This window comes from Bacillus sp. BC08, from assembly GCF_054326875.1.
This window is the reverse complement of the sequence record NZ_JBTGPA010000007.1, coordinates 1-56,933: the sequence shown is the minus strand read 5'-3', so window position 1 is coordinate 56,933 and position 56,933 is coordinate 1. Positions and strand designations below refer to the sequence as shown.

General features: G+C 35.7%; 58 protein-coding genes, 8 tRNA genes, 2 pseudogenes and 1 riboswitch (1 of these 69 running past the window's edge). Of the genes and pseudogenes, 49 read left to right on the top strand and 19 right to left on the bottom strand.

Features of this window, described 5'->3' with window-relative positions; genetic code table 11:
- Positions 1-136: the 5' end (the start) of a YusW family protein gene (locus ACXVYO_RS00730; RefSeq protein ID WP_458465780.1), read on the bottom strand. 332 nt of this gene lie to the left of the window's left edge; 136 of the gene's 468 nt are visible here — the first part of the coding sequence; it begins with the start codon at positions 134-136; the stop codon falls past the left edge of the window.
- A 171-nt stretch (positions 137-307) separates the two neighbouring features.
- On the opposite strand from ACXVYO_RS00730, the gene ACXVYO_RS00725 reads away from it, so the two are divergent.
- Genes ACXVYO_RS00725 through ACXVYO_RS00715 form a run of 3 tightly spaced genes read left to right on the top strand, consistent with a single transcriptional unit; the run spans position 308 to position 1,762 of the window.
- Entirely contained in the window at positions 308-1,207 is a 900-nt protein-coding gene (locus tag ACXVYO_RS00725; protein ID WP_458465779.1) for a helix-turn-helix transcriptional regulator, read from the top strand.
- 19 nt (positions 1,208-1,226) lie between these two features.
- Entirely contained in the window at positions 1,227-1,418 is a 192-nt protein-coding gene (locus ACXVYO_RS00720; protein WP_458465778.1) for a hypothetical protein, read from the top strand.
- A 35-nt stretch (positions 1,419-1,453) separates the two neighbouring features.
- Positions 1,454-1,762, top strand: coding sequence for a hypothetical protein (locus ACXVYO_RS00715; RefSeq protein ID WP_458465777.1), 309 nt, complete (start codon positions 1,454-1,456; stop codon positions 1,760-1,762).
- 42 nt (positions 1,763-1,804) lie between these two features.
- Here the strand turns inward: ACXVYO_RS00715 and ACXVYO_RS00710 are convergent, their stop codons facing one another.
- The 7 genes from ACXVYO_RS00710 to modA all read right to left on the bottom strand — a co-directional run bounded on the left by ACXVYO_RS00710 (position 1,805) and on the right by modA (position 10,374).
- Positions 1,805-3,445 (bottom strand): ABC transporter substrate-binding protein, encoded by a 1,641-nt coding sequence (locus ACXVYO_RS00710; RefSeq protein ID WP_458465776.1) that lies wholly within the window; start codon positions 3,443-3,445, stop codon positions 1,805-1,807.
- Between the two features lie 407 nt (positions 3,446-3,852).
- Positions 3,853-5,493 carry a peptide ABC transporter substrate-binding protein gene (locus ACXVYO_RS00705; RefSeq protein WP_458465775.1) on the bottom strand — a complete coding sequence of 547 codons (1,641 nt, stop codon included), beginning with the start codon at positions 5,491-5,493 and terminating at the stop codon, positions 3,853-3,855.
- Between the two features lie 133 nt (positions 5,494-5,626).
- A riboswitch (SAM riboswitch) is annotated at positions 5,627-5,731 on the bottom strand.
- A 153-nt stretch (positions 5,732-5,884) separates the two neighbouring features.
- Positions 5,885-6,718, bottom strand: coding sequence for an aldo/keto reductase (locus tag ACXVYO_RS00700; RefSeq protein ID WP_458465774.1), 834 nt, complete (start codon positions 6,716-6,718; stop codon positions 5,885-5,887).
- 1 nt (position 6,719) lies between these two features.
- Positions 6,720-7,523, bottom strand: coding sequence for a pyrroline-5-carboxylate reductase (proC, locus tag ACXVYO_RS00695; RefSeq protein WP_458465773.1), 804 nt, complete (start codon positions 7,521-7,523; stop codon positions 6,720-6,722).
- Positions 7,524-7,735: 212 nt separating this feature from the next.
- Positions 7,736-8,587, bottom strand: coding sequence for a GRP family sugar transporter (locus tag ACXVYO_RS00690; protein WP_000353549.1), 852 nt, complete (start codon positions 8,585-8,587; stop codon positions 7,736-7,738).
- 300 nt (positions 8,588-8,887) lie between these two features.
- Positions 8,888-9,562, bottom strand: coding sequence for a molybdate ABC transporter permease subunit (gene modB / locus ACXVYO_RS00685; RefSeq protein ID WP_458465772.1), 675 nt, complete (start codon positions 9,560-9,562; stop codon positions 8,888-8,890).
- Positions 9,563-9,567: 5 nt separating this feature from the next.
- Positions 9,568-10,374 carry a molybdate ABC transporter substrate-binding protein gene (modA, locus tag ACXVYO_RS00680; protein WP_458465771.1) on the bottom strand — a complete coding sequence of 269 codons (807 nt, stop codon included), beginning with the start codon at positions 10,372-10,374 and terminating at the stop codon, positions 9,568-9,570.
- Between the two features lie 133 nt (positions 10,375-10,507).
- Between modA and ACXVYO_RS00675 the strand changes: the two genes are divergently transcribed.
- Positions 10,508-11,455: a substrate-binding domain-containing protein gene (locus ACXVYO_RS00675; RefSeq protein WP_458465803.1), complete on the top strand. Its 948-nt coding sequence runs from the start codon at positions 10,508-10,510 to the stop codon at positions 11,453-11,455.
- A 65-nt stretch (positions 11,456-11,520) separates the two neighbouring features.
- Here ACXVYO_RS00675 and ACXVYO_RS00670 read toward each other — a convergent pair.
- Positions 11,521-11,601 (bottom strand): annotated as a pseudogene (locus ACXVYO_RS00670) (DUF3948 family protein); the annotation flags it as partial.
- A 425-nt stretch (positions 11,602-12,026) separates the two neighbouring features.
- On the bottom strand, positions 12,027-12,893 hold the full coding sequence (locus tag ACXVYO_RS00665) for a LysR family transcriptional regulator (protein WP_458465770.1): 867 nt from the start codon (positions 12,891-12,893) through the stop codon (positions 12,027-12,029).
- Positions 12,894-13,020: 127 nt separating this feature from the next.
- On the opposite strand from ACXVYO_RS00665, the gene ACXVYO_RS00660 reads away from it, so the two are divergent.
- Positions 13,021-13,989, top strand: coding sequence for a DMT family transporter (locus ACXVYO_RS00660; RefSeq protein ID WP_458465769.1), 969 nt, complete (start codon positions 13,021-13,023; stop codon positions 13,987-13,989).
- Between the two features lie 21 nt (positions 13,990-14,010).
- Positions 14,011-14,151 (top strand): YrzO family protein, encoded by a 141-nt coding sequence (locus tag ACXVYO_RS00655; RefSeq protein WP_000894069.1) that lies wholly within the window; start codon positions 14,011-14,013, stop codon positions 14,149-14,151.
- 60 nt (positions 14,152-14,211) lie between these two features.
- Here the strand turns inward: ACXVYO_RS00655 and ACXVYO_RS00650 are convergent, their stop codons facing one another.
- On the bottom strand, positions 14,212-14,307 hold the full coding sequence (locus tag ACXVYO_RS00650; RefSeq protein WP_001060008.1) for a DUF3948 family protein: 96 nt from the start codon (positions 14,305-14,307) through the stop codon (positions 14,212-14,214).
- A 336-nt stretch (positions 14,308-14,643) separates the two neighbouring features.
- Here ACXVYO_RS00650 and ACXVYO_RS00645 point away from each other — a divergent pair, with 336 nt between their 5' ends.
- Positions 14,644-15,249, top strand: coding sequence for a lysophospholipid acyltransferase family protein (locus ACXVYO_RS00645; protein ID WP_000277789.1), 606 nt, complete (start codon positions 14,644-14,646; stop codon positions 15,247-15,249).
- Positions 15,250-15,322: 73 nt separating this feature from the next.
- Here the strand turns inward: ACXVYO_RS00645 and ACXVYO_RS00640 are convergent, their stop codons facing one another.
- Complete coding sequence (locus tag ACXVYO_RS00640) at positions 15,323-15,418, bottom strand: DUF3948 family protein (RefSeq protein WP_001060010.1); 96 nt, start codon at positions 15,416-15,418, stop codon at positions 15,323-15,325.
- Positions 15,419-15,723: 305 nt separating this feature from the next.
- On the opposite strand from ACXVYO_RS00640, the gene ACXVYO_RS00635 reads away from it, so the two are divergent.
- The 6 genes from ACXVYO_RS00635 (at position 15,724) to ACXVYO_RS00610 (ending at position 21,738) form a co-directional block, all read left to right on the top strand.
- A complete protein-coding gene (locus ACXVYO_RS00635) occupies positions 15,724-16,701 on the top strand; it encodes a LacI family DNA-binding transcriptional regulator (RefSeq protein WP_458465768.1) in 978 nt (325 codons plus the stop codon).
- Between the two features lie 147 nt (positions 16,702-16,848).
- On the top strand, positions 16,849-17,178 hold the full coding sequence (locus tag ACXVYO_RS00630; protein ID WP_458465767.1) for a PH domain-containing protein: 330 nt from the start codon (positions 16,849-16,851) through the stop codon (positions 17,176-17,178).
- Between the two features lie 117 nt (positions 17,179-17,295).
- Positions 17,296-18,132, top strand: coding sequence for a YitT family protein (locus ACXVYO_RS00625; protein WP_458465766.1), 837 nt, complete (start codon positions 17,296-17,298; stop codon positions 18,130-18,132).
- A 138-nt stretch (positions 18,133-18,270) separates the two neighbouring features.
- Positions 18,271-18,627, top strand: a complete 357-nt coding sequence (locus ACXVYO_RS00620; RefSeq protein WP_073518249.1) for a YxeA family protein — start codon at positions 18,271-18,273, stop codon at positions 18,625-18,627.
- A 745-nt stretch (positions 18,628-19,372) separates the two neighbouring features.
- The gene (locus ACXVYO_RS00615) at positions 19,373-20,137 is read left to right on the top strand and encodes a TatD family hydrolase (protein ID WP_458465765.1); all 765 of its coding nucleotides are present in this window, start codon (positions 19,373-19,375) and stop codon (positions 20,135-20,137) included.
- Between the two features lie 95 nt (positions 20,138-20,232).
- The gene (locus tag ACXVYO_RS00610; RefSeq protein WP_458465764.1) at positions 20,233-21,738 is read left to right on the top strand and encodes a DL-endopeptidase inhibitor IseA family protein; all 1,506 of its coding nucleotides are present in this window, start codon (positions 20,233-20,235) and stop codon (positions 21,736-21,738) included.
- Positions 21,739-21,772: 34 nt separating this feature from the next.
- On the opposite strand, the gene ACXVYO_RS00605 is transcribed toward ACXVYO_RS00610, so the two are convergent.
- The gene (locus ACXVYO_RS00605; RefSeq protein ID WP_458465763.1) at positions 21,773-23,422 is read right to left on the bottom strand and encodes a DUF2334 domain-containing protein; all 1,650 of its coding nucleotides are present in this window, start codon (positions 23,420-23,422) and stop codon (positions 21,773-21,775) included.
- Between the two features lie 251 nt (positions 23,423-23,673).
- Between ACXVYO_RS00605 and ACXVYO_RS00600 the strand changes: the two genes are divergently transcribed.
- The gene (locus ACXVYO_RS00600; RefSeq protein ID WP_458465762.1) at positions 23,674-24,207 is read left to right on the top strand and encodes a transglycosylase SLT domain-containing protein; all 534 of its coding nucleotides are present in this window, start codon (positions 23,674-23,676) and stop codon (positions 24,205-24,207) included.
- Between the two features lie 11 nt (positions 24,208-24,218).
- On the opposite strand, the gene ACXVYO_RS00595 is transcribed toward ACXVYO_RS00600, so the two are convergent.
- A complete protein-coding gene (locus tag ACXVYO_RS00595) occupies positions 24,219-25,013 on the bottom strand; it encodes a DUF4931 domain-containing protein (protein ID WP_458465761.1) in 795 nt (264 codons plus the stop codon).
- Positions 25,014-25,148: 135 nt separating this feature from the next.
- Entirely contained in the window at positions 25,149-25,271 is a 123-nt protein-coding gene (locus ACXVYO_RS00590; protein ID WP_458465760.1) for a spore coat protein B, read from the bottom strand.
- A 426-nt stretch (positions 25,272-25,697) separates the two neighbouring features.
- Between ACXVYO_RS00590 and ACXVYO_RS00585 the strand changes: the two genes are divergently transcribed.
- Positions 25,698-25,832, top strand: a complete 135-nt coding sequence (locus ACXVYO_RS00585) for an RAxF-45 family protein (RefSeq protein WP_046956655.1) — start codon at positions 25,698-25,700, stop codon at positions 25,830-25,832.
- Between the two features lie 124 nt (positions 25,833-25,956).
- Positions 25,957-27,837, top strand: coding sequence for a ribosomal protection-like ABC-F family protein (gene abc-f, locus ACXVYO_RS00580; RefSeq protein ID WP_458465759.1), 1,881 nt, complete (start codon positions 25,957-25,959; stop codon positions 27,835-27,837).
- A 250-nt stretch (positions 27,838-28,087) separates the two neighbouring features.
- Here abc-f and ACXVYO_RS00575 read toward each other — a convergent pair whose 3' ends face one another.
- Positions 28,088-28,285 carry a hypothetical protein gene (locus tag ACXVYO_RS00575; protein WP_458465758.1) on the bottom strand — a complete coding sequence of 66 codons (198 nt, stop codon included), beginning with the start codon at positions 28,283-28,285 and terminating at the stop codon, positions 28,088-28,090.
- 100 nt (positions 28,286-28,385) lie between these two features.
- Between ACXVYO_RS00575 and ACXVYO_RS00570 the strand changes: the two are divergent.
- The 6 genes and pseudogenes from ACXVYO_RS00570 to ACXVYO_RS00545 all read left to right on the top strand — a co-directional run.
- A pseudogene (locus ACXVYO_RS00570) lies at positions 28,386-28,664 on the top strand (ABC transporter substrate-binding protein); the annotation flags it as partial.
- 247 nt (positions 28,665-28,911) lie between these two features.
- Complete coding sequence (locus ACXVYO_RS00565) at positions 28,912-30,639, top strand: ABC transporter substrate-binding protein (RefSeq protein WP_458465757.1); 1,728 nt, start codon at positions 28,912-28,914, stop codon at positions 30,637-30,639.
- A 108-nt stretch (positions 30,640-30,747) separates the two neighbouring features.
- A complete protein-coding gene (locus ACXVYO_RS00560) occupies positions 30,748-31,704 on the top strand; it encodes an ABC transporter permease (RefSeq protein WP_000860691.1) in 957 nt (318 codons plus the stop codon).
- A 12-nt stretch (positions 31,705-31,716) separates the two neighbouring features.
- A complete protein-coding gene (gene opp4C, locus ACXVYO_RS00555) occupies positions 31,717-32,640 on the top strand; it encodes an oligopeptide ABC transporter permease (RefSeq protein ID WP_458465756.1) in 924 nt (307 codons plus the stop codon).
- 10 nt (positions 32,641-32,650) lie between these two features.
- Positions 32,651-33,631, top strand: coding sequence for an ABC transporter ATP-binding protein (locus tag ACXVYO_RS00550; protein ID WP_458465755.1), 981 nt, complete (start codon positions 32,651-32,653; stop codon positions 33,629-33,631).
- Entirely contained in the window at positions 33,628-34,593 is a 966-nt protein-coding gene (locus ACXVYO_RS00545; protein WP_458465754.1) for an ABC transporter ATP-binding protein, read from the top strand. The genes ACXVYO_RS00550 and ACXVYO_RS00545 overlap by 4 nt, the downstream gene beginning before the upstream one ends.
- A gap of 35 nt (positions 34,594-34,628) precedes the next feature.
- Here ACXVYO_RS00545 and ACXVYO_RS00540 read toward each other — a convergent pair whose 3' ends face one another.
- Complete coding sequence (locus tag ACXVYO_RS00540) at positions 34,629-35,501, bottom strand: Cof-type HAD-IIB family hydrolase (protein WP_429607292.1); 873 nt, start codon at positions 35,499-35,501, stop codon at positions 34,629-34,631.
- 451 nt (positions 35,502-35,952) lie between these two features.
- Here ACXVYO_RS00540 and ACXVYO_RS00535 point away from each other — a divergent pair, with 451 nt between their 5' ends.
- The 12 genes from ACXVYO_RS00535 (at position 35,953) to uvsE (ending at position 48,679) form a co-directional block, all read left to right on the top strand.
- The gene (locus ACXVYO_RS00535; RefSeq protein WP_000664237.1) at positions 35,953-36,060 is read left to right on the top strand and encodes a DUF3948 family protein; all 108 of its coding nucleotides are present in this window, start codon (positions 35,953-35,955) and stop codon (positions 36,058-36,060) included.
- Positions 36,061-36,101: 41 nt separating this feature from the next.
- A complete protein-coding gene (locus ACXVYO_RS00530; protein ID WP_000664237.1) occupies positions 36,102-36,209 on the top strand; it encodes a DUF3948 family protein in 108 nt (35 codons plus the stop codon).
- A 42-nt stretch (positions 36,210-36,251) separates the two neighbouring features.
- On the top strand, positions 36,252-36,362 hold the full coding sequence (locus ACXVYO_RS00525; RefSeq protein WP_458465753.1) for a DUF3948 family protein: 111 nt from the start codon (positions 36,252-36,254) through the stop codon (positions 36,360-36,362).
- A gap of 309 nt (positions 36,363-36,671) precedes the next feature.
- The gene (gene hppD, locus ACXVYO_RS00520) at positions 36,672-37,790 is read left to right on the top strand and encodes a 4-hydroxyphenylpyruvate dioxygenase (RefSeq protein WP_458465752.1); all 1,119 of its coding nucleotides are present in this window, start codon (positions 36,672-36,674) and stop codon (positions 37,788-37,790) included.
- Positions 37,791-37,856: 66 nt separating this feature from the next.
- A complete protein-coding gene (locus ACXVYO_RS00515) occupies positions 37,857-38,813 on the top strand; it encodes a fumarylacetoacetate hydrolase family protein (protein ID WP_458465751.1) in 957 nt (318 codons plus the stop codon).
- Entirely contained in the window at positions 38,779-39,951 is a 1,173-nt protein-coding gene (locus ACXVYO_RS00510; RefSeq protein ID WP_458465750.1) for a homogentisate 1,2-dioxygenase, read from the top strand. Before ACXVYO_RS00515 ends, ACXVYO_RS00510 begins: the two co-directional genes overlap by 35 nt.
- Positions 39,952-40,183: 232 nt before the next feature.
- Complete coding sequence (locus ACXVYO_RS00505) at positions 40,184-41,599, top strand: amino acid permease (protein WP_458465749.1); 1,416 nt, start codon at positions 40,184-40,186, stop codon at positions 41,597-41,599.
- Between the two features lie 108 nt (positions 41,600-41,707).
- Positions 41,708-42,979 (top strand): MDR family MFS transporter, encoded by a 1,272-nt coding sequence (locus tag ACXVYO_RS00500; RefSeq protein WP_458465748.1) that lies wholly within the window; start codon positions 41,708-41,710, stop codon positions 42,977-42,979.
- A 233-nt stretch (positions 42,980-43,212) separates the two neighbouring features.
- Entirely contained in the window at positions 43,213-44,298 is a 1,086-nt protein-coding gene (locus ACXVYO_RS00495) for a D-alanine--D-alanine ligase (RefSeq protein ID WP_458465747.1), read from the top strand.
- Between the two features lie 60 nt (positions 44,299-44,358).
- A complete protein-coding gene (gene murF / locus ACXVYO_RS00490; protein ID WP_458465746.1) occupies positions 44,359-45,735 on the top strand; it encodes a UDP-N-acetylmuramoyl-tripeptide--D-alanyl-D-alanine ligase in 1,377 nt (458 codons plus the stop codon).
- A 305-nt stretch (positions 45,736-46,040) separates the two neighbouring features.
- Positions 46,041-47,624, top strand: coding sequence for a DEAD/DEAH box helicase (locus ACXVYO_RS00485; protein WP_000206603.1), 1,584 nt, complete (start codon positions 46,041-46,043; stop codon positions 47,622-47,624).
- 92 nt (positions 47,625-47,716) lie between these two features.
- Complete coding sequence (uvsE, locus tag ACXVYO_RS00480; RefSeq protein WP_458465745.1) at positions 47,717-48,679, top strand: UV DNA damage repair endonuclease UvsE; 963 nt, start codon at positions 47,717-47,719, stop codon at positions 48,677-48,679.
- On the opposite strand, the gene ACXVYO_RS00475 is transcribed toward uvsE, so the two are convergent.
- Positions 48,672-49,244 (bottom strand): rhomboid family intramembrane serine protease, encoded by a 573-nt coding sequence (locus ACXVYO_RS00475; RefSeq protein WP_458465744.1) that lies wholly within the window; start codon positions 49,242-49,244, stop codon positions 48,672-48,674. The genes uvsE and ACXVYO_RS00475 overlap by 8 nt on opposite strands.
- A gap of 92 nt (positions 49,245-49,336) precedes the next feature.
- Here ACXVYO_RS00475 and acpS point away from each other — a divergent pair, with 92 nt between their 5' ends.
- From acpS to ACXVYO_RS00445, 6 genes are all read left to right on the top strand, one after another.
- Entirely contained in the window at positions 49,337-49,696 is a 360-nt protein-coding gene (gene acpS / locus ACXVYO_RS00470; RefSeq protein WP_458465743.1) for a holo-ACP synthase, read from the top strand.
- Between the two features lie 156 nt (positions 49,697-49,852).
- Complete coding sequence (locus ACXVYO_RS00465) at positions 49,853-50,803, top strand: LolA family protein (protein ID WP_458465802.1); 951 nt, start codon at positions 49,853-49,855, stop codon at positions 50,801-50,803.
- 118 nt (positions 50,804-50,921) lie between these two features.
- Positions 50,922-52,091: an alanine racemase gene (gene alr, locus ACXVYO_RS00460; RefSeq protein WP_061680004.1), complete on the top strand. Its 1,170-nt coding sequence runs from the start codon at positions 50,922-50,924 to the stop codon at positions 52,089-52,091.
- Positions 52,092-52,401: 310 nt separating this feature from the next.
- Positions 52,402-52,689, top strand: coding sequence for an antitoxin EndoAI (locus ACXVYO_RS00455; RefSeq protein WP_000004570.1), 288 nt, complete (start codon positions 52,402-52,404; stop codon positions 52,687-52,689).
- Positions 52,690-52,693: 4 nt separating this feature from the next.
- Entirely contained in the window at positions 52,694-53,044 is a 351-nt protein-coding gene (ndoA, locus tag ACXVYO_RS00450; RefSeq protein WP_000635963.1) for a type II toxin-antitoxin system endoribonuclease NdoA, read from the top strand.
- Positions 53,045-53,112: 68 nt separating this feature from the next.
- Positions 53,113-55,281: a Tex family protein gene (locus tag ACXVYO_RS00445; RefSeq protein WP_458465742.1), complete on the top strand. Its 2,169-nt coding sequence runs from the start codon at positions 53,113-53,115 to the stop codon at positions 55,279-55,281.
- Positions 55,282-55,338: 57 nt separating this feature from the next.
- On the opposite strand, the gene cmpA is transcribed toward ACXVYO_RS00445, so the two are convergent.
- Positions 55,339-55,455, bottom strand: coding sequence for a cortex morphogenetic protein CmpA (cmpA, locus tag ACXVYO_RS00440; RefSeq protein WP_001143642.1), 117 nt, complete (start codon positions 55,453-55,455; stop codon positions 55,339-55,341).
- A gap of 189 nt (positions 55,456-55,644) precedes the next feature.
- Here cmpA and ACXVYO_RS00435 point away from each other — a divergent pair, with 189 nt between their 5' ends.
- From ACXVYO_RS00435 to ACXVYO_RS00395, 9 genes are all read left to right on the top strand, one after another.
- Complete coding sequence (locus tag ACXVYO_RS00435) at positions 55,645-56,109, top strand: SprT family protein (protein ID WP_458465741.1); 465 nt, start codon at positions 55,645-55,647, stop codon at positions 56,107-56,109.
- Between the two features lie 114 nt (positions 56,110-56,223).
- Positions 56,224-56,298: transfer RNA gene (locus ACXVYO_RS00430), tRNA-Asn, on the top strand.
- Between the two features lie 3 nt (positions 56,299-56,301).
- Positions 56,302-56,392: transfer RNA gene (locus tag ACXVYO_RS00425), tRNA-Ser, on the top strand.
- Positions 56,393-56,400: 8 nt separating this feature from the next.
- A tRNA-Glu gene (locus tag ACXVYO_RS00420) sits at positions 56,401-56,475 on the top strand.
- 4 nt (positions 56,476-56,479) lie between these two features.
- A tRNA-Val gene (locus ACXVYO_RS00415) sits at positions 56,480-56,555 on the top strand.
- A 4-nt stretch (positions 56,556-56,559) separates the two neighbouring features.
- A tRNA-Thr gene (locus ACXVYO_RS00410) sits at positions 56,560-56,635 on the top strand.
- Between the two features lie 10 nt (positions 56,636-56,645).
- Positions 56,646-56,721 (top strand) — tRNA-His (locus ACXVYO_RS00405).
- Positions 56,722-56,744: 23 nt separating this feature from the next.
- A tRNA-Leu gene (locus ACXVYO_RS00400) sits at positions 56,745-56,825 on the top strand.
- Between the two features lie 29 nt (positions 56,826-56,854).
- A tRNA-Gly gene (locus ACXVYO_RS00395) sits at positions 56,855-56,929 on the top strand.
- The last annotated feature ends 4 nt before the right edge of the window (positions 56,930-56,933 follow it).

The window sequence follows — 56,933 nt, the reverse complement described above, 5'->3', positions numbered from 1 at the left end:
AATCAGCAGGAGCTTCATTCTTTGCCTCTTCTGTAGTCTTTTTATTAGAAGTTGTGTCTTCTTTTGCAGGAGCTTTACATCCTGTTAATACAGGTACTAGCATAAGAGCTAATAAAACTGATAGTAAAATTCTCATTATAAATTCCTCCTTATGTAAATTGGTTCTATACAAGTTTTTCCCAAAATCATGTAATTATGTATGAGTTGAAAATAAATTATTACCCTATAGCCACAAGGGATAATCCGCAATTTAAATCAAAAATGATTTGTATGTATATGGTAAATTGAAGTTGTGGGGGGTACTAACGTGCATGAAGAATATAAAGAGATGATAAAACAGGCAATTGAATATATAGAGGATCATTTACATGAGGAGCTTACAACAGAAAGAGTGGCGTCTCACAGTGCAGTATCGATGTATCATTTCCATCGTATTTTTCAAAAGTATATCGGGATGAGTGTAACAGATTATATTCGAAAGAGAAGGTTAACTCATGCTGCGCAAGCCTTAGTGTCAACGGAGAGGGCTGTTATTGATATTGCAGTACAATACGGCTTTTCCTCACAAGAGGCATTTACGAGAGCTTTTAAAAGAATGTTTCAATTGCCACCAAAGAAATATCGAAAGTACTTCCAGTCATTTTATATAGAAAGAGAGGGTATTTCAATGCAAAAAGGTATACCGAAAGGATGGATCTTAAGTGGAAGTCATCCTGCTGAATATGAGATGGGTTTAGATTATGAAGTTGTCCATCAAGGAAAAGTATCTGCATACATAAAAGCAAAAGAGAATGTTACGCACGGAGGATTTTCAACATTAATGCAAATGTTCCGAGCGGATAAATATGTAGGTAAAAGATTACGTTTAACAGCGTTTATTAAGAGTGAGAATGTAAGAGATTGGGCAGGATTGTGGATGCGAGTAGATGGGAAAGATACAGAACCGCTCGCTATGGATAATATGCAAAATCGTCCAATTAAAAATACGAATAACTGGCAATCGTACTCGGTTGTATTAGATATAAAAGAAGGAGCGCTTGGTATTGCATTCGGTGTTTTATTATCAGGAGAAGGTTGTATGTGGCTAGATAGTATTCGATTTGATGAAGTAGATGAAAAAATTCCTTCAACAGATTTGGCAGAAAACTTTTATGAAACACTCTTAGAGGAGCCGGTGAATCTGCAATTTGAAGAAGTAGAAAAATAAAAGAACAAGGAGAAAAGATATGCTCAAATATGTAAAACTAATAAGTATTAGTTTAGTAATATCGTCTTGTATCATGGGAATTAACTATTTAGTTAGCTATCTTTGGTCAGGGCATGTACCTTCTTTGACGTGGAGAACATATTTGATGTTTATGTTTATATTTATGATGAGTTTTAGTTCGATGCAAAAAGAAGGGGAAGAGGATTATTAAAAATAGTCTTCTTCCCCTTTCTTTCATTAACACAAATGTTCATAACTGTTTTCGGAAATGCAGGTAGGATCTTTAATATAATTTCAATATCGCTCCAACTTGTAAGTTCGGGTGTAATTGTATCACATGAGATGCTTTCTAAAACATATCAAACAATCGGCGAATTATTTCCCGCAACCTATGCAGCAAATGGCTATTATACAATAATATTTGGAGGGGTTAATTTAGAGGAAAATATTATTTCATTATTAGTTATTATATTAGTTACACAATTGGTAGCAATCATTACTGTATCTATAAAAGGAATAGTAAAGAGAAGAAGTCATCTAGTTAAAGAAGTATAAAATAAAAAAGGTATCCTGTGATTGGATACCTTTTTTATTTTATTATTTTGCAACTTCTGTCCACTTGTAGTTAAATTCACCGCCAAAGTCAGTTGTTACAAGTCCTTTAATGAAAGAGCGTTGTAAGTAAGAGCGACCTTGTTGGTATAAAGGAGCGACAGCGCCGTCTTGTAATAGGATTTTTTCAGCTTGCTTCATTGCTTCAAAGCGAGCTTTTTCATCGCCAGCTAAATCTGTTTTCACTTTATGGATTAGCTCATCATACTCTTTGTTAGAGTATTTATCGAAGTTATAAGCACTATCTGTTGTAAATAAATCTAAGAATGTAATTGGATCCGCGAAGTCAGGGCCCCAGCCATCAATACCGATTTCATAGTCACCACTTAATAGTAGTTTTAACTGTTGTTTACGTGGTTGTGGTTTTAATGTCACTGTTAATCCATCTAGATTCTTTTCTAGTTCACCTTTTAAATATTCACCAGTCTTTTTAGCTAAAGCATTGTCACTTGTTAATAGTTCGATTGTTACTTTGTCAGTACCAAGTTCTTGTTTCGCTTTTTTCCAGTTTTCTTTCGCTGTTTTCACATCATCTTTGACTAGGTTTCCGTTTTCTTTACGGAAGTCGTTACCTTCTGGACTTTTTGCGAATTTCGCAGGAATCATTCCTTCAGCTGGAACAGCACCGTTATTTAAAATTGTTTCTACGTATGCTTTTTTATTCATAGCTCCGTTAATAGCAAGGCGTGCATGTTGATTTTTTAATGTTTCATTTTTTTGATTGAGTCGTAAGAATTGAATGCCAACTTCAGCACGGTCTTGGAAGTTTGGATCGCCCTTATATTTATCAACAAACTCCGCAGTTAAAGCAACGCGATCAATTTGTCCTGAATCATATAAGTTAACTTCTGTAGACTTATCTTTAACGACATTGAAGTTGATTTCTTCTAATTTTACAGTTTTAGCATCCCAATAGTTAGGGTTTTTCTTCAATTGGAAGCTTTGCTCGTGTTTCCAGTTATCTAATGTGAAAGCACCGTTGTAAATTAAATGATTTGTTTCTAAACCATATTTATCTCCTTGAGATTTTAAGTACTCTTCGTTAATTGGTAAGAATGTTGAGAATGTCGTTAAGCTTAAGAAGTAGGGAACAGGACGGTCTAGTTGTACTTCTAACGTTTTATCATCAAGAGCTTTGACCCCTAGTTGATCAATTGGCAATTGTTTCTGGCTTATTTGTTTCGCATTCTGTATATCGAAGAATAAGAACGCATATTCAGCTGCTGTATCAGGATTTACGGCACGTTGCCAAGCGAAGACGAAGTCCTTTGCTGTAACGGGAGTACCGTTTGACCATTTTGAATCACGCAGGTGGAATGTATATTTTGTTTTATCGGGACTAACGTCAACCGACTCAGCAACACCAGGAATTGGTTTGTTATCTTCTCCCATTGCATATAAACCTTCAAAAACATTTCGCATTACGCTCATGGATTCCCCATCCGTTGCTTTTGCAACATCCATTGTTGGAATTTCTGAAGCGAATGATAAGTTAATTGCCTGTTTATCAGGTGCTTTATCATTTGCTTTCGCTCCGCTTGCATGATCTTTATTTCCCCCACAAGCAGTTAGTAATAGACTTGCCCCTAAAACAGATGCAACAACAGGTACAACTTTTTTCTTCATTGTTCGTTCCTCCCTAAATGTGTTGTTCGTAACGTCGTAATGTCCACGTTTTGAAGTGTAGCTATAGAAGAAGAGAAAACCTATTACAGATATGTGCGTGTAGGTAATCAGGTGTTCTATATGTATATACATGTTGAACTATAATCTATCGTTATATGTTTCAACGTAGTAGACGTTATATTTTTATGGTGAAATATTTCGTTTCTTTGATTATTTAGAATATTAACACTGGAAAGAACTATATGTCAATAATAAAAATAGATTGTTATTTTTATGGAATAATATATTAAAAAAGCAGATTTCCTCGTAGTGAGGAACCTGCTTTTCATATGTTTTGCTAAAAAAACAATTGGTGCGGGTTAATAATCAGTGGGGATGAAGAGAACCTAACTGATTAAAGTTTCGCTTTATTTTTCAATTTTTGCCCATTTGAAGTTTAATTGACCTGCAAAGTCTACTTGCACAATTCCTTTTACATAAGAACGTTCTAAATAAGATTCGCCTTTTTGGTAAAGAGGAGCGATAACAGAGTCTTTAAATAATATTTTCTCGGATGTTAGTAATGCTTCCCAGCGAGCTTTTTCATCACCAGCTAAAGTTGTTTTTACTTTTGCTATTGTTTCATCAAACTCCTTATTAGAGTAATGATCTAAGTTGTAAGGGTTATTCGTTGTAAATAGCTCAAGGAATGTAATTGGATCCGCAAAGTCAGGGCTCCAGCCGTCAATTCCAATTTCGTAGTCACCTTTTAATAAAAGTGAAACTTGTTGTTTACGTGGTTGCGGCTTTATATTTACCGTTAAGCCATCTAAATTCTTTTCTAGTTGTCCTTTTAAGAATTCACCAGTTTTCTTTTCAAGGTCACCGTCACTTGTTAATAGTTCTAACGTTATTTTTTCAGACCCAAGTTCTTGTTTTGCTTTTTTCCATAATTCTTGAGCAGATTTTGTATCAACCTTTGTTAAATCGCCGTTTGCAGCACGGAAATCTGTTCCGTCAGGTCCTTTTGCAAAGTTTTTCGGCACGAGACTAGAGGTTGGTGTAGAGCCGTCATTTAATAACGTATTTACAAAGGATTTTCGATCAATTGTTTGATCGATTGCTTGGCGTGCAGAAACGTTTTGAAGTACTTTGTTTTGTTGATTCATACGTAGAAACTGTACCCCTACGTTTGGACGTTCTTTAAAGTTAGCATCCTTTTTATATTTATCAACGAAGTCAGATGTTAGTTTGATACGATCTAATTGTTTTGACTCGAATAAATTTACTTCTGTAGATTTTTCTTTTACGACGTTAAAATTGATTTCTTCCAGTTTGACAGTATCTTTATCCCAATAGGTAGGGTTTTTCTTAAATTTAAAGCTTTGTTCGTGCTTCCAATCGCTTAGTGTAAAAGCTCCGTTGTACAAGAGTGTATTATCTTCTAATGCATACTTATCACCTTGTGCTTTAAAGAATTCCTCGTTAATTGGTAGAAATGTAGGGAACGCTGTTAAGCTAATAAAGTATGGAACAGGACGTTCTAATTCTACCTCAAACGTATGGTCATCAATTGCTTTTACACCAAGTTGATCGGCTGGAAGTTCTTTGTTGTTAATTTTTGTTGCATTTTTAATATCAAAGAATAGAAATGCATATTCAGAGGCTGTTGCTGGATCAACAGCTCTTTGCCAAGCAAAGACAAAGTCTTTCGCAGTAACAGGAGTGCCGTTTGACCATTTTGAATCTCGTAAATGGAATGTGTATTTCGTCTTATCGCCACTTACTTCATGAGATTTTGCAACACCAGGGACAGGTTTGTTACCTTCACCAAGATTATACAAACCTTCAAATACGTTTCTCATTACTTGACCAGAATCAGTATCTGTAGCACGAGCTGTATCCATTGTTCGTATTTCAGTAGGTGAAGATAAGTTTAAAACCTGCTTACTAGGCGCCTCGTCTTTTGCATTTGCTCCACTTGCTTCGTTTTTATAACTACCGCAACCAGTTAATAAAATACTTACTCCTACAACTGATGCAATACCGGGTACAAACTTCTTTTTCATTTGATTTTCCTCCTAAATAATTAAGTTTGGATGATGATGAGGGAAATGAAAAATAAAAAAATCCCTCTTTTCATATTGAGAAAGAGGGATTTTTACGTACAAGTTATGCACCCGTATATAAACGAAGTCCCTCATTCTATCTTTCAAGCATAAAGCTTGCAGGAAGTGGCACAGTATTCAAAATGAACCTGTTGCCGAGGTTTCAAAGGGCCAGTCCCTCCACCTCTCTTGATACAATGAGTAAACGAATAAACTTTATTAATTTTTGTGTTTCTTTGATAATTCAAAATATTACACCTTGGATAATGAAGTGTCAACCAAATGAAATATAGTTTAAATTTTCAGTTTTCTCTAATGAAAAAAACCACTGCATATGGCAGTGGTTTTTCTATTAGAAGTTAAAGTTATCTGGATCTGGACCAACGCGACGATCTTCATTTAGAGCTTGAATTGCTTTCATGTCATCAGCGCTTAATTCAAAATCAAATATATTTGCATTTTCAATAATGCGATGTTCTTTAATAGATTTAGGGATTGTTACAACTTCGTTTTGTAGATCCCAGCGTAAAATAATTTGTGCAGTTGATTTACTATATTTTGTTGCAATGTCTTGTAATGTTGGGTTGTCTAGCAGTTGGCCTTGCATTAATGGTGACCAAGCTTCAAGTTGGATGTTATGTTCTTTACAGAAAGCATGCAGCTCTTCTTGTGCTAAACGTGGGTGGTATTCCACTTGGTTGACCATTGGCTTAATTTCAGCAATTTCAAATACGTCTTGTAAGTGGTGAATATGGAAATTACTCACACCGATAGCGCGAACACGGCCATCTTTATAAAGCTTTTCTAACGCTTTCCATGATTCAGTATATTTCCCTTTTACAGGCCAATGTACTAAATATAAATCTAAATATTCTAGACCTAATTTCTCTAATGTAGTTTCAAATGCTTGAAGTGTTGTTTCATATCCTTGATCGCTATTCCATACTTTTGATGTAATAAATAATTCTTCACGTGAAACACCTGATTCACGGATCCCTTGTCCAACGCCTTCTTCGTTTTGATAAATTGCTGCAGTATCAATACTGCGGTAGCCGTTTTTAATTGCTGCTTTTACAGATTCAATTACTTCTGAACCATCTTCTACTTTAAAAACACCTAAACCGAACCAAGGCATTTTTACACCGTTATGCAATGTTGTATAGTCTTTTAAACTTGTTAAATTCATATTATTTCCCCCTAGCTTTTTTGTTTGTTGCTTCTACTGCTTTTTGAATTGCTTCTGAAAAATTATATTCATATAAAGCTTTGAGGCCTTCAGCTGTGGAACCACCGGGTGTTGTTACTTGTTCGCGGAGATTAGCTGGATCTTGCGTTTGTTCAAGCATAGAAGCAGAGCCGGAAATCATTTGAATGACAAGGTGTTTTGCGGTTGCTTCATCGACTCCATAACTTTTTGTTGCTTCAATTAAGCTTTCAGCAAAGTAATAAAGGAAAGCTGGTGCACTTCCAGTAACTGCAGTAAGCTGATGAACTTCCTCTTCAGTGCAAAGTTGCGAAGTACCAATGCCTCTTAAAAGCAGTTGCAGGGTTTCTTGATGCATCTCGTTTACTGATTGTCCCATTGTATATAAGGAGATAGACTTTCCAATTTCGGCAGCTGTGTTCGGCATAATCCAAGCAACAGGTATTCCCCCGGGAAGTCTTTCTTCTAAATAAGATGGGCCAATGCCAGCAGCTACCGTTACGACAAGTTGATTCGATAGTAACGGAGATAATTCTGCTAATAATTCTTCATGTGCAGAAGGTGGCATTGCTAAAACAATCGTATCAACAGATGTAACATGCTGCTTCCAATCTGTTGCAGTAGACACATTATATCGTGCTCGTAATTGTTCTAGCTTTTCTACGTTGCTTCGGTTAGAAACGATAATTTCTTCGATGTATTCTTTGCTTGTTTTAAGTAATCCGGAAAATATAGCTTCTGCCATACGACCAGCACCAATAAATAGAATTCGATGTTTAGTTATCATATCCTTTATTCCTTTCTAGTGGAGATATGTTATAAAAAACGATACCATTTTTAAGAGAATTTTGTAAAAAGAAAAGACTTATCGTGAAAAGAATGGAATGAGAGGGAGGAGAGGTGATACAAATAAGGCTATAAAGATTATTATATTTAAAAAATAGTTGTAATAAAAAATCCCTGAGGCATAATTGCTTCAGGGATCAATAGATTATAAGTTTATGCTTTTGTCATACCTAACAATACAGCGCCGCCGATAATTAAAACACTACCTAGTGCAATAAAGATCAATTGACGTTTTGTTTTCTTTTCACCTAAGAAGACAATTGCACCGAATGTTGAGATAACGATTCCAGTTTGAGATAATGGGAAGCTTGTTGCTACTCCGACACGTGGTAATGAAAGAAGTAAGAATAAGTTTCCAGTTCCCCATAGTAAACCAGATAAAGCATTACGGATTGCATATTTGTTAAATGGTTTATGTTTAGACGTCAGTACAACCGCACCAACAAACATACCAACTGCTTGTGGTAAAATAGCAGACCAACCATCGATATTATACCAACGAATAATAATTACATATACAAGGTAGCCGAAAGTAGAAACAATTAAAGTAAGAAGTCCTTTTTTCAATTGTCCTGGTGGCTGTGCATTTTCTTTGTCATCTAGTGATGTGAATACAACACCAACTACGATTAATAGGATTGCAATCGTTCCCAGAACAATCGTTGTTGTAGTAGTCCACTCACGGAAAGCGATAACCCCAAAGATAGAAGTTGCAACAAGTTGCATACCAGTAGAAATTGTTACGGTAGTTGAAACACCTAGTTTTTCAACTGTTTTTAATTGGTTTACTTGTCCTAAAGCCCAGAATAAACCTGAAATAAAACCAACAATCAAGACTGTCATTGTTAAAGCTGGTTGAGTAAATACATACATAATTGTTGCGAAGAATAGAGCACCGATTGTCATACCTACCGTTTGGCTATATGCACCACCACCCATTTTTACGCTTACTAATAAGATGTTTCCCCATGCAATTGCAGGAAGAAGCGCTAATAAAATGTCCATTACAAGACTCCCTTCGGTTTTCTATACCAATATAATTACATATCGTTCTAACGATCGGTAATGCCCCACTAATAGAGTAGAAGATTACCGATCGCTAAAACAGGATGAAGAATTCACGATATAAATGCGTTTTCATTTCTTCATTTTTTGAAACACCTCCATATAATAACAGGAAATTGCCTATTTTAGAAAGTGAATTCAAATAAAATGTATATTTAAATAAGAGGTAAAATTCAGTTATTTCCCGTTGGCATATTTTATTTCCTAAGAAATAAAGAAGCAGCTTCGACAAAAGCTGCTTTAAGGGTTAGTAATTCTTTTATTAATAAGCTGAATACATAGCAGAAATAGGAGTGAAATACTAATAGTAATAACTACTAGTGTCCAAGCGAGTTGCATATCACTTGCATCAATCGCCATATAAATTGCAGTTGGGATTGTCTGTGTTTTACCAGGAATATTTCCGGCAAACATGAGCGTAGCACCAAATTCCCCTAGTGCACGAACAAAGCTTAAAATCATTCCGCTTAGTAAGGCCGGAAATGCAAGCGGAAGTGTGACGTGTAGAAAAACTTGATGTTCACTTGCACCAAGATCACGAGCGCTTTCTTCAATTTGTACATTTGCGATAGAAAATCCTGTTTTTGCTGATTGGTACATAAGCGGAAATGCAACAACTGTAGAAGCGATGATAGCAGCAGTAGATGTGAACATAATAGACTGCTGAAATATTGATTCTACCCACGTTCCAATGGGACTATTATTTCCAAAAATGATAATGAGAAAAAAGCCGATTACAGTTGGTGGAAGCACCATTGGTAATAAGAAAATAGTTTCTAATATTACCTTATATCTCCATGAGGAGCGTGCTAGCGCTCGTCCAATTATCGTTCCTAAAATTGTAACGATAATGGTGGCGCATGCAGCTACTCGTAAAGATAGAAAGATTGGTGACAAAATAGCATCAAAGCTCATGGCAATTAAGATAGGACTGTAAATCCATATTTCTTAAAGATAGATTGTGCATCTTTTGACTGCAAATACTCATAAAATGAAGTCGCCTCTTTCTTATGCTTAGATTCTTTTATAACACCTAAAGGATAGTGAATTGGCTCATGCGAAGTAGCTGCTGCTGTCTCGCCAATTTTTACTTTGTTTGAAATAAGAGCATCTGTTTTGTATGCAATACCAGCATCGACATTACCTGTTTCTACATATGTTAACACTTGGCGAACATCTTTTGTAAATACGATTTTATTTTGAATATCATTCCATAGATTTTCATGTGTGAGAGAAGCCTTTGCATATTTTCCAGCAGGTACTGATTCAGGTGTACCAAGTGCGATTTTCTTAATTTTTTCATCTTTTAAATCTTGAATTTTTGTAAGAGAACTATCTTTTGGGACAACTAGAACGAGTTCGTTTCCAAGAAGATTTTTCCCTTCTTTTTCATTAATGAATCCCTTTTTAACAAGAGTTTGGAATTTATCTTCGGCTGCTGAGAAGAATAAATCAGCAGGTGCACCTTGTTCAATCTGTTGTTGAAGTGCACCAGAAGCACCGAAGTTAAAAGAAAGTTTAATATTAGGTTCTTTTTCTTTATATTTTGTTTCAATTTCTTTTAGTGCATCTTGTAAGCTTGCAGCAGCTGATATAGTAAGTTCTACTGTTTTTCCTTCTTTAGCAGTTGATTTCTCTTTCTTATCTCCACTTGTACATGCAACGCTAAATATAAGCAGAAAAGAAAGTATAAGTGCTCCAATGGATCGTAATGTGAACTTGTTCATAAAAAAATCCCCTTTCGTTTTGATATATTTAATTATAACTAATTATAAATAGATATAACTAGTTATAATTGAATATAATTTGAACGATGTAGTTGTTTTTAAATATAGGAGAAATATTCTTTTCTTTGTTACAATGAAGGAAGAAAGTGAGGAATCGTCTATGGATCATCATTCCTACACAACGGAAGAAGTAGCGAAGCGATTAAAAGTATCAAAATTAACTGTATACGATCTAATTAAAAAAGGAGAATTGCCTTCTTATAGAATTGGTAGACAGATGCGCATTGATGCAACGGATTTAGAACAATATATAAAGCAAATGAAAACAGGGAAAATACAAGGTACTCCTGTAAAGAGCGAAGATAGTAGGGGCTTAGATACATGTATTATTAGCGGACAAGAACTAACGTTAGATATGTTGGCAAAACGTATAGAAAATCGCCTGATAGGTTCAAATATATTAAGGGCATATCAAGGTAGTTTAACGAGTTTAATAAAAATGTATCAAGGAGAAGGAAGTATCGTTAGTCTTCATTTGTTTGATGGAGAAACGGGTACATATAATGTTCCTTATGTAAAACGTATTTTAGTTGGACAACCGTGTACTATGATTAATTTATTAGCAAGGAACGTTGGGTTTTATGTGCAAAAGGGAAATCCGAAAAATATAAAAACATGGGCTGATTTATCTCAATCCTCTATACGATTTGTAAATCGAGAAAAGGGTTCTGGTATTAGGGTGTTAGTCGATGAACAATTGCGCATTCAAAAGTTAAATAAAGAACGTATTAGTGGATATGAATGGGAAGAATCGAATCATCTTGGTGTTGCCACGCAAGTCGCGAATGGAAAAGTTGATGTGGGAGTAGGATCAGAAAAGTTTTCGCAAATTGTAAATGTAGATTTTATTCCAATCATGAAAGAACAGTATGATTTGGTGATTTTGAAGAATAAAGAAAATGAAGAGCTGATTGAAGTCGTGAAAGATATTCTGCAATCGGAAGAATTTCATAATGAATTAAAAGCGATTGGTGGATACGATATGACAAAAACAGGTCAGGTTATATATGAAACAAACTAAAAAGCTGCTTGTCTATAAGACAAGCAGCTTTTTCTATATATAAAGGGGTTTGGGGAAACAAAGTATTAAACGAGACCTTGAGCAAGTGTGTAAATGAAAGCTGTAAGAAGAGTAGCTCCACTTGCAAGTCCGATAAAGTGAAACTTTAATCAGTGAGGTCGGGGTATCCCTTACTGATTATTAGTTGAACCAATCGGGCTTTACGGGCAGTTGATTCCAAACCTAACTTCTGTGATTTCGCTGGATTTTGAAGTGGAAGTCTTACTGCCCGTTAATGCGGGGTAAAGTCTGATTTGTTGAAAGTAATGTTGTTCATTATAATCTTTCCTTATTTGTTTAATGTAGTTGCAACGGCTTTTGCATCGACAAGTGCGGATAGCACCATGCCCATTGTATTTAAAAATTTGTTTGATTTCATTTTGTTCATCATGCGTATCCGCTCCTTTTCGAATTGTTGTTGCCCTGCTTTATGTCTTAATTATAGGAAATATGGTCGCCTGCAACTATCGAATTAGCTTACGGAAGGCTTACACTTTTGTAAGAAAAAAAGACATTCGTGTAAGAATGTCTTTTAAAGCATATTGATATGATGATGTTCTTCAATTGTTTTTAAAAAGCTACGCATTGAATTCGTCATGTAGCTATCTTTACGGCGTATGAAAACCGTTGAAATACTACCATATTTTTCAGGGATTGCATGACAATGTACCTTACCAGCTTTAGAAAGATGGTGGACAGCAGACTGTGGTACGAGTGTAATTCCGAGGCCGAGTGCAACACTGTTTAATATTGTCTCTAATATATTAAATTCCATAATTCTTTTTGGTAGCAAACCTTCATCTTTAAGCCATCGTTCTAGTTTAGAACGGTATCCACATCCTTGGTTAAAAACGAGTAGGGGCGTTGTTGTAAATTCTTCTATATGAAAAGCTTTATTTTGTGTTATCAGCATTAATTTTTCTGTACTAACATCGTATTGTTCAATTAGTGGATGTTTAATAGGTCCTGATATAAAGGCACCATCTAATTGGTGATCAAGTACTTCTCTAATTAATTCTTCTGTTAGACCTGATTGTAATGATAAATCAACATTCGGATAGCGTTTATAGTAAGAAGATAAAATGGTAGGTAATGTACTTACTGTATCGACAGTACCGATTTTTAATATACCAGAAGGTGTTTCACTATCTAAAAATACTTGTTTTAGCTCATCAACATCTTGCAAAATTTTATTAACATAAACGAGCATTTTTCTTCCTTCGGCTGTTAAAGTCATGCCTCGTTTATGACGATAAAAGAGCGGTGTTTTGAGCTCATTTTCTAGTTGTTTAATACGTGCAGTTACATTTGATTGTACGTAGTTTAATTCCTTTGCTGCGCTACTTACACTACCCTGTTCGGCAACGCTCTGGAAGATTTGTAAATCTCTTAATTCCATAATAAGATCCTCCTTGATGTTAACTATCATTATAAGTGATAGTTAACATCATTTTGAATCATTTTACGTGATATATTTTTTCTTTTACAATTTTCTTTGTGCAAATAGAAAGAGGAGGGGGATTGTGTTGAAAAAAGGTCAAATGATAATAGGGGCTTTAGCTTGTTTAATTGCAAGTATGTCGTGGGGAGCAATGTTTCCGGTTGCTGATCATGCGTTAGAATACATAGATCCATTTTATTTTTCGCTTATTCGCTATGGAGCGGTGGCGATCGTACTGATTGTATTGCTGTTAATGAAAGAAGGAAAACAGGCATTTCGTTTAGAGGGAAGAGGAAAGTTACTCATCTTTTTCGGGACGATGGCGTTTACTGTATATAATGTACTTATATTTTTAGGTCAAATGTTAATGGGGAAATCAGGTGTGATGGTAGCCTCCATTATGGAAGCACTTATGCCAATGATTTCTATTTGTATTCTATGGGGATATAAGCATGTAAAACCGAAAAAGTATATGATAACGAGCATGATTATCGCTTTTGTAGGAGCTATGTTTGTTATTACAAAAGGTGATATGAGTTTCTTTTTAACGTTGAAAGATAACATGTTTTCACTAGCATGTATATTTGTTGGAGTTGTAGGTTGGGTTATTTATACGATGGGTGGTCAAACGTGTAGCGACTGGTCAACATTACGTTATTCTACGTTGACGTGTGTATTCGGTACGACTGTCACAGGGATTATAACTGTAATTATTACATCGCTTGGATATGTATCGGTCCCGAACATGGGAACGATTTCTATCGTGAAATATGATTTATTGTTTATGATGACATTACCGGGAATCGTAGCATTACTCGCTTGGAATTACGGTGTGAAGATTTTATCATCTATTAATGGGATTTTATTTATTAACTTTGTGCCTATTACAACTTTAATGATTATGATGATGCAAGGACATCAAATAACGATGTTTGATATTGTAGGAACTTTACTTGTTATTGCAGCACTTATTCGCAATAACGTTTGTCAGAGAAAAGAAGAAAATATAAATAAGAAGGTTTTGCAAGAAGAGCAATTACGCCAAGCTGTTTAATAGGCAATTGGAGGATTTCATATGTTAGAAAGTTTATTGTTTTTCTTTGCTGTCGGAGTTGCTTGTGAGCTTGCAGCAATTAACCGAAATGGTCGTAAGAAGATAAAACAACAAGCTGAAATGATACAGCTTTTAAAAGAGTTAAAAGAAAGAAACATTTAAAAAGACGACCGGGCATAGACGGTCGTCTTTTTCTATATAAAGGGGAAAGGGGACACAAAGTTATACAAGCGTAGCAGTGTAAATAAAAGCAGTAAGAAGAAGAGAGCCGCTAGCTAATCCTAAAAAATCTAATTTGTTAAAAGTGATATTGTTCATAATGAATTCTCCTTACTTGTTTAATGTAGAAGCAACAGCTCTAGCATCGATTAGAGCGGAAAATACCATGCCCACTGTAATTAAAAAATTGTTCGTTTTCATCTTGTTCATCATATTGATCCGCTCCTTTTCGAATAGTTGTTGTTTCTTTCTGACTTAATTGTATGAAATATTGTAAGAAGTAACTATCGAATTAGCTTACAAGAAAATTACACTTTTGTAAGAATTGAAATTTAACAATTAATACTCAAATTTATTACCAACTCCTAAAACTTAGTGTTATAATTGTTGTAAGAGAATGATTATAATTCGGATGTTCAGAAAGGAACGAAACAAATGTATAAACCAATTACATTTTTGTTGAAATATATATTTAAAACAGCTGGAAAAGTAGAAGTGCAAGGAAGAGAAAAGTTACCAGAAGGCGGCCCGTATGTTGTTGCGTGTACACATACAAGTTTTATGGATGTATTAATGTTAGCTACAGGGATGTATCCGACCCAAATTCATTACATGGCTAAAAAAGAATTATTTGAAGGGAAATTCAAAAACTGGTTCTTTAAAAATGTGAATGCATTCCCTGTAGATCGTGCGAATCCAGGGCCGAGTACACTCAAAATTCCGTCACGTCTATTAAAAGAAGGGAAAGTAGTAGGGATTTTTCCAAGTGGGACGCGATCAACAGAAGATGTTTCATTAAAAGCTGGGGCTGTTACGATTGCGCTACGTTCTAATGTCCCGTTAGTACCGGCAGCTTATGTTGGTCCATCAAGTGTAAAAGAATTAATAAAGGGGAAAAAGGCACAATTGATTTTTGGAGACCCAATTCAAATTGATGCTGAAGAACAAATAGATCGAAAAACAGCTATGAAAATGATGACAGATCAATTAAATGAGAAGTTTGAGGAGCTAAAGGAAACTTTGCAATCAAATCAAAAATAAGAAAAGACGACCGGGCATAGACGGTCGTCTTTTCTATTACTATTTATAATAAAGGGGAAAGGGGACACGAAATTTATACAAGCGTAGCGGCGTAAATAAAAGCAGTAAGAAGAACTGATCCGCTAGCTAGTCCTAAAAAATCTAATTTGTTAAAAGTGATATTGTTCATAATGAATTCTCCTTACTTGTTTAATGTAGAAGCAACAGCTTTAGCATCGATTAGAGCGGAAAATACCATGCCCATTGTATTTAAAAAATTGTTTGATTTCACTTTGTTCATCATATGAATCCGCTCCTTTTCGAATAGTTGTTGCCTTGTTTCTGACTTAATTGTATGAAATATTGGGGAGAGTCACTATCGAATTAGCTTACAGGAAAATTACACTTTTGTAAGAAAAACGAATGCAGGTGTAATGATGAGAAGATTTGACATATGTTCATGGGATTCATTAAGTTAAAAGTAGAGGTGAGTGTATGGCTAATATTAAAGATATTGCAAAGATGGCGGGAGTTTCAGTTACGACTGTTTCGAGAGTATTGAATGACCATCCGTATGTAAGTGAAGAAAAAAGGAATGCAGTTATAGAGATAGTGGAGAAGTTGAATTACTCACAAAACGCAAATGCTGTTCATTTATCAAAAGGGAAAACGAATATTGTTGGTGTGATTTTACCGTATATTAATCATCCATGCTTTGATGCGATGGTAGGCGGGATGATGGAGGTGGCGTTAGCTCATAATTACAGAGTGCTACTTTGCCAAACGAATTATAATAAAGAAGAAGAAATGAAAAGTTTACATATGTTAAAAACAAAACAATTGGATGGCCTTATTATTTGTTCTCGTGCAAATGATTGGGAAACGATAGAGCCGTATGCTTCCTATGGGGCAATTGTCGCTTGTGAAGATAATGATATTTCGAATATCTCAAGCGTATATACGAATCATTCAGCCGCTTTTCAATTAGGAATGGATTATTTAATCGAGAAAGGTTATAAAAAAATTGGTTATTGCACGGGAAGGAAATTAGGACCGAGTAGTCAAAAGCGTTTTGATGTTTATAAACAGCAATTGCAATCTATAGATGAAGAATTGAATGAAGAATGGATTTTCACAGAATGTTTTACATTAGAAGATGGTGTGAAAGTGGCTCATAAATTAAAGGGGATGCAGCATCTTCCCGAAGCATTAATAGTAGCAGGAGATGAAGTTGCGATTGGGGTTATGACAGAAGCTGAAAAATTAGGTATTCAAGTTCCTGAGGATTTAGCGATTATTGGCTTTGATAATCAACCTATTTCGCAAGTGTTACAACTTACAACCATTGATCAAAATTTAAAGGAAATAGGTAAAAAGGCCTTTGAAATGTTTTACAGGCAAATAAGTGATGGAAGTTCTAAACAAGAAAAGGTGGAAATTCCATATGAACTTGTGGAACGCTCTACTGTTTAGTTTTAATCCGTTATGTGTAAGTTGCATAACGGATTATTTTTTTGAAATAACTTTGACAGGGAACGCGTTTCATACTTTATAAAGGAGTTAAACCGGTCTGTAATAATCCATGGATTCTTTTCAAGAATAGTATTTGGGGGGATATGCATGAATGAACTTTTATTGAGTGTGAAAAAGCATATAGAGGATGATGAAAAGATTTTGGCTTTTGTAGTAGGGATATTTGAGAAGGATGATTTTGCGCTATCGTATCAACACGGGATTTTTGCTGCTACTACTAGACGTCTCCTCTTTTATGGGAAATTTCCATACTATCCTGCAACATTTAAAGATTATTCGTATTTGCATATAGATAGCATAGATTTTCGTCCGCATTTCGAATGTACTTGTAATCATGAAACCATTCGAGCTAAGTATATTCAGAAGGGGAATGTGGAGCGATTTGTCAGTACAGTTAGAGCGAATGTGAATAATTAATCACCCCTTTGTTTAAACATAATATCTCGATCTTTAAGAGTGAAAATGCGCAATAAAAACAACTTCTAAACCTCTAGGAGATAGTGATACAATGTCAAATGGGGGGAGGTATGAACTATGGTTAATCAACGTATAAAGGAAATAACACTAATTACAATTGGTTCATTATTATTCGCAATTGGTATTAATTACTTTGCAATTCCAAACCGTTTATCAGAGGGTGGAATTATTGGTATAACGGTTGTTACGTACTATTTATTTGATTGGTCGCCGGGGATTGTGAACTTTGCTATAAATGCAATTTTATTAGCTATCGGTTATAAATTTTTTGATAAGAAAACGATGGTTTATACAGTTTTAGGGATTGTAGAAACATCTTTGTTTTTATATGTTACGGAACATATTGAGTATCATGTAAATAGTGATACGTTATTAGCGGCTCTATTCGCTGGCTTATTTGTCGGTGTTGGATTAGGCTGTATGTTCAAAGCTGGAGGTACATCAGGAGGATCGGCAATCTTAGCGCAATTAGCAAATCAATATTTAGGGTGGAGCGTTGGTAAAGGCGTACTTATTATTGATATCGTAGTTATTGCTGGTTCTGTATTTATAATAGGGCAAGAAAAAGCGATGTACACACTTGTTGCAGTATTCATCGGAGCAAAAGTGATTGATTTCATTGTAGAAGGAATGGATACAAAAACGGCTGTTACGATCATTTCAAATCAACCAGACTTAATACGTGAAACTATTACGAAAAATATGACGCGCGGTGTCACTGTATTAGAAGGACGCGGCGGATATACTGGTAAAAATAAAGAAGTATTATATATTGTTATTAATAAACAAGAGCTTGTTAAGTTAAAGCAAGTTATTAGTCGAGTAGATGAAGATGCTTTCGTTGTTATTCATGATGTACGTGATGTACTTGGCGGTGGCTTTAAAGCGAGCTAAAAGGTGAACGAGTAAATTCGTTCACCTTTTTTAATTCTTACAAAAATGTAAGTGTAATGTAATGAGGTTCAATAGTAGATTTTATTCCTTCTTTTTAAAATGGATGTATATATATCCTGCTGAGGAGGAATGTTTATTATGAAGAAAAAAATGATCACTACTATAATAGCGATGGTAGTGATAGTAATAATGTTACTGCCTACGAAACTTGGACCGGTTATCGATAAATATAATCCGCTTTATAAGACGAAAGAATACTATACGGTTGTGAATACAATTGGTCAGCCTATTGGTGATGAGTGGTATGAATATGAATTTATTGCGTTTGACGAACGTGGAAGAGAACAAAAAATAAAGAAGACTGTTAAGCATATGTTAAAGAGAGATGAAGCATTAAAGGTGTATGCAAAAGGACGCTATGGCGAGGCAATTGAAGAAATTGAAGCTGTAAATATTCCTATTAATGCGAAGAGTAAACTTTTAGCGGTGAGATAGCGAATTATACCCCCACCTATTTTTTGTCGAAAATAAAAATACTAGGTAGGGGTATTTTGGAATGTATAAGAAAGCCTTAGTCCATATGGACTAAGGCTTTCTTTATTATATAAAGGGGAAGGGGGTACATTGTAGTAGCATGAGTGAAAGGTATAAGAAGAGTAACTACTAGCAATGTAATTTGGTTATGTGAGTGTTCTTCTTATTTGGCTTACTTTCTAATTTTATTGTACGAGATGTAAGTAATAGAAACTATCGAATTACATTACACATAGCTTACAAACATGTAAGTCTTCTGTAATGTAATTCGATGGTTAAAAGATAGTGAATTTTATATAGTGTAATTAGAAAGTCTCACTGTATTACTTTCTGTTTGTAATGTTAATGAAGAATGAAAAACCAACTACCTTTTAATAACCCCCATCTGTATGTAGATGGGGCCCTTTTTATAAACCTTACAACATTGTAAGGTTTACGTAAGTTAATTCGATAGTAAATTTGTCATATTTTTTGCATAATAGATACAAATAGATAAAAATAATTAGGGATATAGTAAGAAGGGAGAAAACTGGGATGCGTAAAGAAGAAGTAGTGAAGTTTCCAATTAAAGATTTCTGTAGCTACTTTACTGTTGCCGTAGTATGTATTGGATTATTTGATATCATAACAAACTTAATTGTTAAATAACATAGATGAAAAAACAAGAAGGGAGATCCTTTCTTGTTTTTTTTATGGGGGAATAAATATGAAATGGATTGATAGCCATATACATGTTGACCAATATAAGGATGAAGAAAAAAGTAGATTACTTAAAGATGTGGAACATAGTAAAGAGATAAAGGGGCTTATCGCGGTATCTATGAATTATCAATCATGTAAAGAAACTTTATCTTTAGCAAAGCGATATCCTTTTGTACATCCAGCGATAGGTTTTCATCCAGAGCAACCGATTTATAAAGAAGAATGTGAGCAAATTTATAAATTAATTGAAGAGCATGTAGAAGACATAGTTGCGATTGGTGAAGTAGGATTACCGTATTATTTAAGAAAAGAAGATGAGCACATTGCTGTCAATTCATATATATCAGTGTTACAACGGTTTGTTGAACTAGCTAGTAAATATGATTTACCAATTATATTGCATGCAGTGTATGAAGATGCTGATATTGTATGTGACTTACTGGAGAAATATAAAGTCTCACGTGCACATTTTCATTGGTTTAAAGGAAGTGAAACAACAATGAAACGGATGATGAAGAACGGTTATTATATTTCTATCACGCCAGATGTTTTACATAAGGAGAAAATTAGAAAAATTGTTTCGTATTATCCACTTGAATATATGATGGTAGAAACAGATGGACCGTGGGAATTTCAAGAGAATGTTATGACGCATCCGAGAATGATTCGAGAGGTATTAAAGGAAATTAGTGTTATAAAAAACATATCTGTTGATAAGGTTGCGAAAATGATATATGAAAATACGATTCGATTTTACTTGAAAGGATAGGAGAGTTACTCTTATCCTTTTTATTATGGATATTTTTTCTAATATTTTCTATAATTTATGATGTGTTTAATTTGATGAAGGAAGTAGGGAAGAAAATGGGGAGAGCGTATAAAAAAATAGCTATTACAATGATGGTCGGTGCACTTTCACTTGTAGTGTTTGGGTGTGAGGCAGAAAAAAAGGTTATAAATCCAAACACAACACAGGAAAAGAAGGAAGAACAAATTGATCCAGTAGTTGAAAAACAGATGAAAGAAAATGAGAAAAAAGGGAATACGGTTGGAAACAGTTCTAATAAAGGAAAGATGGTAGAGAATAATGGATGGGTTTACTATGCGGTAAATAGTGATAAAAATACAGGAGGGATTTATCGTACGAAAGATCAATTTCAGACTTCGGAACGTGTAGTGGAAGGTGTAAATGCTTCTTACATAAATATAAAAAACAAAGCTTTATATTTTATTCATACGGATGAAGAGAAGAATGCGGGAGTATCTTCTTTAATGAAGTACGATATATCTAACAAAAAGCTAGACACGTTAAAAGCGGATACAAATTATGTTTATATAAAAGATCAAACTTTATTTTATCCGAAAAAATATTCTGAGCATGGTGGTTTTGATATTGTAGGGATAGTAAAAATGGATTTGAAAACGGGGCAGGAAGAAGAAGCAGCATTTAAAAACTCAGGTTGGTCTCAAACGATAGACGATAGTATTCTACATTGGAATAAAAATCGTGGAACACAAGTGACAAAAGATAATAAAACTTGGTCAAAGGAAAATTATGCAACAATATCTAGTGCTACTTATAATAATGAAAAATTATATGCTGTGGTCGACTTTTCGTTACCTTTTGAAACAAATGAAGCTGAGCATGGCATATATGAAATAGACATTCAACAAAATAACGAAAAGTTATTGGTAAAGGATGCCTTGCAGATGAATGTGAAAGGGGATACTTTTTATTATTTCAAAAAGGATGGAGTATATAAGAAGAAAATGAATGGTGGAAATGAAAAAGTAATTTATAATAAAGCGGTTGAACCAGCTAAATCCTATTTATATTTTGTAGCAGGAGATATGTATCTCTATACGGATAATGGAGCTATTTTAAATCTAGATACAAAGAAATCAAATGAAGAAAAAGATAAGAAATTAGCAGATGATGTTATGTTACAGAAAGTATGGAATGCACAGAAGGAACTTACTAATGTTCAAATGGCTGCACTAACAGGAAACCCAAAACGAGTAGGAGATTTCTCATACGGGGAATTAGTGAATCCTATTTATAATACGAAGGATACTTTAGAGACTACGCTATCTACGTACTTCTCAAAACCATTTATAGCAGAGTATATGAAGAGTAAGTATATTAAAGAGTTAAATGGAAAAATGCACTATGCTATTGGAGATCCAGGATCAAAAGCAGCAACTAAATTTACAAAAATTATTTCTGCCGAGCTAAGGGATGGAAAAATAAAAGCGCAGGTAGAAACGTATAATGATTATGATAATGTAACGGAAAAAGTAGAAGTTGAATTTATTTATGAAAATAATCAATGGGTTATTAATAATATGCCACGTTTTGGTTTAAGTTAAAAAACCACCAAGCATTTTGCTTGGTGGTTTTATTTTAGGATTCTAATTTTTTCGCACGTCTTAATAACAGTAGAAAGACAATGATGAAGAAACCAAGTATAAGGAAGAATCCATATTGTTTTACATAGTCCATTACGTCGCTTACGCTTGTTGGTTTTTCAACGTGAATGCCGTCTTTATTAGTAGTAATATGAATATCTTTCATTTTCACTTCATTTGTTTCTTTTTGTAAATCAATCCATTCTATATTTGGAATGCTTTCTAGATTCTTTAATACTTCTTTTAATGGTTTTACACCTAAGTAAGGATGATAGAATGCACCAATAACTCCATCGGATAATTTAGCAACAGATACAGCGTTAGCTTTCATCTTTGCAATAGCTTGTGGCTTATCTTCTTCAATAAAGCCAACCGTTTCAGGCATTAATTTCATTCCATGCAAGAATGATGGTGTACTTCTGTATGCTGGAGAGTGCATGGATTTCCAAGTTGTATCACTTAACTGTAGTTGTCCTACATAAGTCGAAAAGTACCTTGATAATATTTCATATCCTTTTTGAGACATCGTGTAATGAGGTGCTTCAAATGCGACAGGATATAGTTTGGCATCCACAAGTTCTTGAATCCCTTTTTCAATATGATCAGTCGTATATTTTTCTTCAAATTCTTCCCCTTTTTTTACATATGCATTATATGCTTCTATATTAGGAAAGTCATCTTTTGTTTTTGGTTTTTCGTGCTTCGGTTGACGAATTGGTTGATCTGTTTTTACGTCCCAAAATTCAAAACCTTCTCCAGTTTCACTATCATAAAATTGATGCGTATAACCGTGCATAATAATTGCTGCACCATCATCTTGCATAGAGCGCAAAAGATCGACTAGCTCAGGTTTATCTTTTAAATGTATTGTCTTTCCTGTATCCGGATCTTTATATACCGGTATGACTGTAATCATGTAAGGAATCTTTTTCTCTTTTAGTAATGCAGCAATTTCTTTTAATTGATTTATATCTGCGGCTGGATGAACATCTTCAAGACGTAAATAAGCTTCCACTTTATCTGTCGTTGGTTTTTGTCCAAAGTAAGAAAATAACATTTCACCTATGTAATGGGATATCCAGTCGAAGAGATTGGGTGTTGCAACATAATAAGAATTATTTTGTTGAACAATTAATGGATAAGTATTATTTTCTTTTAAAGCATGGGCGAGAATTGTTCCAGTTGTATCAAGATGTTTAATTGATCGTTCTTCTTCTAATGTATTCTTTAGTTTACGTGTTGGATATTCAATTGTATCAGAGTTTATCTCTTCATTTTTAAGAGTGATAAACGAAAAACGATGGGATAACTGTTCTATATTTTCACCTAAAACTAGTAGTGACCCTGAGAAACTTTCTAGAAATTCTTTTGTTTCAGTAGAAAGTTCTTCATGTTTTTCACCTATGTAAATAACATGTGTATATGAAGATTTATCAGTTATTTCAGCTAACTGTTTTAAGTTTTTAATTGTTATGTCATTAGTAAAATGTCCTACTTGTGTATTAATTATTTGGGTATCACTTGTAATTTGATCATCATTCGAACTGTATAAAATAAGGACTTTGGGATTTTCGTTTTTTTGTGCGGAAATAGGGACGGGAATTAATAGTAGTAAACTAAATAAGAGTAGCAACCATTTTTTCATATTATTATTCTCCTAGTTTATATTTAGAATTCAGTTTACAATTATATACAAAAAATGCGTTTCAGTCTATGAAAGTTACATTTTTGCACGTATTTACCAGCTGTTTTTTCACAAAATCGGTCTAAAGCATGATGATAATATGTATAGTTATTTGCTATGATAAAAGGGTAAGAGAATGATAGAATGTGGGTAATTGTAAAGGGAAGAAGGCTGAAAGGGGACAAATTTCAGCGGAGAAAGAGGTAGTGGTAGTGAAGAAATTCTTTGTAGGATTTTTAGTTGTTCTTGGGGTGTACTTATATTTCCAAGGAAAGTCTGAAGGAATGGGCAAGTTAGTGAATGAGACAAGCTATGTTGATTCAGAAGAAGCAAAACAGATGAAACAAATTATTATAGAGGAAGCAAAGAAAGTTAATCTTCCAGAATGGATACCTCTTACAATTGCCGAACATGAAAGCCGGTTAAATCCAAGAAGTGTTGGAGATAACGGAACTTCATTTGGATTGTTTCAATTGCACCGTGGTGGTGGACTTGCACCAGATCATTTAACTGATGAAGAGTTGAAAGATCCGCGCACAAATGTGCAAATTGCAATGCCGCATTTAATGAAAGGGTATAAGCGCGGGGTGCAGAAAGGTTTGACGGATTTTGCATTACTAAAATATGTAGCAAATACATCTGGATGGCCAGGTAATCTGGGTCCAGAGTGGACGGATAATAACATGAAGTATAACATCGGATTAGAAGATGTGTACTATCGAAATAAAGGTGTGCTAAAAGAGTAGGTTTTCTATACCTACTCTGTTTTTTTGTGAATAATTGCGCCGTCTTGTTTTGTGAAATACACCGCTAGTTGTATTTTCACGTCTTCTAGTTTTGTAGAAACTTGCGGTATTTTATATCCTACATACAATGGTGAAACGACAAACCTAGGAACAACTTTACAAATGATTTTTCCGTTTAAGTAATAGAAGAATAAGTTATAACTACTACATCCTTTATGGAAATCTGTCAGTATGTACCGTACAGTTTGCTGAATATAATTTGCTAGTTCATCTATGTATTTAACATCTTCGATGATGATATTAAATTCAGTAAAACCGATAATAGGACGATCTGAAATATTGAGTTCAATGTGTTCGTTTTTTTGTACAATTACTCCTCGGAAGTTGTCCGGTTCTACGTTACCGAGATAGTCTACATATTTCATTCCGATGATCTGCATGTGTGCATGATGCAAACTTCCGCCTGAGAATGGCCCGTGATTTTTGTATAAAATCACAGATGTGAATTCTTCATTCTTCTGTAAGTCTAACCAATGTTTAATCGAGAAACGAATTAGCGATCTCATATGTTCTTCTGTATATGTCGCAATATGATCTTCACAATTATCGGTTTCGATTAGCACCGTTTGAAATGTATCTTTTAATGTAGGAAATTTGTTTTTCAGCCAAATAATTGAGCCCTCAGTTGCTAAAATATCCATCAAATTTTCTCTGTCACAAAAAGGACATGCAGCGCTTCTATTCCGGATGCTTTCTGGTTTTTGTTTGCCGATATCGTTTAAAAAGTATAGTTGTTGTGTATCCATTTGTATATATGCCCCTTTAAAATATATGTAAAAAATCTCGCTTAATACATTCGGGAAAAGAAGAAGGAAATCCTTTAAAGGGAATAGGAAAAATAAAAGACAAGATATCCTCATTACAACAGGGTACCTTGTCTTTTATTTTTTCTTTAATAGTGTGTATGGATAATATAGATCGTTTTTATTATGTTTATTTTTTCTATTTTTTATTTTGTATAAGGCAATTGCTGTACTCACGATTACAATAATGGCTTTCTTCATATTCGTTTACCCCTTTTTTATTGTTGGTTTAATTCTTGGCTAACTGCTTTTGCATCAACTAGAGCGTGTAAAATCATTTTTACCATGTTCATCATATTCTTTCACTCCTTTTTATAGTTCGTTTAGTTCTTTTACAACTGCTTGTCCGTTCACTAATACCTCAAAGATTGCTTTTACGATTTCTTTCATCATGATTGTTTCCTCCTTTTGTTGTCTCTCTTGTTTACATCTTTATTGTATAGGGAGGCATCTTTTCGTACTATCGCTTTCCATTACGTGAACATAACAGTTTTGTAAGATTTGATGTCACTTATTGAAATGTTTAGTCTATCTTCATTATTTTCAGAAAAATGACTATTCAAACATGAAATGGGAAAGTATAATAAAGAAGTAAGTATTAAATTCCGTACGAAAGAGGTGAATGAGATGAAACGTTCTTTAGCTGCACGTGCCAAATTTTTAGATTATATCTATTTTTGTCGTGCGATTTTTCATGATGTAGTTGTTAACGGGATACGTCTGTCCTTTTTTAACAATTGCATAGTAGCTATTGAACGATAGAAATCTCTTCACCCATTTTTAATAAACGTGTGAAAAGGGAGCTATTTGGCTTCCTTTTTCTATGTCGAAAACCATGGGGAATGTTTCTTTCCCATGGTTTTTTATATTGAAAGGAGTACGGAAAATGACAATTTGTAGTGTAAATAATGTGACGAAATCTTTTGGTGGAAACATCATATTTGAAAATATATCGCTTGAAATAAAGAATGGTGAACGTGTTGGATTAGTTGGTCGTAACGGTAGTGGGAAGACAACAATCTTTCAGCTTCTAACTGGAATGGAAAGTTTAGATGCAGGAGCCATTCATATGAAGAAAGGTACACGTATTGGTCATGTGGCACAAATTCCGAAATTTGATGAGGAGATGACTGTATATGATGTACTGAGTTCGGCTTTTAAAGCAGAAAAGGAATTAGAAAGAGAAATGCGTACTTTAGAAAAAAATATGGCGGAAGAACGAGAACCGTCTGCTTTACAAAAATTAATGGAGAGATACGGAGTAATTCAAGAAAAGTTTGCGTTCCTTGGTGGTTATGAAATAGAAGCGAATTTGATGAAGGTAGCAAATGGTCTACAGGTGACAGAGCTATTTCCTCGATCATTTCTGGAGTTAAGTGGTGGGGAACAAACAAAGGTAAGTCTTGCATACATGCTATTGCAGAAACCAGATCTACTTCTATTAGATGAACCAACCAATCATTTAGATTTATTCGCCGTAGAATGGCTAGAGCAATTTTTAAAAGAATACAATGGAACGGTTATGGTCATTTCACATGATCGCTATTTCCTTGATGAAGTTGTAACGAAGATTTTTGATTTAGAAGATGGAGAGATTCACGTGTATCATACAAACTATTCTCAGTTTGTTGAGGGAAAGGAAGAACGATTGCTTCAGGAGTTCCAGGCTTATCAAGAACAGCAAAAGAAAATAAAGAAAATGAAAGAAGCAATTAAGCGACTACGTGAATGGGCAAATCAGGCGAATCCTCCGAATGAAGGATTGCATAAGAGAGCGAGAAGTATGGAACGTGCACTGGAACGTATGGAGAAACTAAAGAAACCTATTTTAGAACGGAAACAAATGGGACTTCAGTTTGAAGGGCAAGAGAGAAGTGGGAAAGATGTTGTTGTAATGAAAGAAGTGAGTAAAGGGTTTGCTGGCCATCCTTTATTTAATGAAGCGAATTTACATGTTCGTTTTCAAGAGCGTGCGGCAATAGTCGGTCGTAATGGTACAGGAAAGACAACGCTACTAAAGTTATTATTAGAAGAAATAGAACCAGACGCTGGTGAAATTCGAATTGGTAGTAGTGTGAAAATCGGTTATTTATCACAGCATGCGTACGGAAATGTGAAGAGTAATGTATTAGAAGCTTTCAGGGAATATGTAGCTGTAACAGAGGGCGAAGCGAGACATATATTAGCTAAGTTTTTATTTTATGGTCCAGCGGTGTTTAAGAAAGTAACGCAACTGAGCGGTGGAGAAAAAATGAGATTAAGGCTTGCGCAACTTATGTATCAAGATATCAATTTTTTAATTTTAGATGAGCCGACAAACCATCTCGACATTGAATCAAGGGAAGTTTTAGAGGAAGCCCTTGAACAATATAATGGAACGATTTTAGCTGTTTCACATGATCGTTATTTTTTAAATAAGTTATTTGAAAAGACGTATTGGATTGATGAGCGTAAATTATTTGAGTTTGCAGGGAACTATGCATGGGCGCGTCAAAAGTGGGAAGAAAAACTCGAGACACAAGTAATAAAGCAGCAACGCCAAGGAAGAAAAAGAATTGAAATAGCTCCTATAAAAAAGAAAGAAGTTAGGAATGTTGAGGAGATTGAAACCGAGTTAATGCATGTAGAAGAAGATATATATAAGCTTGAGTGTAAGATGGAACATGTAGTTGATGTTGAAATGCTTGAACAATTGTATGAGGAAAAAGCGAAGCAAGAGTTGTTACGAGCGGAGTTATATAATGAGTTAGAGAATATTGTGGAGTGAAAAGTAGAAAGTGAAATCCTTTCAGTTTTGCTGAAGGGATTTCGCTTTTTTATATGGATACTTTAAGAGATAAATAAAAGTTGTGTTTCACGTGAAACAGTAAGATTGATAAATCTTTGTTACGTAATTTGCATAGGGTGTGAAACATAAAAGGTATTGGGGGTCTTACTGCCCATTAAAGCGGGATAAATTATTTCCCGAGACATAAGTATGTGAACGGCGATTCGTGATTGAAAACAAAAAAACAGAGTTACAGCTTTACGCGCTGAACTCTGTTTTCTTTTTGTTTCGTATCTTCTCTTGTTGAAATGATAATGGCGATCCCGAGCATAATAAAAAAAGCTAAAAAGAGGACGAACTTTGGGAAGAATGGGAATAGTAATAGCGCCCCGACTATCATCATTGTTAATAATACGTAGTGCAGGACGTATTGGAATAGGTTGTCCATGTTTTCGCCCCCTTTTTGGTAATTGGTTATTAGTATTCTATGTTGCATACTGAACGAATAGAAGTGGATTTTTAAGTTTTTTCATACGAAATAAAAGAGAACGATTGAAGAGTTTGTTTCAACAAGTAAACGAAATTATGATGGATATTATAATCAAAAAGTAGATGAATTAGCTAAGCAAGCATTAGAAACGTTGGATATTGAAAAGCGAAAAGAAATTTATAAAAAGTTATATCAAGAGTTAAGTGAAGACCCGCCTGTAATCTTCTTAAATAATAGCAAAGTGGTGTCTGCACATCATGCACGAATTCAAGGATTACAAGAAGATAACTATAACGGTATTTTATTAAGTTTACCTAAATTAAAGATAGAACAATAATTCAGGAAGAATTATCAAAATATTTACTCAGAAAGAATTGACAAAATATAACTGAAGATATAAGCTAATAACCATAAAGTCTACCGGAAAGGTCGGAATAGAATTGTTACCCCTCAAAAACATCTATTTTTTTACGATTAAAACCGACTTTTCCGATTGGCTATAAAATGTTGCTGTGGGAGGCATACATAAGGCAAGCAGTTCATAAGGTTTAATTATTAAAAAAAGAAAAGTTAGGGTGGGGACAATGAAGAAAAAGACAAAAAAATGGGCTGGTGTATTTTCGGTATTACTGAGTAGTTCGCTTGTGTTATCTGCTTGTGGGGGACAGGAAGAAACGGCTTCTACAGAACCGGTAAAAAAGCAGGATTTAAAAGACGCTAAGATTGAATCAATTCCAGCTACAGATAAAAAGAAAAGTCCAGAGAAAGCAAATCAACGAAAAGATACTTTTATTACAGCCATTTCTAAGCCAGGGGGAGTTTTCCTTCCATATTTTCAAGAGAATGGTTGGGATGGAAATGTAACGTCTGTAATTTTTGCGTCATTAGTAACAACAGACAAACAAAGTAAACCTGTTCCAGATCTTGCAGAAAAATGGGATATTTCTGCTGACCAGTTAACATATACATTCCACTTACGTAAAAATTTAAAATTTAGTGATGGGTCGCCTTTAACGGCGGATGACGTAGCATTTACACTAACACTACTTCATGATAAAGCGTATGAAGGTGGATTGGATATTGCTCAGTATGCTGTTAAAGGCGGGAAAGAATATAAAGAAGGAAAAGCAACTGCTATTGAAGGAATTCAAGTTGTTGATCCACAGACAATTAAAATTACAACTGAAAAAGTTAATTCACAGGCGCTAACGAATTTAGGTGGCCCGGTGCTATCAAAAGCTTATTATGGAAAAGATTATAAACAAAATACAAGTTTAGACTATTTAAAAGCATTATATGGGCAACCAATTGCAGCGGGTCCATATAAATTTGAAAAATATGTTCCAGGTCAAGAAGTACGCTTTGTTGCTAACGAAAATTATTATGCAGGTAAACCAAAAATCAAAAACTTTATTTACAAAATCACATCAGGTGATACTGGATTCCAATTATTCCAAACAGGTGAACTGGACTATAGTGGATTTAGAGCAAATCCTGAGAATATAGACCAATTAAAAGGATTAGAGTTTGCAAATATTAATCTTGAATCATCAAGTGATATTGCTTATATCTATGTAAATAATAAGAAATCATATTTGAAAGATAAGAAGGTACGTCAAGCACTTACTTATGGATTAGACCGTAAGAAGTATGTGGATACAGCTTTACAAGGATATGGATCTGTTGCTAACGTACCAATTGCGCCAGTTTCATGGGCATATACAGAAGAAGGTATTAATAAATATCCACACGACGTAGAAAAGGCTAAAAAATTATTGGATGAGGCTGGTTGGAAAGTAGGTTCTGACGGGGTTCGTGAAAAAGATGGTCAAAAATTAAAATTAACATACTACGCATCAAATACAGGTAAAACAAATGATATCTTTATTCCAATTGCAAAAGAAAGTTACAAGGAAATCGGTGTTGAATTAAATCCAGAGTTGATGGACTTTAATACGATGCTTTCAAAAGTAGGAAAAGGTGACTACGATTTAGCGGCAGTTTCAACACCAGGAATTAGTGACCCAAGTGAAGTTGTAAGTGAGTACTTATCAACGAATCCAAAAAGTGATACGGGTTATAACAACCCGAAAGTAGATGATTTGATTGTAAAAGGTATAGGGACGACAGATATTGAAAAACGTAAAGCGATTTATAAAGAACTATATAAAGAGTTAAGTGATGATCCACCAGTTATTTTATTAAACTATCGTAAACTACTTTATGCTCATAATGCACGTATCAAAGGAATTGAGCCAGAAAAATACGATAGCATTAGTTCCAACTTACCAGTGTTATCTATTGAACAATAAGGGTTGACCTAAATAATAGAAGGCGTTTTTTCATACAGCGATGGAACAGTAGCTGTTTTGAAAAAATGTTCTTCTATTTTTAAGTAAATAAGATTGGGGAGACAAAAGGTGAAAACATATATCATTCGTAGGTTCCTTCAAATGATCCCTACATTGTTTGGTACATCTATTATTATTTTTTTCTTATTTGCACTTTTGCCGGGGGATTATATTGATTCAAATCCAAAGTTAACACCAGAGAGAGCTCAAGAGTTAAGGGAATTGTATGGCTTAAACAAACCAATTATTGAAAGATATTTTCACTGGTTAGTGAATGCTTTACATGGTGATTTTGGATTTTCTTTACAGTATCAAGAACCTGTAACTTCATTACTTAATAAATTTATTTGGAATACATTTATCGTTGCTGTTGCAGCTTTATTTTTCACTTGGATTATTGCTCTTATTATTGGGGTTATTTCTGCAACAAAGCAACACTCTTGGTTTGATAGATTGGTAACAATCGGTGTCTTTGCAGCAATGTCATTTCCATCATTTTTTATCGGATTATTTTTAATTAAATTATTAGCAGTTGATTTAAAGTTACTACCTATTGGTGGCATGATTGATATTGGGAGTAACTCAACAGGGATAGCATACATATTAGAAGTATTACGTCACATGATTCTACCTGTGTTTATTTTAACGCTTCTTGGTGTAGGATCGTTAACACGATATTTTCGAACTGGTATGTTGGACGTTATTAGGCAAGATTATATTCGGACTGCTCGTGCAAAAGGTTTAAAAGAAAGAACCGTTATTTATAAACATGCATTGAAAAATGCAATTTTACCAGCAATTACATTACTTGCTTTTGAATTACCGGGTTTATTTTCAGGAGCTATTATTATTGAACAGATTTTTAACTGGCCAGGGATTGGGAGTATTCAATTAGAAGCATTAAACTTCCGTGATTATACGGTATTAATGGCCTTTACGATGTTTCTTTCTTGTTTAACCATTATGGCTAATTTCTTAGCTGATATTGTATATGCGTTTGTTGATCCAAGAATTCGATTGAAGTAAGGGGGGAAAGATATGGAGACTATTACACCAATAATAGAGAAAAAGAAAGAACGAAAAAAGAGAAATGAATCATCACCATGGCGTCAAGCGTATAAAAAAATTAAGAAAAATAAGATGGCATTGTGTGGCTTATACGTTTTAATATTCATGTTTTTATTTAGTTTTATCGGTCCGATCTTTTCACCATATGCTGATGGGAAAGTACAAGTAACACAAATTAATAAACCACCCAACCTATCACATTGGCTTGGAACCGATCAGTTGGGACGGGATATTTTAACTAGACTTATGCAAGCAGGACGTATTTCACTAACGATTGGTTTAGCGTCGATGCTACTATCCGTCATACTAGGAGCACTATTAGGAGCGATTGCTGGTTTTTATCGAGGGGTTGTGGATCATTTAATTATGCGAGTTGCAGATGTGTTAATGTCCATTCCGGGATTACCGCTACTTATTATAATGGGAGCAATTCTGTCAGAATGGAAATTACCATCGGAATACCGTTTATATGTTGTAATGATTATTTTAAGTTTAGTAGGATGGCCAGGACTGGCCCGTCTTGTGAGGGGGCAAATTTTAACATTGCGGGAGCAAGCCTTTATGCAAGCAGCAGATGTATTAGGATTAAAGGATTCTCGGAAAATTATCCATCATTTAATTCCTAACGTCTTTCCATTGCTTATTGTTGTAGCAACTTTGGGTGTGGCTGGATCTATTTTAAGTGAATCCGCACTAAGCTACTTAGGTCTCGGAGTTGTTCCACCTACACCATCATGGGGGAATATGATTAGCGCAGCTAACTCATTAATTGATTTCCAAAAGCGTCCGTGGTTATGGATTCCGCCAGGTTTCGCAATCTTTATAACAGTTGTATCAATTAACTTACTTGGTGATGCACTTCGTGATGCATTAGATCCAAAGATGAGACGGTAGGTGAGGGAATATGAGTAGAGCGGTAGTAGAACTGAAAGATTTACAAACACACTTTCAGACAGAAGAAGGGACAGTAAAGGCTGTAAACCATGTTAGTTTTGCAGTTCGGGAAGGTGAAACGGTTTGTGTAGTAGGTGAATCAGGTTGTGGGAAAAGTGTAACAGCTTTATCTATTATGGGACTTATTGCTGAATCCGGCAGTGTAGTAGGCGGAGATATTTTATATGAAGGAAAAAGTCTTTTAGGAATGAAAGAGAAAGAGCTTCGTAGTTTACGAGGTAATGATATTGCGATGATTTTCCAAGAACCGATGACATCGCTAAATCCGGTCTTCACTGTAGGGGAACAGATTGTAGAGACGTTAAGGGAGCATGAATTACTTAGTAAAAACGAAGCGTATGAGAAAGCAATTGAGTTAATTCGTAAAGTCGGCATAGCTCGTGCGGATGAAATCATCCATTCTTATCCGCATGAACTAAGTGGCGGGATGTTACAACGTATTATGATTGCTGTTGCACTTAGTTGTAATCCTAAGTTATTAATTGCTGATGAACCGACAACGGCTCTTGATGTTACGATTCAAGCCCAAATATTAGACTTATTAAGACAAGTAAAAGAGGAATTTAAAACATCCATTTTATTAATTACACATGATTTAGGCGTTGTAGCAGAAATGGCTGATTACGTTGTCGTTATGTATGGCGGAAAAGTTATTGAAGAAGCCCCAGTACTAGAGATATTCCAAAATCCGAAACACCCGTATACGAAAGGCTTGTTGAAATCAAAACCAGTGATGGGAAAACGAATAGATAAACTATATTCTATTCCAGGGCAAGTTCCTAATTTAGTTGGTTTGGATGAATTTTGCTACTTCAGCGGTCGTTGTGAGCATTGTATGGAAATATGTAAAGAAGAAGCACCGAATCTAAATGTACATGATAAGAATCATAAAGTAGCTTGCTGGTTATATGAGGAGCGTGCGGAACAATGAGTGAACCATTATTAGAAGTAAAAAACTTAAAAACATATTTTCCGATTAAAGGTGGCATATTTAGTAGAACGGTTGGACATGTAAAAGCAGTTGATGGAGTAAGTTTTACTATTAATAAAGGTGAAGTGTTCGGTCTCGTTGGTGAATCAGGAAGCGGAAAAACGACGATAGGAAAAACCATTTTACGTCTCGTCCAAAAAACGGAAGGGGAAGTGAAGTTTAAAGGACACGATGTTCATTCTTTATCAAAAGAGGAATTAAGAAAACATCGTCCTAATATGCAGCTTGTGTTTCAAGATCCATTTAGCTCATTAAATCCGAGAATGAGAATTGGAGAAGCACTGGGGGAGCCGATGTTGGCTCACGGACTAGCGACGAAAGAAAATGTTCGTGAAAAGGTAACAGAAGTATTAGAATTATGTGGCTTAGCCCCATATCATATTGAAAGGTATCCTCATGAGTTTTCTGGTGGACAACGTCAGCGTATCGTTATCGCAAGAGCTATGGTATTAAACCCGGAATTCATTGTAGCCGACGAACCTGTGGCAGCACTAGATGTATCTATTCAAGCCCAAATCATTAACTTATTTAGTGAGTTACAGGAGAAAAAGGGATTATCCTATTTGTTCATTTCACATGATTTAAGTGTAGTCGAACATTTATGTACGAAAATCGGGATTATGTATTTAGGAACGATTGTGGAAACAGCGCCGCGTGATGAGTTATTTACGAACCCACTTCATCCGTATACAAAAGCATTGTTATCGGCTGTGCCAATACCAGATCCAACAGTGAAGCGAGAGAGAATCATACTAGAGGGTGACATTCCAAGTCCAGCAAATCCACCTTCAGGTTGTCGTTTTCATACACGTTGCCCGGTTGCAACAGATATTTGTAAACAAACAGTACCAGAATTCCGTAATGTTGGTGAGGAGCATTTTGTAGCTTGTCATCATGTATAAAAAAAGGACTCTTTCAAATAGAAAGAGTCCTTTTTTTATTTACTAGATGAAGTTTGTTTCAATACAAATTGCTCGATTGCATGAGCAACACCATGTTCATTGTTTGTTAATGTTACAACATCACATAGTTTTTTTACATCTTCTTCAGCATTTCCCATTGCAACTGATAAGCCAGCTACTTGTAACATTGGTACATCATTAAAGTTGTCCCCGATTGCAATAGTATCTTCAATTGGTATATTGAAATAAGCAGCCATTTCTTGTAGGCCGTTCCCTTTATGACCATGCTTATCCATAATTTCTACATTAGTAGGAGCTGATGCCGTAACTGAAATATCAGTGTCTTCTTGTAACATGCTTAATAGCTGTGCGCGATGCGCTGCATTAAATGTCAAAATGAAGAATTTAGATATTTCTAATTCTGGATTATTTACAACATCTTCAATTTTTTGAAAATCAGTAATTAAGTTTGATTTCTTTTGTTTTTCTGTAATTCTTTCAAGTTCTTCGAGTGTAACATCTAGTGCATGCTTGTTTTCTTCAAACGCTTGCATGACTTGGTTTTGCCATGTATATGGAGAATAAACTCCTTTATTCGTATATAGCTTATATGGAAAACCTTCAGATTCTAGTAATTTTGCAAGCTTGTATACTTTATCGTTTTGTAAACAACGTGAGTTAATTACCTTTCCATCCACATAAACAATTGCCCCATTGCTTGCTCCAACTGGAAGGGATAGTTTATATTCTTCCAATAATTTTAAAGCATCCTCTTTTGCGCGACCAGAACAAATCATGACAATATGACCAGCCTCTTTTGCAGTTTGGATAGCTTGTAAGTTCTCTTTGGAGATCTCAAGATTAGATGATAGTAGTGTACCATCCATATCTAATGCGATTAATTTCAAAATGACCACCTCTTTGCTTTTATTATACATAGTTATATAGAGGAAACATATAAACTTATCTTGGAAAGATTGTATTTTATCTAGCATGAACAGTCAGTAAAAGCTCGATAGATTCCGACGTATTCATTTAAATATTTACTTTGATTTGTAACAAAAGTAGAGGTAAGTATAGGTATGTTTCGTTATACGACTGTAATATTACAATAATATTACAAACTTCAACTTGGTAGAAAGTGCATTAAAACAAGGTTTTTAAGGGTGTTTATAAAAAAACGTAAAAAAAGTGTAATAAAATTTACGTAATTATATTGCAACGTAACAATAGCTATGTTACATTAATGTTACAAACGTTACGTTATTAACTTTAATGTAACGCTAACATAAAAACTATGAAATAAACATTTCTTAGAAATTACATATAGATAACTTATTAAAAAGGAGGATACATAAAATGAAAGAGCAAGTATTACAAGTAACAAAAGGTGACTTCGTAGGATCAGCAAGTGGAGCGGTAGTATTAACAGCATTAATCGTATTTCTATCAAGCGTATTAGTATAATAGAAGTTTTGTAATAAAAGAAAAAGAGAGGAGAATGCAAAATGAAAGAGCAAGTATTACAAGTAACAAAAGGTGACTTCGTAGGATCAGCAAGTGGAGCAGTAGTATTAACGGCATTAATCGTATTTCTATCAAGCGTATTAGTATAATGGGAGTTTTAAATTATACAAAATGAAAGGAGAATGAGGAATATGAACAGTGAACAAGTGTTACAAGTAACGAAAACAGATTTATTAGGATCATTAGGTGGAACGATAGTATTAACATCATTTATTCTATTCCTTGCAAATATATTAGTATGATATATACAAATACAATCATTCAAAAAAAATAAAGACTCTAGCATATTAGTAAGTAGTTAATATGTTGGGGTCTTTTTTGTTTTCTTCTATATATCCCTCCAAGTATGAATAGCCCCCCTTTATTTTAAAGAGAAAAAAGTCGAATTTTATATGTAAGAAAAAAAGAGGAATTTGACAGAAAAGATAGAAAATTTTAAAGGTCAGAATTTGTTAGCTTGCTAACTAATTTCTATTAATTGATGTTGGAAGCGTTTTCGGTTGGTTTTAAGTATGGACCATTTAATCTATTTACAGGGGGATGAGGATTTTATGAAACAAAAATCTATGGATACGCTAGCTGCACAAATGGAGGACTTTTTTCCAGTACGTGATGTAGATCATTTGGAATTTTACGTAGGAAATGCAAAGCAATCAAGCTATTACCTTGCGAGAGCATTCGGATTCAAAATTGTGGCTTACTCTGGGTTAGAAACTGGTAACCGTGAAAAGGTATCTTATGTTCTTGTGCAAAAAAATATGCGTTTTGTTGTGTCTGGAGCTTTAAGTAGCGACAATCGTATCGCAGAATTTGTAAAGGCACATGGTGATGGTGTAAAAGATGTTGCTTTACTTGTTGACGATGTTGACAAAGCATACTCGGAAGCGGTGAAACGTGGTGCCGTCGCGATTGCTCCACCTGTGGAATTAACAGACGAGAACGGTACACTAAAAAAAGCAGTTATTGGTACGTATGGTGATACAATTCACACGCTTGTAGAGCGTAAAAATTATAAAGGAACATTTATGCCGGGATTCCAACAAGTGGAATTTAATATTCCATTTGAAGAGTCAGGTTTAATTGCTGTAGACCACGTAGTTGGTAATGTTGAAAAAATGGAAGAGTGGGTTAGTTATTACGAGAACGTTATGGGCTTTAAACAAATGATCCATTTTGATGATGATGATATTAGTACAGAGTATTCAGCATTAATGTCGAAAGTTATGACAAATGGAAGTCGTATTAAGTTCCCTATTAACGAGCCAGCAGATGGGAAGAGAAAATCACAGATTCAAGAATATTTAGAGTTCTACAATGGAGCAGGGGTACAACATCTTGCTTTACTAACAAATGACATTGTTAAAACAGTGGAAGCGCTGCGTGCAAATGGTGTGGAGTTTTTAGATACACCTGATACTTATTATGATGAGTTAAGTGCACGAGTTGGAAAAATTGATGAGGAAATTGATAGATTAAAAGAATTAAAGATTCTAGTAGATCGTGATGATGAAGGATACTTACTACAAATCTTTACGAAACCAATTGTAGATCGTCCAACTTTATTTATTGAAATCATTCAACGTAAAGGTTCTCGCGGATTTGGAGAAGGGAACTTTAAAGCATTATTTGAATCAATTGAAAGAGAACAGGAACGTCGCGGAAACTTATAAGATTTGTATCCACCAGCAAAAGTCTTTTTGCTGGTGGAAATTTCATTTTCATAGGGAGGAATCATGATGAAATTTGTTACATTTCGTCTTCCTTCGAAAGAATTGCGAGCTGGATGGCTTGAAGGTGACAAAGTAATTGATATGAATCTTGCTAGTGATGGGAAATTACCTTCTTCTATGTTCGCCTTTTTAGAGAAAGCGGATGAGTATGTAGAAGTATTGCGTAAGATTAAGAATCCGGAAAAGGGTGTATATTCCTTAAGGGACGTACAATTAGCGGCGGCAATTCCTAATCCGAGTAGTATTCGGGATTTTTACGCGTTTGAACAGCATGTAAAAACGGCCCGTGGCCGAAGAGGGCTGGATGTTGTACCTGAATGGTACGATATCCCGGTTTTTTATTTTACGAACCATCGTGCTGTAATTGGTCCAGATGATTTTGTAATTGGTCCGAAGAAATCAAAAAAACTTGATTATGAGCTAGAGATTGCTTGCGTAATTGGGAAAGAAGGAAGAAATATTTCTCGTGAGCAAGCAGAAGAATACATTTTTGGTTATTGTATTATGAATGACTGGAGTGCAAGGGACTTACAAGCAACAGAAATGAAGGTAGGACTTGGTCCAGCAAAAGGAAAAGATTTTGCAACTTCATTAGGAGCGTACCTTGTTACGAAAGAGGAACTAGCTGTTTATCGTAACGGTGACCGTTATGAGTTAGAAATGACTGCTCGTGTAAATGGAAAGGTATTATCAAAGGGGAACTTCCAAGATATTTACTATACATTTGCTGAAATGATTGAACGTGCTTCAGAAGACGTTACGTTATATCCCGGCGATGTGATTGGTTCTGGGACAGTAGGAACAGGTTGTATTTTAGAACTGGGTACGGAAGAGTGGCTACAAGATGGAGATGTTGTAGAACTTACGATTACTGGTTTAGGTACGTTACGTAATACGGTCAAAAAAGAAATGGAAGCAGGTGATGGGCATGTTTTATCGTCACATGGGGGAGCTACCTCATAAACGACATGTACAATTTCGTAAAAAGGATGGATCGCTTTATCGTGAACAGGTAATGGGAACGAAAGGTTTTTCTGGTACGCAGTCTATTTTGTATCATCATTATATGCCAACGGAAGTATCGCATTCGGCGGTATCACATTCCTGTCAGTTACAATATGAAGAAGATGTAGCTCTTGCTCATCGCCATTTTCGCACGAAAGAAAATAAAAAAACTGGCGATGCGGTAAGCGGAAGAGTCTTTATGCTTGGGAATGAGGATTTATTAATTGGAGTAGTGACTCCAACAGAAAAAATGGACTATTTCTACCGTAATGGTGATGGCGATGAAATGTTATTTGTTCATTACGGAACAGGGAAAATTGAAACGATGTTTGGAACGATTCACTATCGAAAAGGTGATTATGTAACGATTCCGATTGGAACAATCTATCGTGTTATTCCAGATGAAGGAGAGACTAAGTTTCTTGTTGTAGAGGCAAATAGTCAAATTACAACACCACGTCGCTATCGTAATGAGTACGGACAATTGTTAGAGCATAGTCCGTTTTGTGAGAGAGATATTCGTGGTCCTGAAAAATTAGATACGTATGATGAAAAAGGTGAGTTTGTCGTAATGACAAAGTCGCGAGGGTATATGCATAAACATGTTTTAGGACACCATCCGTTAGATGTTGTTGGATGGGATGGCTATTTATATCCGTGGGTCTTTAATGTAGAGGACTTCGAACCAATCACAGGCCGTATTCATCAGCCACCTCCAGTACATCAAACGTTCGAAGGTCACAATTTCGTTATTTGCTCTTTCGTACCACGTTTATACGACTATCATCCAGAATCTATTCCTGCACCATATTATCATAGTAACGTGAATAGTGATGAAGTACTGTACTATGTAGAAGGAAACTTTATGAGCCGGAAAGGTGTGGAAGAAGGTTCTATTACACTTCATCCGAGCGGAATTCCTCATGGGCCGCACCCTGGGAAAACAGAGGCGAGTATAGGGAAGAAAGAAACGCTTGAGTTAGCTGTTATGATAGATACATTCCGTCCGCTTCGTATTGTAAAACAAGCACATGAGACGGAAGATGAAAAATATATGTATAGCTGGATTGAAGAAGGTTCACATACTGTGAAATAGGTAAAAAGAGGCATGCTCACTAAGGGAGTATGCCTCTTTTATGGAATCGACATGTATAATAATACCAAAAAAAGTGATGGAAAGATATATAGAAACAACGATAAGGATTATTGTATGTTCCGAAAGATTTCTACTTATTTCGACAAAAGTATTGACTGTGGAAAGTGCTATGAGTAAAATAAAAAAGCGAATTAAAAATTTTCAGAAAATTTAAAACTTGGAGGAGCATGCTATGAAGCAAATTTTTCAAAAGAAGCCTCTTGCAAAGTTAATGCAAGAAAGTAAGCAAAAGACGTTAGCAAGAACATTGGGCGCATTGGATTTAACTATGCTTGGAATTGGGGCAATTGTTGGAACTGGTATTTTCGTTCTAACGGGCGTGGTAGCAGCGAAACATTCTGGACCAGCTATTATATTATCGTTTGCGATAGCCGCGTTAGCTTGTGCCTTTGCTGCATTTTGTTATGCTGAATTCGCTTCTTCAGTTCCTGTCTCAGGCAGTGTGTATACGTACACATATGCGACGATGGGAGAAGTATTCGCATTTTTAATTGGATGGGACTTAATGCTGGAGTATTTACTTGCTACCTCAGCTGTGGCAAACGGTTGGTCCGCTTATTTCCAATCTTTATTAAAGGGATTTGGAATCCATATTCCTACCATTCTCTCCTCGGCCCCTGGTACAGGAAAGGGTGGAATCATTGATTTACCTGCGGTTCTAATTATTTTAGTGATGACTGTTCTTTTATCTAGAGGTGTTCGTGAAAGTGCACGAATAAATAACATTATGGTGTTTATTAAATTAGCGGTTGTTCTCATATTTATCTTTGCTGGTTTTAATTATGTAAAACCTGAAAATTGGACACCTTTTATGCCGTTTGGCTTAGATGGTGTAATGGCTGGAGCTGCTACAGTGTTCTTTGCATTCATAGGGTTTGATGCAGTTTCAACGGCAGCAGAAGAAGTGAAACGTCCACAACGTGATTTGCCAATTGGCATTATTGCATCGTTATTAATTTGTACAGTTCTTTATATCGTTGTTTCGCTTATTTTGACAGGAATTGTTCCATACGGACAGCTAAATATATCAGATCCAGTTGCTTTTGCACTTCAATTTATTGGACAAGATAGTTTAGCGGGAGTAATTTCAGTAGGAGCAATTACAGGAATTACAACAGTAATGTTAGTTATGATGTATGGGCAAGTACGTGTTTCGTATGCAATGAGTAGAGATGGATTATTGCCGAAGCGTCTTGCTAAAGTCCATCCAAAATTTAAAACGCCATTTTTAAATACATGGACAACAGGAATTATTGCAGCACTTATTTCAGGATTAATAGATTTAAATGTTTTAGCGCATCTTGTAAATATGGGGACTCTATCAGCCTTCGCACTTGTAGCTGTTGCTGTTATTGTAATGAGAAGAACTCATCCTGATTTACCAAGAGCATTTAAGGCACCGCTTGTACCATTTTTACCAGCATTAACGGTGATTTTTTGTTTATACTTAATGCTTCAATTATCCGGAACGGCTTGGATTAGTTTTGGAGTATGGATGGTTATCGGTATTGCGGTTTACTTCTTATATAGCCGAAAACATAGTGCTTTAAATAATAGTAAAGACGAAGATGATGCAGCGAATTTATAAGTAGAAAAATCCATCCTAATTCAGTTAGGGTGGATTTTTTGTTCTGAAAATTTACATTCTTCTGAAATTATTATAAGATGATTGTTGGCGAACTAAAGGGGTGGAATGATGAAAAATACGTGGCGTGAGTTAAGAGAGATGGACCGTAACGTATGGATACGGTTTATTGGTGAGACGTTAAATGGAATTGCAATGATGATGTTGATGCCTTTTTTTGCATTATATTTAAAAGATAAGGTAGATTCATTATTGCAGGTTGGAGTTATTATGGCGCTTTCTCCAATTGCTGCAAGCTTTGGATCAATTATAGGGGGAAGAATTGCTGATATATATGGAAGAAAGCCAATTATGATATTTTCGATGACGAGTAATGCGGTATTAATGCTCGGTTTTTTATTTATAGAAGGATTTATTCCTTACGCGATTTTATCTGTTTTTTTAGGATTAAGTAATTCGCTATTTCATCCAGCTGCATCAGCGATGGTTGCGGATGTAACAATTCCAGAAAAAAGAACAGAAGCATATGGATTATTGCGAATGGGGCACAATATAGGTGCTGCAATTGGCCCGATAATGGGCGCTTCAGTAGTTATGTTTTCGAAGAATCTTGTGTTTATTATTGCTTCGTCTACGATGTTATTTTATGCATTACTTGTATTCATTCTTATCCAAGAGACAATGCCAAAGAACGCGAATAAAGAAGAGAATAAAGAAAAGGAATCAGGGGCGATTTGGAAAATAGTAATGAGAGATAAGGCACTAATGATTTATTTATTAGCAGGTATCATTATTTCGATGGGATTTTCTCAAACAGAAGGCATGTTGCCACTGCACTTTGATAATGAAATGAAAGGTATTTTTGGAACTAACAACCCATATCCATATTTAATGGCTTTAAATGGACTATTAGTTGTGTTGTTTCAATTTCCAATTTCAAAATGGGCCACAGATAAACCTGTCGGGAAGACGATGTTATATGGTGCATGTTTGTTCGGGATTGGTTTGTTCTTTATAGGGTGGCTACCGAAGTGGTTTGGAGAATTTGATGCAAATGCTACGATTATTTTAATAACGTTGCTGTTTGTTTATGCCATATATACATTAGGTGAGATGATTATGTCGCCTGTACAGATGACGTTTGTAGCAAATTTGGCTCCTGAGCATTTGAGAGGGACTTATATGGGAGCTGCGAGTTTGCAGTGGATTACAGGAGGTGCACTCGGTCCACTTCTTGGAGGTTTTTTATTGGACCGATTACTTGGCCACTTTCTATTTACAATTTTAGCTATAGGATGTGTAGTTGCAGGTATTGTATATGTTTCTTTAGATCGTCTCGTTGAACAAAGGCAAAAAGGCACACTGACTAAACAATCTTCTTAATGAGTAGATGACATACACAAAAAGGGGAATTCTACATATTCTAGGTACATAACTAGATTGAGTTGTAATTTTATATATGTATGAAGAAATTTAAGTGAAAAAAGTATAGAAAACCAATAAGTGGTGTCATTTATTTATTTGTGGAAGTTACATTTTATTTCAAATAGGAACTACCTATTTTTATAAAAAGTGCTAAAATAGAAAAATGAAAACAATTGGTTAGGGTGATTTCAGTGACAAAAATTAAATTAGGTTTATTATATGGTGGAAAATCAGCTGAGCATCAAGTTTCGCTACAAACGGCTCTTGCTGCTATTAAAGCATTAAATCAAGATAAATTCGAGATTCATCCGATTTATATTACAGAACAAGGTCAATGGGTGCGCGGTGAGCGTATTGAAGGTGAAGTAACAGATGTTGAAGTTCTAAAAATGAGCGGTGCAGAAAATGCGATTTCTCCGTTATCATTAAGCACAGAAATCATTCCATCTGCAGCTTCTGAGGAAAATGCTATCGACGTTATTTTCCCATTATTACATGGACCAAATGGTGAAGATGGAACGGTTCAAGGATTATTAGAATTAATGAACATTCCTTATGTAGGAAATGGTGTTCTAGCATCTGCTGCTGGCATGGATAAAGTTGTTATGAAAAACATCTTTGCAGAAGCTGGATTAAAACAAGCAAAATATGCATCATTCATTCGTAGCATATGGGAAAAAGATTGTGAAACAGCATATGAAAAAGTAGAAGAAGTTTTAGGATATCCTTGCTTCGTAAAACCAGCAAACCTTGGTTCAAGTGTTGGTATTAATAAGTGTAAAAATCGTGAAGAGCTTGAGAATGCATTTGAAGAGGCGTTCCAATTTGACCGCAAAATTATTGTAGAAGAAAATATTGTTGGACGTGAAGTAGAAGTTGGTGTACTAGGTAATGATGAACCGAAATGTTCAGTTGTAGGTGAAATCGTACCGAAAAAAGACTTCTATGATTATAAGTCGAAATATATCGATGGCGATACAGCGTTAATTATCCCAGCTGAAATGACAGAAGAAGAGTCTAACGTTATTAAGCGAGATGCGATTATTGCATTCCAATCGTTAGATGGTGCTGGCTTAACAAGAGCTGATTTCTTCTTAACGAAAGATGGAGAAGTATATATTAACGAAGTGAATACAATGCCAGGATTTACGCCGTTTAGTATGTTCCCTCTACTATGGCAACATACTGGATTACCGTATCCGGAATTAATTGAAGAGCTAATCAATTTAGCGATTGCGCGTCACGAGGAAAAACAAAAAATTAAATATACAATCTAACAAAAAAGGAGGAGGCACTATTCGCAGGAATAGTGCTTCCTCTATGTAAGGAGTGTTTTCATGATAAATCGAACGTTAAAACAAGTAGAGCAGATGGTAAAGGGTACGGGATTAGCAGAGCAAGATGAGGGAATTACTATACAAGGAGTGTCTATTGATACGAGAAAAATTGAAAAGGGAAACTTATATGTTCCAATTCAAGGTGAACGTTTTGATGGACATGCTTTTGTAGACAAAGCTGTTGAAAATGGAGCTGTGGCGACATTATGGATGAAAGATGTAGTAAATCCACCTGAGAATCTTCCAGTTATTTTTGTAGAAGACACGCTATCGGCATTACAAATGTTAGCGAAAAATTATCGCGATCAATTGGATGTTAAGGTTATTGGTGTGACAGGTAGTAACGGTAAAACATCTACAAAAGATATTGTAACAAGTCTTCTTGCAACTAAATTCAAAGTTCAAAAAACAGAAGGCAACTTCAATAACCATATCGGGTTACCTCTTACTATTTTAAACTTAGAAGAAAATACAGAAGTAGCTGTATTAGAAATGGGTATGTCGAGCCGAGGGGAAATTGAATTCTTATCTAAGTTAGCACGTCCAAATGCAGCTATCATTACGAACATTGGTGAGGCACATTTAATGGATTTAGGCTCTCGTGAGGCGATTGCTGAAGCGAAATTAGAAATTGTGACAGGATTACAAGAAGGTGGAGTATTCGTATATAACGGAGATGAGCCATTATTAACAAATCGTGTTCCTGAAATGAATTTAATGGCTGAAACAGTTACGTTTGGTGACGCTAGAGCAAATGATTACTATCCAACGACTGTAACATTACAGGCAACTGGGACGCACTTTAAAATGAATAGAGAAGAAAATGTTTCATTCTATCTACCAGTATTAGGAAAACACAATGTGTACAATACGCTTGCTTCAATGGCGATTGCGAAACATTTCGGTGTAACTTGGGAAGAGATGAAAGAAGGTTTAGTAACACTTCAAATGACAGGCATGCGTATGGAGATTGTAAAAACAAATAGTGGTTTAACAATTATCAATGATGCCTACAATGCGAGCCCAACGGCTATGGAAGCAGCATTCCATTTAATGAATGGTTTAGATGGATTTGCTAAAAAGATTGTTGTACTCGGTGATATGTTAGAGCTTGGAAATCAAGAGGTACAGTTTCATTATGAAGTAGGTAAATTAATCGATCCAGCAAAAATCTCATATGTGTTCACATATGGTAAATTAGGGGCTCAAATTGCTGAAGGAGCGAAAATTAATTTCCCTAATGAACGTGTAAAGGCGTATGATAATAAAGAAGAGTTAGTAAAAGAGTTGCAAGCAGTAGTTGATGCGAAAGATGTTGTATTAATAAAAGCATCTCGTGGTATGAAATTGGAAGAAGTAATTACGATGTTGAAATAATTGGTGTATATAAATAGGGATGATAGCTGCGAAAATAGAAGAAACTTATAATAAGCGCTTACAGTAAATATAAAAAAATAAAAGTGAAGAAAAAAACTCTGAATATGAAAATAAGGTAACAGTTGGGTTTGCTTTTTACACATACAAAACTTATAATTGATAAAGTGTAATAACGTTTAGAAGTATTTTCGCGAAGAATATACGCCCGTTTATATACGTGAGCATTCAGGAAAAGGGCTTTTCCGCAAATTCGGAAAACGCCTTTTTTTAAATGATAAGTATAGGATAGAAAAGGAGAAGTAACATTGACAACATTTCGAGAATTAGGATTAAGTGAGTCTTTACTGCAATCTGTTGAAAGCATGGGCTTTGAAGAGGCTACGCCGATTCAAGCTGAAACAATTCCACATGCATTGCAAGGTAAAGATATTATTGGGCAAGCACAAACAGGTACAGGGAAAACAGCAGCATTCGGATTACCACTATTAGATAAAGTGGATACAAATAAAGAAGCAGTTCAAGGTATTGTTATCGCGCCAACGCGTGAATTAGCAATTCAAGTTGGAGAAGAGCTATACAAAATTGGTAAACATAAACGCGTTCGTATTTTACCAATCTATGGTGGTCAAGATATTAACCGCCAAATTCGTGCTCTAAAAAAACACCCACACATTATTGTTGGTACGCCGGGTCGTATTTTAGATCATATTAACCGTAAAACACTTCGCTTACAAAACGTAGAGACTGTTGTTCTTGACGAAGCGGATGAAATGTTAAACATGGGCTTCATTGAAGATATTGAAGCGATTTTAACAGATGTGCCAGAAACACATCAAACATTATTATTCTCAGCGACAATGCCAGATCCAATCCGTCGTATTGCTGAGCGTTTCATGACTGAGCCTCAACACATTAAAGTAAAAGCAAAAGAAGTAACAATGCCAAACATTCAGCAGTTCTATTTAGAAGTGCAAGAAAAGAAAAAGTTTGACGTGTTAACACGCTTACTAGATATTCAATCTCCAGAGCTTGCAATCGTATTCGGTCGTACAAAGCGTCGTGTTGATGAATTATCAGAAGCGTTAAACTTACGTGGTTATGCAGCAGAAGGTATTCACGGTGACTTAACACAAGCGAAGCGTATGTCTGTACTACGTAAATTTAAAGAAGGTGCTATTGAAGTTCTTGTTGCAACAGACGTTGCTGCACGTGGTCTTGATATTTCAGGCGTAACACACGTATATAACTTCGATATCCCACAAGATCCAGAATCATACGTTCACCGTATCGGTCGTACTGGTCGTGCAGGTAAAAAAGGTATTGCAATGTTATTTGTAACACCACGTGAATCAGGACAATTAAAAAATATCGAGCGCACAACAAAACGTAAAGTTGATCGTATGGAAGCACCGACACTTGACGAGGCATTAGAAGGTCAACAACGTTTAATCGCTGAAAAACTTCAAAGCACAATTCAAAATGAGAATTTATCATACTACAAGCGTATTGCAGAAGAAATGTTAGAAGAGAACGACTCTGTAACAGTAGTAGCTGCTGCTTTAAAAATGATGACAAAAGAGCCTGATACAACTCCAATCGCTTTAACATCAGAACCACCAGTTGTTTCAAGAGGTGGCGGTTCTAAAAAACGCGGCGGTAACGGAGGCGGATACCGTGATGGTAACCGTAATCGTAGTCGTGACGGACGCGGCGGTGGCGATGGTCGTAACCGTGATCGCAATCGTGATGGACGCGGTGGTGGCGATGGCCGTAACCGTGATCGTAATCGTGATGGTGGTAGCCGTGGTCGTAAAGGTGAAGGTCAAGGTCGCCCTGGATCTTCAAATGGACGTGGCGAAAGAAAACATCATAGCCGTCCACAAGCTTAATACAAAAGAGAATGCCCTTTGCTGGCATTCTCTTTTTTTATTTCTGTAATTGTACATACTACATAATAACTTGTGTAGAAAAGAGGTGCTACATGCTTGTAAGACTTGGGTATGTTGCGATGAGTGTACATGTAAAGAACGCATCTCCATCTCAAACGATGACATATGCGCAGTTTCAACGAATTGATGATCGAGAGGCTGCAATTCGTAAACTCGAAAGAATTGCTAATTCAAATTTAGAAAATTGCTTACGGTTATTAAAGCATAATAAAGGACATGATATATCTTTCTTTCGGCTTAGTTCCAAGCTTGTTCCTTTAGCGAATCATGAGGAGTTGTTAGAGTGGAACTATATTCGCCCCTTAAAAGAAAATTTAAAAGTGCTAGGTGATTATGCTATTCGAATGAATATGCGTATTGATTTCCATCCAGATCATTTTGTTGTGCTGAATTCACCTGAGGAGAAAATTTTTAAGCAATCTGTAAAAACATTGCAGATGCATAAAAAATTATTAAAAGGTATGGGAATTGAACATAAGCAACGATGCGTATTACATGTAGGTGGAGGTTATAACGATAAGGAGCTTGCATTAGAACGCTTTATAGAAAATTGGTCAAGTGTTCCAAGAGGTATCCAAGAAATGGTCATATTAGAAAATGATGATACGACCTTTTCTTTAGAAGAAACATTGTATTTAGGTGAAAAGTTAGATATTCCAGTCGTGTTTGATTTGCATCACCATATGATGAATCATGGTCGAGAAGATTGGCATGAAGATTGGGCGCGTGTTGTACATACGTGGGAGTCGTCTTTGTTACCGGTGAAAATGCACATTTCTAGTCCTAGAGAAGGAAAAGACCCGAGAGCGCATGCGGACTTTATTGACGTAGATACTTTTTTATCTTTTTTAAAAAAGATAAAGGGAAGTGTTCCGCAAATTGATTGTATGATTGAGGCGAAGAAGAAGGATGAGTCTTTATTTCAATTAATGAGAGATTTAAGTAAACAAACAGAGGTAGAAATTGTCGATGGTGCGAGCTTTTATATTAAATAAGCTCTGCACCATCGAATTTTTTTACTAATAAAGGAGTGCAAATACCACCAATGATTAATCCTGTTAAATGGCTTATAGGGTTAGCGGAGGGATTGAAGAAAGTGAATAGTAGTAATATACATATCATGATTGAAAAAATAGCAATGTCTCTTGGGTTGGAAGAACGATATCGACTATACAATAGAAATAATTGTGCTCCTAGCAATCCAAAAATACCACCAGATGCCCCGGCATGAATATATTCAAGAGGCATAATAAGATAAGAAGAAATATTTCCAAGAATGCCAGAGAGGAAAAAAAGAATGATGAAAGCAAAGTGCCCTAGTTGCTTTTCGATAGAAGAGCCAAGTACAAATAAACAAATACTATTAGAAAGGAAATGTTGTAAGTCTACATGTACAAGTAGGGAAGTTATGAGACGCCACCATTCTCCTTTAGCGATATATTCATTATAGGATGCCAGGGGAAAGAGAAAAAAGTCGCCTAACATAATCATGACTAATTGTATGAGAAGTAAAGCGATGACGATTGGTTGTAAGGGAATGCGGGCAGAAGGTATTAGCATGTTGTGAGTATCACTCCTTTTGCATCAGAAAGATTCTCTGTTATTCTTACAATATGAAAAAAGAAAGCTAAATAGAAGAAGGGGATTTTGAAATGATTGTAGGGATTGGAATCGATATTATTGAATTGAATCGAATTGAAAAAATGCTAGATGGAAAACTTAAATTTATGGAGCGTATTTTAACTGAAAATGAACGTAGTGTTGCTAAGGAACTGAAGGGAAGTCGTCTTACAGAGTTTGTAGCTGGAAGATTTGCAGCGAAAGAGGCGTATTCAAAAGCGGTAGGGACTGGTATCGGGAAAGAAGTAAGTTTTTTAGATATTGAAGTAAGAAATGATGATAGAGGTAAGCCGATCCTTGTTACAAGTACAGAGCATATTGTTCATTTATCAATTAGTCATAGTAAGGAATTTGCTGTTGCTCAAGTGGTTTTAGAAAGCTCGTCAAGCTAGTCTGCATATTTTATATCTTTGTCTCATATATTTGTGGTAGCGATAAGGAAGGCACATCTTCCACTCATTTATAGGGGCAAAGGGGCTGAAGTGATGAAAAGGCGTCTGTTTTTAGTTCTTGTCGGTTTATTAACCGTTTTTGTGTTGGCGGGTTGTATGGAAAAGAAACAAGATGATGTTGTGAGAGATTTAGAGGCGAAAGTAAAAGGGATGAAAAGTTATCAAGCTGAAGCAAAATTATCTATTAAAACAGGGAATGAGCCTCAGGAGTATAAGGTAGAAATATGGCATAAGGAACCTTCTTTTTATCGTGTGAATTTGCAGAATGCGAAGAAAGATCAAAGTCAAATTATTTTAAGGAATGAAGAAGGGGTATTTGTATTAACGCCAGCGCTTAATAAGAGTTTCCGTTTCCAAAGTGATTGGCCGCAAAATAGTAGCCAGGCTTATTTATATGAATCTCTTGTGAGAGATATTTTGCAGGATAAGAAAAACCTTACTTTTGAAAAAACAGATAAGCATTATATTTTTAAAACAAAAACAAACTATCAACATCAAAACATGTTGCCGAAACAAGAGATTACATTGAAGAAAAGTGATTTAACGCCAGTTTCGGTGAAGTTAATGGATAATGACCAAAATGTTCTTGTGAAAGTAGATTTCTCAAAAGTGAAATTTGATGCGAAATTTGATAAAGGTGCATTTGATACGAAACAAAATATGTCTAGAGCGCAAGTAGATGTTCAAACAACAGCGAAAGAAGACAAACCATTTGCAATTTTGTATCCGCGTGATACGCCGCAAGGTATGGTTTTGAAAGATGAAAAAGAGTTAAAGACAGACGGTGGCAAGCGTGCGATACTCACATACACTGGAAGTAAGAAATCCTTTACTTTGATACAAGAAAAGGCAAAAGTTGCAGAGGCTTCGTCAGCGATAAGTGTGAGCGGAGAATTGGTTGATCTTGGCTTTACAATTGGGGCATTGACGAAAGATTCTTTAACGTGGTCGCATAACGGAGTAGAATATATGCTCGTGTCTAAAGGTTTAGAGCCGAAGGAGCTATTAATGGTTGCTCGTTCAGTTACAGAGAAGCAAGTGAAGTAAACTTCTTAGACGTGGTGATATATGTGCACCACGTCTTTTCTTAGTTTGAAGGGTGGATTTCATAAAAGAAGCATATAAAAGAATAAGCTTCGCATATCGTGTATAAGGAAGTGTATTTATGGAAGAAGCACCATTTTACCGTGACACTTGGGTGGAAGTGGATTTAGATGCGATCTATAACAATATTACACACATTAAAAATTTCATTCCAAGTGATGTAGAGATTTTTGCTGTAGTTAAAGCGAATGCATATGGACACGATTATGTACCGGTAGCTAAAACGGCATTAGAAGCAGGGGCGACAAGGTTAGCGGTTGCCTTTTTAGATGAAGCTTTAGTGCTTCGAAGGGCTGGTATTACAGTGCCGATTTTAGTGTTAGGTCCTTCCCCACCTCGTGATGTCAATGTAGCTGCTGAAAATGATGTAGCGTTAACTGTTTTTCAAAAAGAATGGGTGGACGAAGCGATCAAACTTTGGGACGGTTCATCTACAATGAAATACCATATTAATTTCGATAGTGGCATGGGGAGAATTGGAATACGCGAACGCAAAGAATTAAAAGGGTTTTTAAAGAGTTTAGAAGGTGCACCATTTTTAGAATTAGAAGGAGTTTATACACATTTTGCAACAGCGGATGAGGTGGAGACTTCTTACTTTGATAAGCAATATAACACATTTTTGCAGCAGTTAAGTTGGTTGAAAGAATTCGGAGTAGATCCTAAGTTTGTCCATACAGCTAATAGTGCTGCAACGCTACGTTTTCAAGGGATTACATTTAATGCAGTACGAATTGGCATTGCGATGTATGGGTTATCCCCATCTGTAGAAATACGCCCTTTTTTACCGTTTAAATTAGAGCCAGCGCTATCATTGCATACGAAAGTTGCTCATATTAAACAGGTGATTAAAGGGGATGGAATCAGTTATAACGTCACTTATCGAACGAAAACGGAAGAATGGATTGCAACCGTTGCAATTGGATATGCAGATGGATGGCTTAGAAGATTACAAGGATTTGAAGTGCTTATAAATGGTAAAAGGGTACCGATTGTAGGTCGAGTAACAATGGATCAATTCATGATACATCTTCCTTGTGAAGTGCCGCTTGGTACGAAAGTTACACTCATTGGAAGACAAGGTGATGAGTATATTAGTGCTGCTGAGGTTGCTGAATACTCCGGGACCATTAATTATGAGGTTATTGCAACGATAAGTTTCCGTGTGCCGAGAATATTTATACGGCATGGCAAGGTTGTAGAGGTAATTAATTATTTAAATAATATATAGAAGGTAGTATGCTTTGCTTCTTGTCATTTGAGAGGACTGTTCATTGGTTAAGAATAAGCTCGTTTTTGATGAGAAGCTTTGTACTTATAGTTACTTTTAACATAATTTAACGTGAATTTTGCGGAGGAACTCTTTCGCTTCTTGTTTGTAATGAGATAAAAAATAAAAGAATATGAATGTTTTGTTTCTGAATTGGAAAACATAAGCAAGGAATAAGGAAGTCTTTGCAACAGGCTCCATACAATGGTATTATTACAATAGGTGTCATATATATATTTGGGTGTGTAGTTGACGGTGGAGGTGTATTTTTGTGTCCGAATCAAGTGTAACTACTGAAATCGTGGTTCGGTTGCCAAAGCAAATGGTAACGGAATTGGACGGAATTGGAAAACAAGAGAATAAGAATCGCCATGAACTAATTTGCCAGGCAACACAACTGTTATTGCGTCAACATAAGACGAAGAAACGCTACCAACATGAATCAATGCGACGTGGGTACATTGAAATGGGAAAAATTAATCTTGGTATTGCATCTGAAGCTTTCTTAGCAGAGTATGAAGCAGCTCATACAGTAGAACGCTTAGTTAGCGGGGGGTAATATTTTGATTGTAAAACGCGGCGACGTGTATTTTGCAGACCTTTCCCCAGTTGTTGGTTCTGAGCAAGGAGGCGTTCGTCCGGTTCTTGTCATTCAAAATGACATCGGAAATCGTTTTAGTCCAACGGTGATTGTAGCGGCTATTACTGCACAGATTCAAAAAGCTAAATTACCCACTCATGTGGAAATTGATGCGAAAAAGTACGGTTTTGAGAGAGATTCTGTTATTTTACTTGAGCAGATTCGAACAATCGATAAGCAGCGCTTAACGGACAAAATCACTCACTTAGATGAAGTGATGATGATTCGTGTAGATGAAGCGCTACAAATTAGTTTGGGACTAATAGATTTTTAAATCGGCAGTTTAAGTTGCTCTCTTTACAGGGCAACTTTTTTTTATTATAGAGGAGGTTACGGTTGTATATGGAAATGGTAGATAATCGACAAGCGTTAATGAAAATGTTAGTGAAGGAATTAGGCTTTACCGAAAAGCAAGTTCGTCATGTTATTCAATTAACAGAAGAAGGTAACACAGTTCCATTTATTGCTCGTTACCGAAAAGAATGGACAGGCTCTTTAGATGAAGTGCAAATTCGTGCGATTTTAGAGAGATGGCAATATATGATGCAGCTTGAAGATAGGAAAGAAGAGGTTCTTCGTCTTATTGATGAGAAGGGGAAACTGACAGGAGAGTTACGTCAGCAAATTGTTAAAGCTGCAAAATTGCAAGAAGTAGAAGATTTATATCGTCCATATAAAGAGAAAAGAAGAACGAAAGCAACGATTGCGAAAGAAAAAGGACTAGAGCCGTTAGCTGAATGGTTATTGTTATATAAGAAAGAAGATCCAAATAAGAAGGCAGTGGAGTTTATTAACGCAGAGAAAGAAGTACAATCTGCAGAAGAGGCATTGCAAGGTGCCCAAGACATTATTGCAGAAATCGTTTCAGATGAAGCGGCGTATCGTAGTTGGATTCGGAATGTTACTTTTAGAAAAGGTGTTATGTCTTCGTCCGTAAAAGATGAAGAGAAAGATGAAAAGAATATATATGAAATGTATTACAGTTATGAAGAACCGTTGCAGAAGGTAGTGCCGCATCGTGTATTAGCGATGAATCGCGGTGAGAAAGAAGATATATTGAGAGTTTCTGTTGTTCCACCAGTAGATGAGATAGTAAATTTCTTATATAAGAAAGTAATTCGTGATAATGATTCTAAAAGTGCACATTATGTAAAGTTAGCGATTGAGGATGGTTATAAACGATTAATTCAATCCTCTATTGAGAGAGAGCTTCGAAAAGAATTAACAGAAACAGCTGAGGAACAAGCGATACATATTTTCTCTGAGAACTTACGTAATTTGTTATTACAACCTCCAATGAAAGGTAAGGTTGTGTTAGCTGTAGACCCTGCATATAGAACGGGTTGTAAATTAGCTATTGTAGACGATACGGGGAAAGTTCTATATATTGATGTTATTTATCCGCATCCACCAGTGCGTAAATATGAAGATGCAAAAACGAAAGTTCTTTCTATTATAGATAAATATCAAGTTGAAGTGATTGCGATTGGGAATGGTACAGCTTCTAGAGAATCAGAAGAATTTATAGTTGATGTATTACAAAATGTGAAACAAGAAGTCTTCTATATTATTGTGAACGAGGCTGGTGCGAGTGTGTATTCGGCTTCAGATTTAGCACGTGAGGAATTCCCGGATTTACAGGTTGAAGAAAGAAGCGCTGTTTCTATCGGCAGACGTCTGCAAGATCCGCTTGCTGAACTTGTAAAGATTGACCCTAAATCAGTTGGGGTTGGACAATATCAACATGATGTATCGCAAAAGAGGTTGAATGAATCATTAACATTTGTAGTAGAGACGGCAGTTAACCAAGTCGGTGTGAATGTAAATACAGCTTCAGTTGCTTTATTACAATATGTTTCGGGTTTATCGAAAACTGTTGCGAAAAACATTGTGGCAAAGCGTGAAGAAGAAGGGAAATTTACAAAACGAACAGACTTAAAGAAAATACCGCGTCTAGGTGCGAAGACGTATGAACAATGTATAGGTTTCTTACGTATATTAGAAGGGGCAAATCCGTTAGATCGAACGGGTATTCATCCAGAGCAATATAAAAATGTTGAATTGTTATTGAAGAGTCTAGGGTTATCAAAAGATGATGTAGGACAGCCGCAGTTGCAAAAGAGCTTAGAAGAAGTGGAGATTTCTAAGTTATCGGAAGAAACGGGAGTTGGAGAACCGACGTTAGTTGATATTATAGATGCACTCATTAGTCCAGAGCGAGACATGAGGGATGAGTTGCCTAAACCGCTTCTGAAAAAAGGGATTTTGAAATTAGAAGATTTAAAACGTGGTATGGAACTGGAAGGAACAGTTCGTAACGTTGTTGATTTTGGTGCTTTTGTTGATGTAGGTGTAAAACAAGATGGTTTAGTACATATTTCTAAACTGAGCAAACAGTATGTGAAGCATCCGTTAGATATTGTATCAGTCGGACAAATCGTCAAAGTATGGGTAGATGATATTGATACGAAAAAAGGGCGCGTTGCACTATCTATGCTGCCGATTGAATAGTAAGAGAAGAGAGCAGATGAAACTGCTCTTTTTTTATGGGATAAAATGTGTAATGGATTATGAGCTTTGATGTATTTTGCTATAATAAAACCAGCATTCATTTAGTAATTTAATTTGATACCGGTTTTTTTCGAAATATGCGCGTTGCATTTGTTTTTTTAGCCACGTAGGCATAGGAATCCCTCCTTGTTTAATCCTACTCTCAAAAATGTAAGGTACTATTGATGAGAGGTTGGTGAGTGGATTTCTATTTATGCTATGTTTTTAGAAACCACGCTTCTTGAATGAGGATGGGTATATGTACTATTTAATATATGTATAAGGGAGGAGAAAAGTGTAAAAATATTTTTTAGTTTAGGAGGAATGAGAGTGGATGTGCAAGAAATACAGTGTCTGGTGGAAGAAGTATCACTACAATACTTCGGAATGCCATTTTCACATAAAGCTATGTTTAATAGTAGGTTGCGTACAACTGGTGGACGTTATCTATTGAAGACACACAATATTGAACTGAATTATCGATATTACGAAATGTATGGGAAAGAAGAGTTAGTCGGAATCATTAAACATGAGCTTTGTCATTATCACTTACATATTACAGGAAGGGGCTATAAGCACCGGGATAGAGATTTTCGTGAATTGTTAAAAGAAGTTGATGCGCCACGCTTCTGTAAACAAATAATTAATGAAGAGAAGGAAAAGAAGGTTTATACGTATGAATGTATGGGCTGTTTGCTTCAATATGTAAGAAGACGTCAAATAAATATCAAAAGATATGTCTGCGGAAAGTGTAAAGGGAAACTGAAGCTGATAAAGAAAACATCTTGACAGTGAAAACGCAATCCAGTATATTATAAACATGTCACGTGTGTACAAGAGGTTGTGAAAAAACATCTTGACTTACGGTGAGAAATTTTATAAGATACAAATTGTCTTTATTATTCCGCAGTAGCTCAGTGGTAGAGCTATCGGCTGTTAACCGATCGGTCGTAGGTTCGAGTCCTACCTGCGGAGCCATACAGAGAAGTACCCAAGTGGCTCAAGGGGCTCCCCTGCTAAGGGAGTAGATCGCTAACGCGGTGCGAGGGTTCGAATCCCTTCTTCTCTGCCATACATACTGGCCCGTTGGTCAAGTGGTTAAGACACCGCCCTTTCACGGCGGTAACACGGGTTCGAATCCCGTACGGGTCACCACTTCGGAGGATTAGCTCAGCTGGGAGAGCACCTGCCTTACAAGCAGGGGGTCGGCGGTTCGATCCCGTCATCCTCCACCATTTAGCCGACTTAGCTCAATTGGTAGAGCAACTGACTTGTAATCAGTAGGTTGGGGGTTCAAGTCCTCTAGTCGGCACCAGAAAATCATGGCGGTTGTGGCGAAGTGGTTAACGCACCGGATTGTGGCTCCGGCATTCGTGGGTTCGATTCCCATCAGTCGCCCCATTTTTTCTTTAAAACATTAATATGCGGGTGTGGCGGAATTGGCAGACGCACTAGACTTAGGATCTAGCGCCTTTGGCGTGGGGGTTCGACTCCCTTCACCCGCACTTTTAATAAAATAACTCAAACATGTCTTGCGGAAGTAGTTCAGTGGTAGAATACAACCTTGCCAAGGTTGGGGTCGCGGGTTCGAATCCCGTCTTCCGCTCCAATTT

Excerpts from the sequence above, each read along its gene's own strand:
- ACXVYO_RS00720 (WP_458465778.1), top strand. The coding sequence starts at position 1,227 with ATGCTCAAATATGTAAAACTAATAAGTATTAGTTTAGTAATATCGTCT.
- ACXVYO_RS00715 (WP_458465777.1), top strand. The coding sequence starts at position 1,454 with ATGTTCATAACTGTTTTCGGAAATGCAGGTAGGATCTTTAATATAATT.
- ACXVYO_RS00710 (WP_458465776.1), bottom strand. The coding sequence starts at position 3,445 with ATGAAGAAAAAAGTTGTACCTGTTGTTGCATCTGTTTTAGGGGCAAGT.
- ACXVYO_RS00705 (WP_458465775.1), bottom strand. The coding sequence starts at position 5,493 with ATGAAAAAGAAGTTTGTACCCGGTATTGCATCAGTTGTAGGAGTAAGT.
- ACXVYO_RS00700 (WP_458465774.1), bottom strand. The coding sequence starts at position 6,718 with ATGAATTTAACAAGTTTAAAAGACTATACAACATTGCATAACGGTGTA.
- proC (WP_458465773.1), bottom strand. The coding sequence starts at position 7,523 with ATGATAACTAAACATCGAATTCTATTTATTGGTGCTGGTCGTATGGCA.
- ACXVYO_RS00690 (WP_000353549.1), bottom strand. The coding sequence starts at position 8,587 with ATGGACATTTTATTAGCGCTTCTTCCTGCAATTGCATGGGGAAACATC.
- modB (WP_458465772.1), bottom strand. The coding sequence starts at position 9,562 with ATGAGCTTTGATGCTATTTTGTCACCAATCTTTCTATCTTTACGAGTA.
- modA (WP_458465771.1), bottom strand. The coding sequence starts at position 10,374 with ATGAACAAGTTCACATTACGATCCATTGGAGCACTTATACTTTCTTTT.
- ACXVYO_RS00675 (WP_458465803.1), top strand. The coding sequence starts at position 10,508 with ATGAAGGAAGAAAGTGAGGAATCGTCTATGGATCATCATTCCTACACA.
- ACXVYO_RS00665 (WP_458465770.1), bottom strand. The coding sequence starts at position 12,893 with ATGGAATTAAGAGATTTACAAATCTTCCAGAGCGTTGCCGAACAGGGT.
- ACXVYO_RS00655 (WP_000894069.1), top strand. The coding sequence starts at position 14,011 with ATGTTAGAAAGTTTATTGTTTTTCTTTGCTGTCGGAGTTGCTTGTGAG.
- ACXVYO_RS00650 (WP_001060008.1), bottom strand. The coding sequence starts at position 14,307 with ATGAACAATATCACTTTTAACAAATTAGATTTTTTAGGATTAGCTAGC.
- ACXVYO_RS00645 (WP_000277789.1), top strand. The coding sequence starts at position 14,644 with ATGTATAAACCAATTACATTTTTGTTGAAATATATATTTAAAACAGCT.
- ACXVYO_RS00640 (WP_001060010.1), bottom strand. The coding sequence starts at position 15,418 with ATGAACAATATCACTTTTAACAAATTAGATTTTTTAGGACTAGCTAGC.
- ACXVYO_RS00635 (WP_458465768.1), top strand. The coding sequence starts at position 15,724 with ATGGCTAATATTAAAGATATTGCAAAGATGGCGGGAGTTTCAGTTACG.
- ACXVYO_RS00630 (WP_458465767.1), top strand. The coding sequence starts at position 16,849 with ATGAATGAACTTTTATTGAGTGTGAAAAAGCATATAGAGGATGATGAA.
- ACXVYO_RS00625 (WP_458465766.1), top strand. The coding sequence starts at position 17,296 with ATGGTTAATCAACGTATAAAGGAAATAACACTAATTACAATTGGTTCA.
- ACXVYO_RS00620 (WP_073518249.1), top strand. The coding sequence starts at position 18,271 with ATGAAGAAAAAAATGATCACTACTATAATAGCGATGGTAGTGATAGTA.
- ACXVYO_RS00615 (WP_458465765.1), top strand. The coding sequence starts at position 19,373 with ATGAAATGGATTGATAGCCATATACATGTTGACCAATATAAGGATGAA.
- ACXVYO_RS00610 (WP_458465764.1), top strand. The coding sequence starts at position 20,233 with ATGGGGAGAGCGTATAAAAAAATAGCTATTACAATGATGGTCGGTGCA.
- ACXVYO_RS00605 (WP_458465763.1), bottom strand. The coding sequence starts at position 23,422 with ATGAAAAAATGGTTGCTACTCTTATTTAGTTTACTACTATTAATTCCC.
- ACXVYO_RS00595 (WP_458465761.1), bottom strand. The coding sequence starts at position 25,013 with ATGGATACACAACAACTATACTTTTTAAACGATATCGGCAAACAAAAA.
- ACXVYO_RS00590 (WP_458465760.1), bottom strand. The coding sequence starts at position 25,271 with ATGAAGAAAGCCATTATTGTAATCGTGAGTACAGCAATTGCCTTATAC.
- ACXVYO_RS00585 (WP_046956655.1), top strand. The coding sequence starts at position 25,698 with ATGAAACGTTCTTTAGCTGCACGTGCCAAATTTTTAGATTATATCTAT.
- abc-f (WP_458465759.1), top strand. The coding sequence starts at position 25,957 with ATGACAATTTGTAGTGTAAATAATGTGACGAAATCTTTTGGTGGAAAC.
- ACXVYO_RS00575 (WP_458465758.1), bottom strand. The coding sequence starts at position 28,285 with ATGGACAACCTATTCCAATACGTCCTGCACTACGTATTATTAACAATG.
- ACXVYO_RS00565 (WP_458465757.1), top strand. The coding sequence starts at position 28,912 with ATGAAGAAAAAGACAAAAAAATGGGCTGGTGTATTTTCGGTATTACTG.
- opp4C (WP_458465756.1), top strand. The coding sequence starts at position 31,717 with ATGGAGACTATTACACCAATAATAGAGAAAAAGAAAGAACGAAAAAAG.
- ACXVYO_RS00550 (WP_458465755.1), top strand. The coding sequence starts at position 32,651 with ATGAGTAGAGCGGTAGTAGAACTGAAAGATTTACAAACACACTTTCAG.
- ACXVYO_RS00545 (WP_458465754.1), top strand. The coding sequence starts at position 33,628 with ATGAGTGAACCATTATTAGAAGTAAAAAACTTAAAAACATATTTTCCG.
- ACXVYO_RS00535 (WP_000664237.1), top strand. The coding sequence starts at position 35,953 with ATGAAAGAGCAAGTATTACAAGTAACAAAAGGTGACTTCGTAGGATCA.
- ACXVYO_RS00530 (WP_000664237.1), top strand. The coding sequence starts at position 36,102 with ATGAAAGAGCAAGTATTACAAGTAACAAAAGGTGACTTCGTAGGATCA.
- ACXVYO_RS00525 (WP_458465753.1), top strand. The coding sequence starts at position 36,252 with ATGAACAGTGAACAAGTGTTACAAGTAACGAAAACAGATTTATTAGGA.
- hppD (WP_458465752.1), top strand. The coding sequence starts at position 36,672 with ATGAAACAAAAATCTATGGATACGCTAGCTGCACAAATGGAGGACTTT.
- ACXVYO_RS00515 (WP_458465751.1), top strand. The coding sequence starts at position 37,857 with ATGAAATTTGTTACATTTCGTCTTCCTTCGAAAGAATTGCGAGCTGGA.
- ACXVYO_RS00510 (WP_458465750.1), top strand. The coding sequence starts at position 38,779 with ATGTTTTATCGTCACATGGGGGAGCTACCTCATAAACGACATGTACAA.
- ACXVYO_RS00505 (WP_458465749.1), top strand. The coding sequence starts at position 40,184 with ATGAAGCAAATTTTTCAAAAGAAGCCTCTTGCAAAGTTAATGCAAGAA.
- ACXVYO_RS00500 (WP_458465748.1), top strand. The coding sequence starts at position 41,708 with ATGAAAAATACGTGGCGTGAGTTAAGAGAGATGGACCGTAACGTATGG.
- murF (WP_458465746.1), top strand. The coding sequence starts at position 44,359 with ATGATAAATCGAACGTTAAAACAAGTAGAGCAGATGGTAAAGGGTACG.
- uvsE (WP_458465745.1), top strand. The coding sequence starts at position 47,717 with ATGCTTGTAAGACTTGGGTATGTTGCGATGAGTGTACATGTAAAGAAC.
- ACXVYO_RS00475 (WP_458465744.1), bottom strand. The coding sequence starts at position 49,244 with ATGCTAATACCTTCTGCCCGCATTCCCTTACAACCAATCGTCATCGCT.
- acpS (WP_458465743.1), top strand. The coding sequence starts at position 49,337 with ATGATTGTAGGGATTGGAATCGATATTATTGAATTGAATCGAATTGAA.
- ACXVYO_RS00465 (WP_458465802.1), top strand. The coding sequence starts at position 49,853 with ATGGAAAAGAAACAAGATGATGTTGTGAGAGATTTAGAGGCGAAAGTA.
- alr (WP_061680004.1), top strand. The coding sequence starts at position 50,922 with ATGGAAGAAGCACCATTTTACCGTGACACTTGGGTGGAAGTGGATTTA.
- ACXVYO_RS00445 (WP_458465742.1), top strand. The coding sequence starts at position 53,113 with ATGGAAATGGTAGATAATCGACAAGCGTTAATGAAAATGTTAGTGAAG.
- cmpA (WP_001143642.1), bottom strand. The coding sequence starts at position 55,455 with ATGCCTACGTGGCTAAAAAAACAAATGCAACGCGCATATTTCGAAAAA.
- ACXVYO_RS00435 (WP_458465741.1), top strand. The coding sequence starts at position 55,645 with ATGAGAGTGGATGTGCAAGAAATACAGTGTCTGGTGGAAGAAGTATCA.